The 55546-nt window shown below is 61.7% G+C and carries 60 protein-coding genes (2 of these 60 cut by a window edge); 39 read left to right on the plus strand and 21 right to left on the minus strand.

The genetic code is table 11. The features are described from left to right. From Q7V31_RS14480 to Q7V31_RS14515, 8 genes are all read left to right on the plus strand, one after another. Positions 1-642, plus strand: partial view of a beta-ketoacyl-ACP synthase gene (locus tag Q7V31_RS14480; RefSeq protein ID WP_304735310.1) — the 3' portion only. 585 nt of this gene lie to the left of the window's left edge; only the last 642 of its 1227 coding nucleotides appear in the window; the start codon falls outside the window, past its left edge; it ends in the stop codon at positions 640-642. A 90-nt stretch (positions 643-732) separates the two neighbouring features. After that, the gene (locus Q7V31_RS14485) at positions 733-1368 is read left to right on the plus strand and encodes a trimeric intracellular cation channel family protein (RefSeq protein WP_304735311.1); all 636 of its coding nucleotides are present in this window, start codon (positions 733-735) and stop codon (positions 1366-1368) included. Positions 1369-1424: 56 nt separating this feature from the next. After that, positions 1425-2012, plus strand: coding sequence for a DUF2459 domain-containing protein (locus Q7V31_RS14490; protein WP_304735313.1), 588 nt, complete (start codon positions 1425-1427; stop codon positions 2010-2012). Positions 2013-2064: 52 nt separating this feature from the next. Then, positions 2065-2919 (plus strand): MBL fold metallo-hydrolase, encoded by an 855-nt coding sequence (locus Q7V31_RS14495; protein WP_304735314.1) that lies wholly within the window; start codon positions 2065-2067, stop codon positions 2917-2919. Positions 2920-3294: 375 nt separating this feature from the next. Then, complete coding sequence (locus Q7V31_RS14500) at positions 3295-4107, plus strand: class I SAM-dependent methyltransferase (RefSeq protein ID WP_304735315.1); 813 nt, start codon at positions 3295-3297, stop codon at positions 4105-4107. Continuing rightward, positions 4094-4933 (plus strand): cyclopropane-fatty-acyl-phospholipid synthase family protein, encoded by an 840-nt coding sequence (locus Q7V31_RS14505; RefSeq protein WP_304735317.1) that lies wholly within the window; start codon positions 4094-4096, stop codon positions 4931-4933. Before Q7V31_RS14500 ends, Q7V31_RS14505 begins: the two co-directional genes overlap by 14 nt. A 199-nt stretch (positions 4934-5132) precedes the next feature. Beyond that, positions 5133-5900, plus strand: a complete 768-nt coding sequence (locus Q7V31_RS14510; protein WP_304735318.1) for a hypothetical protein — start codon at positions 5133-5135, stop codon at positions 5898-5900. 67 nt (positions 5901-5967) lie between these two features. Further along, entirely contained in the window at positions 5968-7647 is a 1680-nt protein-coding gene (locus Q7V31_RS14515) for a Na/Pi cotransporter family protein (RefSeq protein WP_304735320.1), read from the plus strand. Between the two features lie 6 nt (positions 7648-7653). On the opposite strand, the gene Q7V31_RS14520 is transcribed toward Q7V31_RS14515, so the two are convergent. Both Q7V31_RS14520 and Q7V31_RS14525 read right to left on the minus strand, forming a co-directional pair. After that, entirely contained in the window at positions 7654-8532 is an 879-nt protein-coding gene (locus Q7V31_RS14520; protein WP_304735321.1) for an alpha/beta fold hydrolase, read from the minus strand. Positions 8533-8608: 76 nt separating this feature from the next. Then, positions 8609-10912 (minus strand): lytic transglycosylase domain-containing protein, encoded by a 2304-nt coding sequence (locus Q7V31_RS14525; protein ID WP_304735322.1) that lies wholly within the window; start codon positions 10910-10912, stop codon positions 8609-8611. Positions 10913-11205: 293 nt separating this feature from the next. Between Q7V31_RS14525 and dapA the strand changes: the two genes are divergently transcribed. Then, positions 11206-12081 carry a 4-hydroxy-tetrahydrodipicolinate synthase gene (dapA, locus tag Q7V31_RS14530; protein WP_304736018.1) on the plus strand — a complete coding sequence of 292 codons (876 nt, stop codon included), beginning with the start codon at positions 11206-11208 and terminating at the stop codon, positions 12079-12081. Between the two features lie 27 nt (positions 12082-12108). Beyond that, positions 12109-12606 carry an SsrA-binding protein SmpB gene (gene smpB, locus Q7V31_RS14535; protein WP_304735323.1) on the plus strand — a complete coding sequence of 166 codons (498 nt, stop codon included), beginning with the start codon at positions 12109-12111 and terminating at the stop codon, positions 12604-12606. On the opposite strand, the gene Q7V31_RS14540 is transcribed toward smpB, so the two are convergent. Continuing rightward, the gene (locus tag Q7V31_RS14540; protein ID WP_304735324.1) at positions 12603-13247 is read right to left on the minus strand and encodes a uracil-DNA glycosylase; all 645 of its coding nucleotides are present in this window, start codon (positions 13245-13247) and stop codon (positions 12603-12605) included. The genes smpB and Q7V31_RS14540 overlap by 4 nt on opposite strands. Before the next feature lie 7 nt (positions 13248-13254). Then, the gene (locus tag Q7V31_RS14545) at positions 13255-13872 is read right to left on the minus strand and encodes an NYN domain-containing protein (RefSeq protein WP_304736020.1); all 618 of its coding nucleotides are present in this window, start codon (positions 13870-13872) and stop codon (positions 13255-13257) included. A gap of 147 nt (positions 13873-14019) precedes the next feature. Between Q7V31_RS14545 and folK the strand changes: the two genes are divergently transcribed. The 10 genes from folK (at position 14020) to era (ending at position 22345) form a co-directional block, all read left to right on the plus strand. Then, positions 14020-14604 carry a 2-amino-4-hydroxy-6-hydroxymethyldihydropteridine diphosphokinase gene (folK, locus tag Q7V31_RS14550; protein WP_304735325.1) on the plus strand — a complete coding sequence of 195 codons (585 nt, stop codon included), beginning with the start codon at positions 14020-14022 and terminating at the stop codon, positions 14602-14604. Between the two features lie 106 nt (positions 14605-14710). After that, positions 14711-15136: a DNA-directed RNA polymerase subunit omega gene (gene rpoZ / locus Q7V31_RS14555; RefSeq protein WP_304735326.1), complete on the plus strand. Its 426-nt coding sequence runs from the start codon at positions 14711-14713 to the stop codon at positions 15134-15136. Between the two features lie 154 nt (positions 15137-15290). Then, on the plus strand, positions 15291-17441 hold the full coding sequence (locus Q7V31_RS14560; RefSeq protein WP_304735328.1) for a bifunctional (p)ppGpp synthetase/guanosine-3',5'-bis(diphosphate) 3'-pyrophosphohydrolase: 2151 nt from the start codon (positions 15291-15293) through the stop codon (positions 17439-17441). A gap of 40 nt (positions 17442-17481) precedes the next feature. Then, complete coding sequence (pyrE, locus tag Q7V31_RS14565; protein WP_304735329.1) at positions 17482-18066, plus strand: orotate phosphoribosyltransferase; 585 nt, start codon at positions 17482-17484, stop codon at positions 18064-18066. A 42-nt stretch (positions 18067-18108) separates the two neighbouring features. Next, positions 18109-18666 carry a DUF2062 domain-containing protein gene (locus tag Q7V31_RS14570; protein WP_304735330.1) on the plus strand — a complete coding sequence of 186 codons (558 nt, stop codon included), beginning with the start codon at positions 18109-18111 and terminating at the stop codon, positions 18664-18666. A gap of 28 nt (positions 18667-18694) precedes the next feature. Beyond that, positions 18695-19492 (plus strand): pyridoxine 5'-phosphate synthase, encoded by a 798-nt coding sequence (locus tag Q7V31_RS14575; protein WP_304735331.1) that lies wholly within the window; start codon positions 18695-18697, stop codon positions 19490-19492. Continuing rightward, on the plus strand, positions 19489-19890 hold the full coding sequence (gene acpS / locus Q7V31_RS14580; protein WP_304735332.1) for a holo-ACP synthase: 402 nt from the start codon (positions 19489-19491) through the stop codon (positions 19888-19890). Before Q7V31_RS14575 ends, acpS begins: the two co-directional genes overlap by 4 nt. A gap of 67 nt (positions 19891-19957) precedes the next feature. Then, positions 19958-20716 (plus strand): signal peptidase I, encoded by a 759-nt coding sequence (gene lepB / locus Q7V31_RS14585; protein WP_304735333.1) that lies wholly within the window; start codon positions 19958-19960, stop codon positions 20714-20716. Continuing rightward, positions 20704-21375: a ribonuclease III gene (gene rnc / locus Q7V31_RS14590; protein ID WP_370690667.1), complete on the plus strand. Its 672-nt coding sequence runs from the start codon at positions 20704-20706 to the stop codon at positions 21373-21375. The genes lepB and rnc overlap by 13 nt, the downstream gene beginning before the upstream one ends. 49 nt (positions 21376-21424) lie before the next feature. Beyond that, positions 21425-22345, plus strand: a complete 921-nt coding sequence (era, locus tag Q7V31_RS14595; protein ID WP_304735336.1) for a GTPase Era — start codon at positions 21425-21427, stop codon at positions 22343-22345. Between the two features lie 8 nt (positions 22346-22353). Here era and Q7V31_RS14600 read toward each other — a convergent pair whose 3' ends face one another. The 5 genes from Q7V31_RS14600 to Q7V31_RS14620 all read right to left on the minus strand — a co-directional run bounded on the left by Q7V31_RS14600 (position 22354) and on the right by Q7V31_RS14620 (position 26397). Beyond that, the gene (locus Q7V31_RS14600; protein ID WP_304735337.1) at positions 22354-23586 is read right to left on the minus strand and encodes an MFS transporter; all 1233 of its coding nucleotides are present in this window, start codon (positions 23584-23586) and stop codon (positions 22354-22356) included. Beyond that, positions 23579-23914: a hypothetical protein gene (locus Q7V31_RS14605; RefSeq protein WP_304735338.1), complete on the minus strand. Its 336-nt coding sequence runs from the start codon at positions 23912-23914 to the stop codon at positions 23579-23581. The genes Q7V31_RS14600 and Q7V31_RS14605 overlap by 8 nt, the downstream gene beginning before the upstream one ends. 111 nt (positions 23915-24025) lie before the next feature. After that, positions 24026-24679 carry a class I SAM-dependent methyltransferase gene (locus tag Q7V31_RS14610; protein ID WP_304735340.1) on the minus strand — a complete coding sequence of 218 codons (654 nt, stop codon included), beginning with the start codon at positions 24677-24679 and terminating at the stop codon, positions 24026-24028. After that, positions 24679-25398: a spermidine synthase gene (locus Q7V31_RS14615; RefSeq protein WP_304735341.1), complete on the minus strand. Its 720-nt coding sequence runs from the start codon at positions 25396-25398 to the stop codon at positions 24679-24681. The genes Q7V31_RS14610 and Q7V31_RS14615 overlap by 1 nt, the downstream gene beginning before the upstream one ends. A 138-nt stretch (positions 25399-25536) precedes the next feature. Next, a complete protein-coding gene (locus Q7V31_RS14620; protein ID WP_304735342.1) occupies positions 25537-26397 on the minus strand; it encodes a class I SAM-dependent methyltransferase in 861 nt (286 codons plus the stop codon). A gap of 148 nt (positions 26398-26545) precedes the next feature. Between Q7V31_RS14620 and Q7V31_RS14625 the strand changes: the two genes are divergently transcribed. The 3 genes from Q7V31_RS14625 (at position 26546) to parC (ending at position 30129) form a co-directional block, all read left to right on the plus strand. Continuing rightward, positions 26546-26890: a TraR/DksA C4-type zinc finger protein gene (locus Q7V31_RS14625; protein WP_304735343.1), complete on the plus strand. Its 345-nt coding sequence runs from the start codon at positions 26546-26548 to the stop codon at positions 26888-26890. A 105-nt stretch (positions 26891-26995) separates the two neighbouring features. Then, positions 26996-27724 carry a DNA repair protein RecO gene (gene recO / locus Q7V31_RS14630; protein WP_304735344.1) on the plus strand — a complete coding sequence of 243 codons (729 nt, stop codon included), beginning with the start codon at positions 26996-26998 and terminating at the stop codon, positions 27722-27724. A gap of 155 nt (positions 27725-27879) precedes the next feature. Next, positions 27880-30129, plus strand: a complete 2250-nt coding sequence (gene parC / locus Q7V31_RS14635) for a DNA topoisomerase IV subunit A (RefSeq protein ID WP_304735346.1) — start codon at positions 27880-27882, stop codon at positions 30127-30129. Positions 30130-30560: 431 nt separating this feature from the next. On the opposite strand, the gene Q7V31_RS14640 is transcribed toward parC, so the two are convergent. The 9 genes from Q7V31_RS14640 to motA all read right to left on the minus strand — a co-directional run bounded on the left by Q7V31_RS14640 (position 30561) and on the right by motA (position 39461). Beyond that, positions 30561-31061, minus strand: a complete 501-nt coding sequence (locus tag Q7V31_RS14640) for a hypothetical protein (protein WP_304735347.1) — start codon at positions 31059-31061, stop codon at positions 30561-30563. A gap of 6 nt (positions 31062-31067) precedes the next feature. Beyond that, on the minus strand, positions 31068-32642 hold the full coding sequence (locus Q7V31_RS14645) for a TRAP transporter large permease subunit (RefSeq protein WP_304735348.1): 1575 nt from the start codon (positions 32640-32642) through the stop codon (positions 31068-31070). 11 nt (positions 32643-32653) lie between these two features. Further along, complete coding sequence (locus tag Q7V31_RS14650; protein ID WP_304735349.1) at positions 32654-33193, minus strand: TRAP transporter small permease subunit; 540 nt, start codon at positions 33191-33193, stop codon at positions 32654-32656. Between the two features lie 17 nt (positions 33194-33210). Then, positions 33211-34287 carry a TRAP transporter substrate-binding protein gene (locus Q7V31_RS14655; protein WP_304735350.1) on the minus strand — a complete coding sequence of 359 codons (1077 nt, stop codon included), beginning with the start codon at positions 34285-34287 and terminating at the stop codon, positions 33211-33213. 98 nt (positions 34288-34385) lie between these two features. Then, positions 34386-35153 carry an arginyltransferase gene (locus Q7V31_RS14660; RefSeq protein WP_304735351.1) on the minus strand — a complete coding sequence of 256 codons (768 nt, stop codon included), beginning with the start codon at positions 35151-35153 and terminating at the stop codon, positions 34386-34388. Between the two features lie 37 nt (positions 35154-35190). Further along, positions 35191-37059, minus strand: a complete 1869-nt coding sequence (locus Q7V31_RS14665) for an SLC13 family permease (RefSeq protein ID WP_304735352.1) — start codon at positions 37057-37059, stop codon at positions 35191-35193. Between the two features lie 40 nt (positions 37060-37099). After that, positions 37100-37579, minus strand: coding sequence for an RDD family protein (locus Q7V31_RS14670; protein ID WP_304735353.1), 480 nt, complete (start codon positions 37577-37579; stop codon positions 37100-37102). Between the two features lie 96 nt (positions 37580-37675). Next, positions 37676-38572: a flagellar motor protein MotB gene (locus Q7V31_RS14675; protein ID WP_304735354.1), complete on the minus strand. Its 897-nt coding sequence runs from the start codon at positions 38570-38572 to the stop codon at positions 37676-37678. Between the two features lie 19 nt (positions 38573-38591). Next, positions 38592-39461, minus strand: a complete 870-nt coding sequence (gene motA / locus Q7V31_RS14680) for a flagellar motor stator protein MotA (protein WP_304735355.1) — start codon at positions 39459-39461, stop codon at positions 38592-38594. A gap of 279 nt (positions 39462-39740) precedes the next feature. Between motA and Q7V31_RS14685 the strand changes: the two genes are divergently transcribed. Further along, the gene (locus Q7V31_RS14685) at positions 39741-40259 is read left to right on the plus strand and encodes a flavin reductase family protein (RefSeq protein WP_304735356.1); all 519 of its coding nucleotides are present in this window, start codon (positions 39741-39743) and stop codon (positions 40257-40259) included. A gap of 16 nt (positions 40260-40275) precedes the next feature. Here the strand turns inward: Q7V31_RS14685 and Q7V31_RS14690 are convergent, their stop codons facing one another. Next, positions 40276-40776, minus strand: coding sequence for a MarR family winged helix-turn-helix transcriptional regulator (locus Q7V31_RS14690; protein ID WP_304735358.1), 501 nt, complete (start codon positions 40774-40776; stop codon positions 40276-40278). 249 nt (positions 40777-41025) lie between these two features. Here Q7V31_RS14690 and Q7V31_RS14695 point away from each other — a divergent pair, with 249 nt between their 5' ends. The 7 genes from Q7V31_RS14695 (at position 41026) to Q7V31_RS14725 (ending at position 46102) form a co-directional block, all read left to right on the plus strand. Next, complete coding sequence (locus Q7V31_RS14695) at positions 41026-41784, plus strand: MotA/TolQ/ExbB proton channel family protein (RefSeq protein ID WP_304735360.1); 759 nt, start codon at positions 41026-41028, stop codon at positions 41782-41784. Positions 41785-41806: 22 nt separating this feature from the next. Further along, a complete protein-coding gene (locus tag Q7V31_RS14700; RefSeq protein ID WP_304735361.1) occupies positions 41807-42214 on the plus strand; it encodes a biopolymer transporter ExbD in 408 nt (135 codons plus the stop codon). Then, on the plus strand, positions 42211-42615 hold the full coding sequence (locus tag Q7V31_RS14705; protein ID WP_304735362.1) for a biopolymer transporter ExbD: 405 nt from the start codon (positions 42211-42213) through the stop codon (positions 42613-42615). Before Q7V31_RS14700 ends, Q7V31_RS14705 begins: the two co-directional genes overlap by 4 nt. 2 nt (positions 42616-42617) lie before the next feature. Next, positions 42618-43451 (plus strand): hypothetical protein, encoded by an 834-nt coding sequence (locus Q7V31_RS14710; protein WP_304735363.1) that lies wholly within the window; start codon positions 42618-42620, stop codon positions 43449-43451. A 64-nt stretch (positions 43452-43515) separates the two neighbouring features. After that, the gene (locus Q7V31_RS14715) at positions 43516-44385 is read left to right on the plus strand and encodes an NAD(P)-dependent oxidoreductase (RefSeq protein ID WP_304735364.1); all 870 of its coding nucleotides are present in this window, start codon (positions 43516-43518) and stop codon (positions 44383-44385) included. Continuing rightward, positions 44382-45530, plus strand: coding sequence for a type III PLP-dependent enzyme (locus tag Q7V31_RS14720; protein ID WP_304735365.1), 1149 nt, complete (start codon positions 44382-44384; stop codon positions 45528-45530). The genes Q7V31_RS14715 and Q7V31_RS14720 overlap by 4 nt, the downstream gene beginning before the upstream one ends. Positions 45531-45646: 116 nt before the next feature. Continuing rightward, positions 45647-46102: a TetR/AcrR family transcriptional regulator gene (locus Q7V31_RS14725; protein WP_304735367.1), complete on the plus strand. Its 456-nt coding sequence runs from the start codon at positions 45647-45649 to the stop codon at positions 46100-46102. Here the strand turns inward: Q7V31_RS14725 and hemB are convergent. After that, positions 46099-47106 carry a porphobilinogen synthase gene (hemB, locus tag Q7V31_RS14730; protein ID WP_304735369.1) on the minus strand — a complete coding sequence of 336 codons (1008 nt, stop codon included), beginning with the start codon at positions 47104-47106 and terminating at the stop codon, positions 46099-46101. The two genes, Q7V31_RS14725 and hemB, sit on opposite strands and share 4 nt — an antisense overlap. A gap of 138 nt (positions 47107-47244) precedes the next feature. Between hemB and Q7V31_RS14735 the strand changes: the two genes are divergently transcribed. From Q7V31_RS14735 to ldtR, 4 genes are all read left to right on the plus strand, one after another. Then, positions 47245-48384, plus strand: coding sequence for an isobutyryl-CoA dehydrogenase (locus Q7V31_RS14735; RefSeq protein WP_304735371.1), 1140 nt, complete (start codon positions 47245-47247; stop codon positions 48382-48384). A 2-nt stretch (positions 48385-48386) separates the two neighbouring features. Next, complete coding sequence (locus Q7V31_RS14740; RefSeq protein ID WP_304735373.1) at positions 48387-49427, plus strand: enoyl-CoA hydratase/isomerase family protein; 1041 nt, start codon at positions 48387-48389, stop codon at positions 49425-49427. Between the two features lie 21 nt (positions 49428-49448). Then, positions 49449-50339: a 3-hydroxyisobutyrate dehydrogenase gene (gene mmsB / locus Q7V31_RS14745; RefSeq protein ID WP_304735374.1), complete on the plus strand. Its 891-nt coding sequence runs from the start codon at positions 49449-49451 to the stop codon at positions 50337-50339. 146 nt (positions 50340-50485) lie between these two features. After that, entirely contained in the window at positions 50486-50992 is a 507-nt protein-coding gene (gene ldtR / locus Q7V31_RS14750; protein ID WP_370690676.1) for a transcriptional regulator LdtR, read from the plus strand. 26 nt (positions 50993-51018) lie between these two features. Here ldtR and Q7V31_RS14755 read toward each other — a convergent pair whose 3' ends face one another. Continuing rightward, positions 51019-51813 (minus strand): DUF1295 domain-containing protein, encoded by a 795-nt coding sequence (locus Q7V31_RS14755; RefSeq protein WP_304735376.1) that lies wholly within the window; start codon positions 51811-51813, stop codon positions 51019-51021. A gap of 165 nt (positions 51814-51978) precedes the next feature. On the opposite strand from Q7V31_RS14755, the gene Q7V31_RS14760 reads away from it, so the two are divergent. The 4 genes from Q7V31_RS14760 to Q7V31_RS14775 form a co-directional block, all read left to right on the plus strand. Next, positions 51979-53271, plus strand: a complete 1293-nt coding sequence (locus Q7V31_RS14760; RefSeq protein WP_304735377.1) for a murein L,D-transpeptidase — start codon at positions 51979-51981, stop codon at positions 53269-53271. Positions 53272-53297: 26 nt separating this feature from the next. Beyond that, on the plus strand, positions 53298-54074 hold the full coding sequence (locus Q7V31_RS14765) for a glycerophosphodiester phosphodiesterase (protein WP_304735378.1): 777 nt from the start codon (positions 53298-53300) through the stop codon (positions 54072-54074). Between the two features lie 145 nt (positions 54075-54219). Further along, positions 54220-55431 (plus strand): 5-aminolevulinate synthase, encoded by a 1212-nt coding sequence (gene hemA / locus Q7V31_RS14770; protein WP_304736021.1) that lies wholly within the window; start codon positions 54220-54222, stop codon positions 55429-55431. Next, positions 55421-55546 carry the 5' portion of a hypothetical protein gene (locus Q7V31_RS14775; RefSeq protein ID WP_304735380.1) on the plus strand. 174 nt of this gene lie beyond the right edge of the window, so the window shows 126 of its 300 coding nt (coding positions 1-126); it begins with the start codon at positions 55421-55423; its stop codon lies off the right edge, out of view. Before hemA ends, Q7V31_RS14775 begins: the two co-directional genes overlap by 11 nt.

Here is a 55546-nt window from a genome sequence, read left to right on the forward strand (position 1 = left end):
CCTACCATGGCCATCGTTTTCGACACCCTTTTTGCGACCAGCTGTCGCAACGATGCACCTCATACCGCGCCGTGCCCCTATGACCGAGACCGCGATGGCCTCGTGATTGGCGAGGGCGCTGCCGCACTCATTCTCGAAGAGCGTGAGCATGCGTTGGCGCGTGGAGCAACCATCTATGCCGAGATTGTAGGTTTTGGCACGAACATGGACGGTTCGCATGTCACCGACCCAAAATCCGAAACCATGGCGCGAGCCTTGCAGCTTGCGCTTGATGATTCGGGTTTGTCTGCGGACACTATTGCGTTCGTCAGCGGGCATGGAACAGCGACGCTTCAGGGCGATGTCGCAGAGACGATTGCTACGGCCAGTGTCCTCAGATCCTCTACCCCAATCCATTCGCTGAAGGGCTATTTCGGTCACACACTCGGTGCGTGCGGTGCCATTGAAGCATGGCTTGCTATTGAAATGATGCGCGATGGACATTTCGCTCCAAACATCAATCTCCGCAACGTTGACGAAAATTGTGGCGAGCTCGACTATATCGTTGATGGTTTTCGTCAGATCGATGCTGAATTCGTAATGTCCAACAATTTCGCTTTTGGCGGAGTCAACACCTCATTGATCTTCAAGCATTATGCTTGATAGGCTTCAGAAGATGTGTGCTGCCGGTTTCACGGCCGACAACCGGCGAATCTACGGAACGATGCTTTTCAGTTTCTCGCATTGATGTTGATGACCATGACTCATCTGCACCTGCTGATGTCTCTTCAACTCGTTGGCATAGCGGCATTCTCTGTGTCCGGAGCGCTGGTCGCCGGCGAACGGCAGATGGACTGGTTCGGCGTCATGGTGCTTGGCATTATTGTGGCCGTTGGCGGGGGCACGCTGCGCGATTTTCTGCTCGACGCCCCGGTCTTTTGGATTGCCCAATCCTGGTATGTCGCGGTGGCTGCTGCTGCAGCATTGGCCACAATCCCCGTTGCACGCTGGGCGCAGAAGGCACGCCGTCCGGTTGCGATTGCCGATGCCGTGGGACTGGCAGTGTTCGTCGCGCTTGGAACGCGCAAGGCGCTCGAAATGGACACGTCCGCCTTTGTTGCGGTGATTATGGGCGTTGTGACCGGCATCGCCGGTGGCGTCATCCGCGACGTCCTTGCAAACCGCACGCCGATCATTCTCAAAAAGGAAGTCTATGCGCTGGCGGCACTCACGGGGGCAATCCTTTATGTCTTTGCCGACGGTTATGGCGTCGATCCGGCTTTTAGTCTGTGGAGCTCGATTGCGGCGGTGCTGGTTATCCGGCTTCTGGCTATCTTTTACGACTGGTCGATCCCGACCTTGAAGATCGACCCGGACGAAGGCGGCTAGCGATGCGCACGAGGCGAGCGGGACCGTGTTTTTCGGTCGCGCGGATTGTGTGGTGCGTGATTCTCGTGTCGACGCTGTGGCCCGCTGGTGGCGTGTCCGCAGACGCGCATCGCGTTTTCATTTCGAGCAATGGATGGCATACCGGAATCGTCGTTGCGATCGCTGACATTCCCGAGGAAAGAATTCCCGAGGCGGCGGACTTTGCGGGGGCCGTCTATCTCGAGTTCGGCTGGGGCAATGCGGAATTCTACCCGACGCCCGATCCCGGCATCGGCGCAACGTTGCGCGCGGCGCTTCCCGGACCGGCCGTCGTCCATGTTGCGCCGCTCGATGCGCCACCGGGCGAGGCATTCATCGATGTCGAGGAGATTGCGCTGTTGCTGAGCGCCGGGGAATTCCGACGGCTGATCGACTACCTGCACGAAAGCTTCGAGCGAGAAGGGGAGCGCCGCGTCTGGCCGAGCGCGCGCGGGCTTTACCGCTTCAGCATGTTCTACCCGGCGACCGGCCGGTTTCATCTATTCAATACCTGCAACACATGGACGGCGCGCGGCCTTGCGGCGGCGGGCCTCGATATTCGCACGGCCGGCACGCAGCGCGCGGAGGACCTGATGCGGCAATTGCGCGATCTCAGGACGGAGTGACGCGGCCGCCTTTCGCGCCTAAGCTTTTGCTAAACAAAACGGGAGGGCGGTTGTGAGCAAGTGGCAGGTTGGTGCGGTGACGATCACCAAGGTGGTCGAGGTGGAGGCAACGGGTGGGACCAGGTTTATCCTGCCGCAGGCGACACCGGAGGCGGTCGCGCCCTATGACTGGATGAAGCCGCATTTCGTCGATGAAAACGGCAGGCTTCGCATGAGCGTTCATGCGCTTATTGTCGAGACACCGTCGCGGCGGATCGTCGTCGATACCTGTCTTGGTAATGACAAAGAAGGCCGCGGCGTCCCCGGCTGGAACAAGCTGCAAGGACCTTTTCTCGAGAACATGGCCAAGGCCGGCTATGCCCGCGAGAGTATCGACACAGTGATGTGTACGCATCTTCATGTCGATCACGTGGGCTGGAATACGATGCTGGTGGACGGAAAGTGGGTGCCGACATTCCCGAATGCGCGCTACCTGATGGCGCGTAGCGAGTTCGACTATTGGCAGTCAGAAGGCGATAATGCCGAACAGCGAGCTGTTTTCTCGGATTCGGTGCAACCGGTTTTCGATGCTGGGCTTGTCGACCTTGTCGACACAGATCATCGAATTTGCGATGAAGTATGCCTTGTGCCGACTGTCGGACATACGCCGGGACATGTCAGCGTACGCATATCGTCGGAAGGTGAGGAGGCGCTGATCACCGGCGATTTCATCCACCATCCTTGTCAGATGGCGCGACTCGACTGGGCGGCAACTGTTGACTACGACCCTGTGCAATCGACGAAAACGAGACACGAGATGTTTTCGAATCTCGCCGGTTCAGGGGTGCTCGTTATCGGTACACATTTCGCGACACCGACGGCCGGACATATAGAGCGCGACGGCGATGCGTTTCGTCTCGATGTGTGACATCGCCTGATTGCTAGCGTATTAGTGCGCGGATATCGGGTGATTTTGGTGTATTTGACGCTTGCGGGTTGATCCATGCGGCGTGCTTTGTTAGCTTGCGGTTGCTGAGTGGGCTTATTTGTGTCGCGCAACTTCTTGTGCAGCACACGTCCCCAGTCGCTTCCCTGCGGCATCTGTCGCTTTCGTCGTACGATCTTTCGTCGGCTTCTGTGGGATGCGGTCCGTTTTCGCGCGTCTTGCGCGACTGAATTTTGCGGGCAACAGAAACAGTTTTCATAGGCGCCGGCCACAAATTGACCCGGAGCCGTTTGTGCGTCTGGCGGCAGCGGAAACGCGCGTGCGCGGTGCACTTTTCATTTTCCGAAGGATAACCCGATGAAGCCACTTGCCAACAAGAAGCAGGAATTCGGTGACAACCCGCTCAGTGTCAGAGAGACCGATCACTACGTAGAGGAGTATGTCGAATCTTTCGTCGAGAAGTGGGACGACCTGATCGATTGGGACAGTCGTGCGGAGAGCGAAGGGCAGTTTTTTATCGATATCCTGAAAGAGCGCGGCAAACACAAGATCCTCGATGTGGCAACCGGTACCGGATTCAATTCGGTGCAACTGATGAAAGCCGGCTTCGACGTGACGAGCGTCGATGGCAGCGCCGACATGCTTTCGAAGGCGTTCGCCAATGGCCGCAATCACGGCTTTGTGCTCCAGGCAGTTCATGCGGATTGGCGCTGGCTCAACAAGGATGTGCACGGGAAGTTCGACGCCATCATCTGTCTCGGCAATTCATTTACGCATCTTTTCGAGGAGCGGGATAGAAGACGTGCGCTGGCGGAATTCTATGCGGCGTTGAAGCATGACGGTTTGCTTATTCTGGACCAGCGCAACTATGACGCCATTCTCGACAAGGGGTTCAGCAGCAAGCACAAATACTACTATTGCGGCGACCAGGTGACGGCTGAGCCCGAGCATGTCGACGATAGCCTGGCGCGTTTCCGCTATGAATTTCCCGACAAGAGTGTCTACCACCTCAACATGTTCCCGCTGCGCAAGAACTACATGCAGCGGCTGATGCGAGAGATCGGTTTCCAGAAAGTCGTGACCTATGGCGACTTCCAGGAGACCTACAAGGACGACGACGCTGACTTTTTCATTCACGTTGCGGAGAAGACCTATCATGACGAAAGCTAGATCGGCCGCGGTGGAGCAGGCGGAGGCCTATTACGACAGCCCGGATGCGGACGCATTTTACTTTCACGTGTGGGGTGGCGAAGACATCCATATCGGCATGTACGAGAACGACGACGAGCCGATCGTCGCGGCGAGCCATCGTAACGACGAAACACTGGCGTCGATGCTGAAGGAGTTGGGGCCGAAGCATCGTGTGCTCGACATCGGCGCGGGATATGGGGGTGCGGCGCGGCATCTGGCGAAGACGCGAGGATGTCACGTGACATGTGTCAACATCAGTGAAACGCAGAACCGGCTCAACCGCGAGCTGACGCGCAAAGCGGGCCTCGACGCACTGATCGACGTGCAGTACGGCGACTTCGAGAATATTCCTGCCGCCGCCGGAAACTTTGATTTCGTGTGGTCGCAAGATGCGATTCTTCACAGTGGCAACCGGCGGCGCGTTCTCGACGAAGTGACGCGTGTGCTGAAGCCAGGTGGGCAGTTTATCTTCACCGACCCGATGCAGGCCGATGACTGCCCGGATGGCGTGTTGCAGCCGATCCTCGACCGCATTCATCTTGAAACACTTGCCAGCTTTGGCTTCTACGAGAAGGAGCTTGTGGCGCGCGGATTCGAGAAGGTCGAGGTCAGGGAGATGACGCATCAGCTTCGCCGGCACTATGCGCGGGTTGCTCGTGAATTGACCGACGGCTACGACCATCTCTCGAACATTGCCTCCCGCGACTATCTCGACAACATGATCAAGGGCCTCGGCCATTGGGTGAACGGCGCCGACAAGGGCTATCTCGCCTGGGGCGTCATGCATTACCGCTTGGCAAAATAGAGCGGCGGGCATAGGCTTGCTGCCGCCGGATATTCCCGGTGCGAGGACAGAGCGATGATCGAACCGACCCGCGTCAACAGCGTGTGGTGGACCACCTAGAGGGTGGCCCCGTTTCGTCGTCTGTTGTTTGACCCGGACAAGGCCGCCCCACTGGAGGCGGCCTTTTCGTTGCGACTTTTCCATCGAAGGCGCCTCCCGGATGCGGTTCCGGATTTTCGAGGAACTGGAGATGATCAAGGAAACACAGCGTATTTCATTGCCGGAGTTCGATCTCGGCGGTGTCGTGCCTTGGGGGCGGCGTCTGGCCGAATACCAAGCGTTTTTCGCGCTCGACGACATGGACGGCGGCGGGCCGGTGCTGGACGCGGGCGGCGGGCCGGTGCTGGACGCGGGCGGCGGGCCTTCCTCTTTTGCGGCGGAGGTTGCGTCGGCCGGGGTGCGGGTCGTCGCCGTCGACCCGATTTATCGTTTTCCGGGCGAGGCAATCGCCGCGCGTTTCGAGCAGACGGCGGTTGCCATGCGCGAGGGCATGGCGCGCGCAGCCGATCGCTTCAACTGGGGCCACTACGGGTCGGAGGAAGCGGTTCACCGGTTGCGGCGCGAGGCGCTGGCGCTGTTTCTCGCAGATTTCGAGGCGGGAAAGGCGGTGGGGCGCTATGTGCCGGCGGTGCTGCCCAACCTGCCGTTTGCCGATGGTGTGTTCAGGCTGGCGCTTTCATCCCACCTGCTCTTTCTCTATGGCGACACGCTCGATTTCGATTTTCACGTGGCGGCGATGAAGGAGCTTCTGCGGGTTGCCGGCGAGGTTCGGGTTTTCCCGCTGTTCAACCTTGACGGACGGCCATCGAGCCATTTGCCGGGGGTAATGCGGGCGATGGGCCAAGACGGTGTGCGCTGCGCGTTGCGGGAGGTGCCGTTCGAGTTTCAGAAGGGCGCGCGGCAGATGCTGGTGGCGTGGCGGGGGTGACGCGCTAGGGCCTTCCTTCGGGTCCGGAAGCTGCGATAATCGGCGCTGCGGAAGGGATGATTATTTCATGAGTATCGAAAGCGCGACCGGCCTTTTGGGCGGACTGGGGCTTTTCCTGGTCGGCATGTGGCTAATGACCGAGGGTTTGAAGGTCGCGGCCGGGCCGTCGCTGAAGCAGGTACTTGAAAGCTGGACCGATACACGGGTGAAGGGCCTTGCGGCGGGCTTCGCGTTGACGGCGCTTGTGCAGTCGTCGAGTGCGGTCACCGTGACGGCGATCGGATTTGTGAATGCAGGGATACTGACCCTCGGACACGCGGTCTGGGTCATTTTCGGCAGCGCCGTTGGCACGACGATGACAGGGTGGATCGTGTCCGCCGTCGGCTTCAATGTGGATATCAAATTTCTGGCACTGCCCGCCATAGGCATCGGGATGATCCTGCGCCTGACGGCGCCCGGCCGAAGTCGCGGTGCCATCGGCGAGGCAATTGCAGGTTTCGGCATCTTCTTCCTCGGCGTGTCGGTGTTGAAAGATTCGTTCGAGGGCATCGCTGCAGGCGTGCACATCGAATCTTTGAGCGGTACGGGATTTTTCCACCTCCTGGCGTTTGTGCTGGCCGGTTTTGGCATTACGGCCATGGCGCAGTCGTCCAGCGCCTCGATTGCGGTGGCGCTCTCCGCGGTTTCCGGTGGGTTGATCGGACTTGAAACCGGCGCGGCAATGGTGATCGGCGCGAACATCGGTACGACCGTCACCGGCGTTCTGGCGGTGCTCAACGCAACATCGAATGCCAAGCGCGTTGCGGCAAGCCACTTCATTTTCAATTTCCTGTCGGCGATGATCGCGTTCCTGATCATGCCACTGTTTTTTGTTGCCCTTTCCTGGATGGAGGCAACCGGTTGGGCATTGCCCGGCCCGGCGATGACGCTGGCGATTTTTCACACGCTGTTCAATGTGCTGGGACTGCTGGTGGTCTGGGTATGGGCGGATCGACTGATCCTTTGGCTCAGGGGCAGATTTGTGTCGCAGGAGGAGAACGAGGCGCGGCCGCAGCATCTCGATCAGACGCTTGTGGACATGCCGGCGCTGGCGATCGAAAGCTTGATGATGGAAATGCGCAGGCTGGGACGAATCGTCCTGGAGGGCGGCTCCGCCTATCTGAAGGAGCCAGCGCGATATGAAATGACGCTACGCCGGCGGTTCGTTGTATTTGAGACACTCGCCGATGCCATTCGGGGATATGCGGCAGCGCTTTCAGAATCCCGGCTCTCCTCGGGCCTGCCGGACGCGCTCGCCCATCTGCTACGCACGCTTCAGCACTGCAATGCCATTGTTCACGAACTCAGAAATGTGACGTCGTTCGTCGCGACCGAATCCCGGATGCCGTCGATTGTGCGGGAGCGGGTGGAGTCATACAGAAAGGCGCTGATCAACCTCATGAACGACGAGCGCCTCTTCGACGATCAGGTGGACGTCGAATGGTTGAACGTGCAAGGCAAGCAGTTCGAGGACAATTATCAGTCGACCAAACAATTCATTTTGTCGGCCGCATCACGAGGCGATCTCGAGTATCTCGCGTATCTCGATGATGCGATGCGCGAGGCCGATCTATTGCGCCGTATCGCACATCACGCCATCCGCTGGGCCGTGCGCTTCAAGGCCGCGCGCGACGCTCTTGCCCTACGGGCCGGTTCGGCGACGACAGACGACGGCGCTGGACCTCAGGAGGCCGTGCGCAACGAGTGAGTGGGTTCAGCCGACGTCGTTTTTCAAGAAGTCGTCGATAGCGGCCAACACCTCCGGCTCGTCGAGGAACGGCGCGTGGCCACGATCCTTGGCGACGACGGATTTCATGCCCGGGTGTTCGGCCGCCATACGTGCAACGATCTCGGCCGACAGCAGGTCAGAATTTTCGCCGCGCACAACCATGACCGGTTTTTGCGCCAGTGCCTTGAACTGGGGCCACAAGGTCGGCACCTCGCCTTTCGAGGCTTCGAGGCCCTTGCGCATCGCCGTGCCGATCTTCGCGTCGTAGTCGAGTTTCGGCGCGCCATTTTCCTCGGCGAAAGTGCGGCGCGCAAAAATGCGCCATTGTTCGGCCGTCAGGTTCGGGAATTCGCGTTCGTTCATCATGCGCAATTTAACGGCTGCTTCGTCCCATGTGGCGGGCGTTTCCATGGCGCCGACATAGCCTGCGATGCGTTCGATGCCCCTGGGGTCCACTTCCGGGCCGATGTCGTTCAGCACCGCGGCCTTGATGACATTGGGCCGGAAGGCGGCCATGAGCATGGTGACGAGGCCGCCGCGCGAGGTGCCGACGAAGACAGCCTGAGGAATGCCGGCCGCGCCCATCAAATCCAGTGTGTCCATCATTTCGTGGACAGGTGTGTAGTCATCCCACTTGTCGCAGTATTGGGAGCGGCCGCGACCGCGGAAATCCGGACAAAGTACACGGTGACGCTTTGCAAGGTGAGTTGCCAGTGGCTGGAAGTCCTTCGAGTTGCGCGTCAGGCCTGGCAGGCAGACAACCGGCGTACCCTTGGCCGTACGCTCGCCATAGTCGAGCGCAAAGAGCTTGAGGCCGTCCTGGCTCGTGTAGAAAATTTCACGAATGGAAGGTGGCTTCGCCATGGTCATCTCCAGACCGAAATGTCGACGTGGGATATGGGTACGATGAACCGGCCCGGCAAGATGCAATGCAGCGGATCTAACGGACGGCTGAGCTCTCACCATCCTCAATGACTGGCGCCATGGCGGCGCTTCCTAGCGGCGGGGCGATTGGTGAGGGGACCAGCGAAGGCGAAGTTGATAGCGTTGCCGCGGGAGGTGGCAGCGGCACATTCGAGGGGCGCGGTGTCGGCGCGGGCGCATTCATAGGCGTTCCGGTGTGGCGGCGTAAATCGTCGGCGATGCGCGCCGGCTGTGCTTCGTCGGTCAGGCGTCCGCGATATACTTCCAGATTTTCAATGACGCGCTGGACGTAGTTGCGTGTTTCCGAGAAAGGGATCGTCTCAATCCAGTCGATGGGGTCGACCGCACTTGACCGTGGGTCACCGAACTGGTTGACCCATTGGCGTACGCGCCCGCCGCCTGCGTTGTAGGCGGCGATGCTCATGATGTAGGAGCCGCCGAAGTCATTCTCGATGAGATCGCCGAGATGCGCGGCACCAAGTGTTGCGTTGTAGATGGGATCGGTCAGCCGGTCGGCGGAATAAGGAACACCGATCTGCCGGGCGACGATGCGTGCGGTACCTGGCATCAACTGCATCAAGCCGCGTGCACCGGCAGGGCTCAGAGCCTTCGGGTCGAATTCGCTTTCCTGGCGTGAGAGGCCATAGACCAAAGCCTTTTCGACAGGCGGACCTTTGTGGGTCCATTGTGGCATCAGTGTCGTCGGGTAAGCATGGTCAGGGAGGATGATGTTGCGCGAGGCAGCGGCCTTGGCGATGCGCAGCGACAGCTTCTGATCGCCGAAGCTCCGGGCGAGATCGGACAAGGCAGCCAGCTCCGCTGGATCGGTCAAGGTGTCGGCGAGGTGCAGCATGACCGTCCAGCGCGTACGCTCGCGATCGAGATCCTGAAGAATGCGTGCGGCGCGCACGAGCTCGCGATTGTCGAAGCGCTGCTTGGATTCGGCGGTTCGAACCGGGTTTGCCGGCAGATTCAGTTTTCCGTCGCCGCCCTTGCCCGCGAGTGCTGCTGTCGCAAGCTGGCCGTAGAAGCTGACGGGGTAGCTTGCAGCCTGACGGTAATATCCAGTTGCCGCTTCCATGTTGCCGGCGGCGGAAGCGGCGCGACCGCTCCAGTAAAAGGCTCGTGCCTTGCTGATGGGGGTAGAGACCCCTTCGCCGAGCCGCTTGAAATGTGCAAGCGCAACATCGCTCTTGTTGAGAAACTGCAGGGCGATCCAGCCGGCCATGAATTCGCCTTCGGCAAACTCCACGCCTTCGGTCAGGCCGTGTGCTGCGCTGAGTTCGTAGGCCTGCTGATAGAGGCCGCCAGAAAGGGCTTTTCGCGCCAGAATCTTTCGCTCCACCCACCAGATGTCGGGGCGGATCATCTTGTGCGGTTCGGTTGGTGCCGTCAGCAACAGCGGAAGCGCGGTGTGGTCATTGCCGCGGCGGCGTTCGTAGCGCACTTGGTCATAGAGCAGGCCAGGATCGGTGCGCAAAATGGACGGCACACGCGAAAGCGCGGCGCTGGCCTGACTGGAACCCGCGCTCAACTGGATTCGTGCGTCTGTGAGCGCGCGCGCGTCCTGACCGACAACGGCGGCAGCATTGCGGGCGTCTTCCGTGCGGTTTTCCCATAGCAGTCGGCTGAGACGTGCCTTCTGGGTCTCGGCGTCGAAATGGCTTCCATAGGAGGCCAGAATTTCCTTCTGGCGCGTTGCCGAGAAATCATGCTCGACCCAGCCACGCCGGATCCAGGATATGCCCTCGTTGGCCTTGCCGGTGTCGACCAGAGCCTTGCCGAAGCGGATCTTGCCTTCGCCAGTCACTGGCGGATTGGCCGAGAACCAACCCAGGACGTCGCTATTGGACATCGGATAGGCGAGGAGGGCATTTTCGGCACGGAGGGCCAGAACACCCAGACGAGGCCATTCGGGATTTTGTTCACGGAACGAAACAATTTCGGCAAATGTCGCGCCGCTACCCTCGGCGAGGAGGCGCGTCCAGAGAACCAGCTTGGCGGCTACAGGATCGGAAATGCGTGTCACGTGCCGTGTCGCGGCAATCCAGTTCGAACGGTCTGCCTCGGCAAAGGCATCGCGCGCCGCGCTGAGATCGGCGGCACTCAGTTGGGACACGGTGCCGGTCGTGGTCGCGGCGACCCGGGTCGCGGACACAGCCGCGGCGGGCGGCGTTCCCGATGAAAGCCGCGGGGTGTCAGGACGCGGCATCGGGACCGCCGACGCGGTTGCGGCCGAGGCCGTCAGCGTCAGCCATCCGAAGACGATTACAGCACTCAGCATGTGCTTTTTAAGGTCGATTCCCGTGTCGTATGCCAAAGCGCGTTCCCAAAACTCCAGAGGCGCACGGATCGGTCGGAATACGCCTTTGCGGGAGGCATTTCCGGTCCGAGATTTCCGCATCGGGACGTCCGGCGCGAGCCGCCTCTGCGCCCCTGATTATCCATGGTCGAGACTACCTATGTGCTAACGCTCCCGGCAATAGGCCACAAGCGCCGAAAAGGCCAGTTTTCTTGCCGCTGGCATCGCTTATGGGTATCTTGCGCGGCTTCGGGAAGAGCCGAAGGATTTACCGCCCAACAAGCCGTCCGGGCGGCAACGGAGCCAAAGCCATGTTTAAGGGATCGTATGTCGCGCTCATAACGCCGTTTCGGGACGGCGCAGTGGACGAGGCTGCGTTCGTCAAACTGGTCGAATGGCAGATCGAGCAAGGCACACATGGGTTGGTTCCTTGCGGGACTACCGGCGAGTCCCCGACGCTGAGCCATGATGAGCACAAGCAGGTGGTCGAATTGTGTGTCAAGACGGCCAGGGGGCGTGTGCCGGTGATTGCAGGCGCGGGGTCGAACAATACGCTTGAGGCGATCGAACTGACCCGATTTGCTCGAAAGGTTGGCGCCGACGCGGTCCTCAGTGTGACGGGCTACTACAATAAGCCCTCGCAGGACGGCATTTATGCCCACTTCAAGGCGATCAACGATGCGGTCGATATTCCAATCGTGCTCTACAACATCCCCGGTCGGACCATCGTCGACATTAACCTTGAAACAATGACGCGGCTTTTCGAGTTGAAGAATATTGTCGGCGTCAAGGATGCGACGGCCAATCTGGCGCGTGTCAGCTTGCAGCGGCGGAAGATGGGCGCGGATTTCTGCCAGCTGTCGGGCGAGGATGCGACGGCGCTGGGCTTCAATGCGCATGGTGGTGTCGGTTGTATTTCAGTGACCGCAAATATCGCGCCGTCGCTCTGTTCCCGGTTCCAGGAGGCGACGCTTGCCGGGGATTTTGGAAAGGCGCTCGAAATCCAGGACCGGCTAATGCCACTTCACGACGCGTTGTTTGTCGAGCCAAATCCGGCGCCTGTGAAGTATGCAGCGAGTCTTCTCGGCTTTTGCGCCAATGAGCTGCGCTTGCCGTTGACGCCGGCGACTGCCAGCGCCGAGCAGAGAGTCCGCGAGGCCATGCAGTCCGCCGGACTGATCAACTGAGTCGGCCAGAAGAAAGTCCGGGGAGACATGTCCTCCAAGAGCGGTGGCGCCAAGAAGAAGGCCGGGGACGGTCGGAAGATCATTGCGGATAACCGTAAGGCGCGCTTCAACTACAGTATTTCCGAAACATTCGAGGCTGGTATCGAGCTGAAAGGCTCGGAGGTCAAGTCGTTGCGTGCCGGACAAGGCAGCCTCAATGAAGCCTATGCACAGGCGACGAAGGGCGGAGAGATCGTGCTCGTCAACGCCTATATCCCGGTCTACCTGCAGGCAAACCAGTTCAATCACGAAACACGGCGACCGCGAAAGCTGCTGTTGCACAAGCGTGAAATCGAGAAGCTCACCAATGCGATGCAACGACAGGGCATGACGGTTGTGCCGTTGAAGATGTACTTCAACGAACGCAACATGGTGAAGGTCGAAATTGGACTGGCGCAAGGCAAGAAGCTCGCCGACAAGCGCGAGACGCTCAAGGAACGCAGCTGGGAGCGCGACAAGGCAAGATTGTTGCGCGAAAAAGGTTAGTCCAGAAATTTTCGAATGTCGGCAAAGACAGACCGAAACATCGCTTCGGTCAATCGACGCGTGTTGGTGTTGTACCGCGAGCAATGATAGCTGTCGAAAAGATGCAAGCCGCCACCTATGTCATGTGCCGCCCCGTGGTCGAAAGTGGCAGATGACCGTTTGATGTCACGTGCCGACAGCACTGCGTCATGGGCGATCCGGCCGAGCGCAAGCACCGCCCCGAGGCGCGGCATTGCGGCCATGCGCGCGGTCAGGAAGCCAAGACAAGTCCTCGCTTCGGCCGGCGTTGGCTTGTTCTGCGGCGGGACGCAGCGTATGGCATTGGTGATCATCGCATCGACGAGCTCAAGGCCGTCATCGGCCCGGGCTGCGTAGGTTCCTTTCGTGAACCCGAAATCCCGCAACGTTGCGTAGAGCAGATCGCCGGCATAGTCGCCGGTGAAGGGGCGGCCCGTGCGGTTTGCGCCCTGAACCCCTGGCGCGAGGCCGACAATCAACAGTCGTGCCGTCTCCTTGCCGAACGACGGTACCGGCGCATTGAACCAATCGGGATGCGCCGCTGCATTGGCGCGGCGATAGGCAACAAGCCGAGGGCAGAGTTGACAGTCACGGGGGGCCTCCGCGGCATCCAATCTCGACATGGGCGGCTCAGGCGCGGGTCGGCTGGTTGAGGTTTTCCTCGTCCTCGTCGTCATATTCGAAGTCAACATCGTTGCGCATGGCCGGCGCCGGTCGATCGGATGGGGCGCGTCCGATGGCGTCGCGCATCGTTTCCAGCTCAATGAACTGATCGGCCTGGCGGCGCAGTTCATCGGCGATCATTGGCGGTTGGCTGCGCATCGTAGAGACGACCGTAACGCGCTTGCCCCGGCGTTGGACTGCATCGACCAGGCGGCGAAAGTCGCCGTCGCCAGAAAAGAGGATCAGGTGATCAATCTTGTCAGCCAGTTCCAGCGCGTCGATTGCCAGTTCGATGTCCATATTGCCTTTGATGCGCCGGCGGCCGTCGGCGCCGGTGAACTCCTTGGCGGGTTTTGTCACGACCGAATAGCCGTTGTAATCGAGCCAGTCGATCAGCGGCCGGAGCGGCGAATATTCCTGATCTTCGAGCAGGGCTGTGTAGTAGAAAGCACGAATCAGCGTGCCTTTGGCGCGGAAGTAATCGAGCAGACGCTTGTAGTCGATGTCGAAATTCAGCCCGCGCGCCGCCGAATAAAGATTGGCGCCATCAATAAAAAGCGCCATGCGCTCATGTGCATAAAAAATCATCGCGAAACTCCTGTGGAATCAAAATTTTTACGTTCAAAATTCGGCGATAGAATCGAATGGCAGATCGAAGCGGAACCAAAGCATTAAGGGAATAGGCTCCTTTCCGGCAAGTCTTTCTGCCGCACGTTCGCAAAGAATGGTCCCATGAGTGGTTTGTCAGTCAGAGACATAGAACGGCGGTCGGCGGCGGCCACCGGCGTGTTTGTGGCGCTGGGTGGCAATCTGGCGACAGCCGCAGGTGGACCGCAACAGACGCTCGAGGCCGCGTTGTTGATGATGCCGGCCTTCGGCATCCGGGTCTGTAAATTGGCGCCAATCTACCAGACACCACCACTTTCAATTTATATACAGCAAAATTATGTAAATACTGTGATGGAGGTCGAGGCGGCGCTACCTCCAGCGGCGCTACTGGAGATTCTTCACCGGGTCGAAACATTGTTTGCAAGGGTCAGGCGGGACCGATGGGGGCCACGTACGCTAGATCTCGATTTGCTGGACTACCGCGGCCTGATCATGCCTGCCGTCGGCCGACGCGGCCCTGAGGCAGGCATCGGGCCGCTACCGCTGGCTTTGCCGCATCCGGGGCTTGCGGAGCGCGGCTTCGTGCTGCTGCCGCTCCGCGATATTGCGCCGGGTTGGCGTCACCCCGTAACAGGGGAGAGCGTTGAAACCTTGATCGCGCGGCTTCCGGCCGGGACGCTGCAGGGTATTGACCGGCTCGGCGGTTAAATTCACCACAGATTGAGTTCTAAATGCCTGTTCTTGCTTGCTTTCTGCTATTCTGCCCCCTACATAAAGGGCCAAATCAGGTTCCCGCCCATACTGGAGTTTTGCAATGGCCCGCGTGACCGTTGAAGATTGCGTCGACAAGGTGCCCAATCGTTTCGAGCTCGTTTTGCTTTCGGGACATCGTGCGCGGGCCATGTCGGCCGGCGCGGAACTGACCGTCGATCGCGACAACGACAAGAATCCGGTGGTGGCGCTACGCGAAATTGCCGAGCGGACCATTCTGCCAGAAGACCTGCGCGAAGACCTTATCGGTAGCATGCAGAGCCGTGTGGAGACTGAAGAGCCGGAAGTCGAGAACATGCAGCTTCTGATTTCGGGCGAAGCGGCCGGTGAAGTCGCCGATACTTTCGGTGCCGCCGAGGGGTCGACCGACCGCATGAGCGAGGAAGAACTGCTGCGTGCGATCCAGAGCCAGATCGATTCGCCGCAGCAGAAATCGGCCGATGCGGACGACATGGACGGGGAAGACTGAGAGCGGGCGAGGAGGGTTTGGCCCCAGCGCAGACGTCAATCGGTTTGAGCGCCGCCCGGCCGGAAGGTAAGGGGCGGCGCTTTTCGTTTGTGATGTGTGTTTGCGGAATACGGCGTTAGGAAGTTTGCAAGGCGCGGCGCAGGAGAATCGATGAATGTTGCGTCAGTATGAGCTCGTCGATCGCGTGCTCGGCTACGATCCGAAAGCGGACGAAGCCCTGATCAACCGTGCCTATGTCTATGCCATGAAACAGCATGGCAGTCAGATGCGTGCCAGCGGCGACCCCTATTTTTCCCATCCGATCGAGGTTGCCGGGATACTGACGGAGTTGAAGCTCGACACCGCGACCATCGTGACGGCGTTGCTGCACGACACGATGGAAGACACCGGCTCGACAATGGACGAGCTGACAAAGCTGTTCGGGTCGCAGATTGCCGGTCTTGTCGATGGTGTAACCAAGCTGACGCGGCTTGAGCTCACCTCCGAACGGTCGAAACAGGCGGAAAATTTCCGCAAGTTCCTGCTTGCCATGTCGAACGACATTCGCGTGCTGTTGGTCAAACTTGCCGACCGGCTGCACAACATGCGGACGCTGCACTTTATCGACTCAACCGACAAGCGACAGCGGATCGCGCAGGAGACAATGGAAATCTATGCGCCTCTTGCCGGGCGCATGGGTATCCAGGAGATTCGTGAAGAGCTGGAAGATCTCGCATTCAAGGAGCTTAACCCGGAGGCCCGCGAGGCTCTGTTGAAGAGACTTAATGAGTTCCGCGAGGAAAGTGGCGATACAGTCAAAAAGATCGCCGATGAGATCAAGGCGAAGCTTGAGCAAGAGGGGCTTGCCGCGGAAGTGATCGGGCGCGAAAAGCGGCCTTACTCGATGTGGCGCAAGATGGAGCGCCGCGGCATTTCGCTGGAGCAGCTTTCCGATATCTTCGGCTTTCGGGTCGTCGTCGACGAGGTGCCGGATTGCTATCGCGCCATCGGTGTTCTGCATACGGCGTGGCCGATGGTTCCCGGCCGGTTCAAGGATTACATCTCGACACCGAAAAACAACGGCTATCGCTCGATCCATACGACGATGATCGGCCCGCAAAAGAAGCGCGCCGAGGTTCAGGTCCGGACGCGCAAGATGCATGAGATCGCCGAATACGGTATCGCCGCGCATTGGCTCTACAAAGAAGGACCGGTAGACACCGAAGCATCCGGCGAGTTCGCAGCGACGTTTCGCTGGCTTCGACAATTGATCGAAATGCTTGAACATGGCGGTACGCCGGAAGAATTCATGGAGCACACCAAACTCCAGATGTTCTCCGATCAGGTTTTCTGCTTCACGCCTAATGGCCTTCTCATCACGCTGCCGCGTGGCGCGACACCGATCGACTTCGCCTATGCGGTGCACACAGAGATTGGCGACACTTGTGTTGGTTGCAAGATCAACGGCAGGCACATGCCGCTTCGTACCCGGCTTGAGAATGGCGACGAAGTCGAGATCATTCGCTCACAGGTGCAGCGGCCATCGCCGGCATGGGAGGCTTTCGTCATCACCGGCAAGGCGCGTTCGGCTATCCGACGGTCGATCCGCGCCGCCAAACAGACTGAGTTCAGCCGGCTTGGACGACAGATTTTGAAAGGTGCATTCGAAGCGGCCGGCCGGGATCCGTCCGATACGATCTTCGAGCGCGCGCTTGGCCCGCTCCGCAAGTCCGATGTCAACGAACTCCTCGCCTCGGTCGGAGATGGTACGGTCAGTCCGACGCAGGTCCTGCACACGGTGTATCCTGAGGAGCCCGATGCCAAGCGGGGTCGCAAGCGGACGCGCAAAGCGAATGGAAAAGACGAACGAAATGGCGTTGTGCGGGTGATGGGGCGTGGTGCCGGCCTCGGCATTCAGTTCGCCTCAGGCACGTTTCCGCTGCCGGGCGAACGCATTGTCGGTATTATGATGCCTGGTGAGGGTATTACGATTTACCCGATCGACGCGCCGACGCTTGAGACGTTCGACGGTGAGCCATCGCGTTGGATCGATGTAACATGGGATATTGACTCAGAGGTTCCTCAAACATTTCCGGCGCGGCTACGCGTGACGGCGCGTAATGAAGTCGGGTCACTCGGCCATATCGCCACATTGATTGCCGACTATGGAAGCAACATTTCCAACTTGACGCTGGCTCAACGTGACAGCGACTTCTACGACCTGCAGATCGATCTCGATGTCCGGGACATCAAACATTTGACGCGTATTATGTCGGCGCTGAACGGATTGTCCTGCGTCAGCACCGTTGCGCGTCCACGACACTGACGCGCACTATCTCCAACGAAAAATGCCGGTGAGCAAACCTATGAAAGAAGCCAAAGTTCTCAAGGAATTCGAAAAATCCGGTGCGCTGCTGAAGGGGCACTTCATTCTGTCGTCGGGCCTGCACAGCCCGGTTTTCCTGCAGAAGGCGCTCGTCTTCATGAATCCGAAGCGGACCGCCCGGCTTTGCAAGGCTTTGGCGGCTAAAATCGAAGCCGAGGTCGATGGCCCCATCGATGCCATTATTTCGCCTGCAGTCGGGGGGATCATTCCGGGCTACGAAACGGCGCGTTATCTGAAGGCGCCGGCGATGTATGTGGAGCGGGAAAAAGGCGAGTTCGTGCTGCGGCGGGGATTTCCGCTCAAGAAGGGCATGCGCGTCGTGATGGTGGAAGACATTGTGACAACAGGATTGTCGTCGCGCGAATGTATTCAGGCAATTCGCAAGACCGGGGCGAAAGTCGTGGCGGCGGCGTGCCTCATCGACCGTTCGGGCGGCAAGGCGAAGGTCGGAACCAAGCTCATCGCGCTTGCACGTATCGATATTCCAACTTATCCGGCCGACAAGCTTCCGAAGGAGCTTGCGGCGCTGCCTGCCGTGAAGCCCGGCAGCCGCGGCATCGCCTAGAGGAGATATTCCGTGTTTCGGCGTCGCGTCGAACTCCACCCGTTGCGGAAGCTCCGCGAGACGTTCTGGCCAAGTGCGGGCTGGAAGCGTGCCTTTCAGTATGGTTGGCGGCGGGTCTGGCGTCTGTCGGGAACGCCGCACGCGATTGCCATTGGTGTTGCCGCTGGCGTCTTTTCTTCGTGCACACCATTTGTCGGGTTTCATATTCTGATTGCGATGCTTTTCGCATGGATATTGCGCGGCAACCTTATTGCAAGTGCAATCGGTACATTCGTTGGCAATCCATTGACCTTCCCGGCAATCTGGTTCGTCGTTTATGAGGTTGGCCGGTACATGGTTGGCGCACCGACGGGCGTCGACCCCGACATCGCCGGAACACTTCAGAGCGAACGTGCATTTGACATGATTCTGCCGCTGCTCGTGCCGCTGACGGCCGGGGCCATCCCGGTTGGTATCGTTCTTGGATCCGTTTCCTATGTCCTGACGCGCAGCGGCGTCGAAGCCTACCAATTGCGCCGCCGCCAAAGTCTCGCCGAGCGCGCAAATGCGCGTGTGCCGTTTCTGGATCCTCAACCGCCGGCAGGCGAGACGCTGGAATGACTGTGGAAAAAAAGCGGAACCGGCAAGCATGAGTCCGACAACCCATCTGCGTCTCGGTGTCAACATCGATCACGTCGCGACAATCCGGAACGCGCGCGGGGGCGAGCATCCCGATCCTGTGCGTGCCGCAAAGGTTGCCGCTGCTGCCGGTGCTGACGGGATAACAGCGCATCTGAGGGAAGACCGACGGCATATTCGGGACGGGGACATCGCACGGCTGAAAGACGACATCGGATTGCCGCTCAATCTCGAAATGGCCGCAACCCCTGAAATGCTCAAGATTGCGCTGCGGCATACGCCTCATGCCTGCTGCATCGTGCCGGAGCGCCGCGAGGAGGTGACGACGGAAGGCGGCCTCGATGCTGCGGGCCTTCACAATCATCTGGCGCCGGTTGTGGCTCGGCTTTCCGACAAGGGAATCCGTGTGTCGTTGTTCATCAACGCGGAGACAAGGCAGCTTGAAGCGGCGCGGTCGCTCGGCGCCCATATCGTGGAATTGCATACGGGTGCCTATTGCGAAGCGGCGCTGGCGCATGAAAATGCCAAGCGCGACGCGGAGTTAGCACGACTGGCCGAAGCGGCGCGAAACGGCGCAGCGATGGGCCTCGAAGTCCATGCCGGCCACGGGCTGACATTCGACACGGTGGCCCCCGTCGCTGCGATGCCCGAACTGATGGAACTCAATATCGGCCATTTCTTGATCGGAGAGGCGATCTTCACGGGGCTTGAGGGAAGCATCCGGCGGATGCGGGTGCTGATGGATGAGGCGCGGCAGGGCGGCCGGGCGTCGCTGCCGGGTGCCAGCGAAACGAAGGGCCGGACATGATCCTCGGAATCGGTAACGATATCATCGACATACGGCGCATCGAGCTGACGCTGGAGCGCTTCGGCGACCGCTTTATCGAGCGGATATTCACCGATGTCGAGCGACGCAAATCCGAGGCGCGGCGGATGCGGGCCGCTTCCTATGCCAAGCGTTTTGCGGCGAAAGAGGCGTGCTCGAAGGCGCTGGGGACCGGGTTCCGGCAGGGGATATTCTGGCGCGATATGGGCGTCGTCAATCTGCGCTCGGGGCAGCCGACCATGGCGCTGACGGGCGGGGCGCTGGCGCGGCTGGAGGCGATGACGCCCGACGGGATGGCGGCGATTATCCATCTGACGATCACCGACGACCACCCGCAAGCACAGGCTTTTGTTATCATTTCCGCTGTTCCGCGACTTTGAGCGAGGGGGCAGACGGGGCGGCTGTTTATGGTATGGTCCGCCGTTTTTGAGTGGCTGGAGCCGGAAGATGACGATGTTGGAAAACGCCAAGAAGCTGCGCAGTGGCTCGCTGGCCGAGAATGTGCGGACCATCGGCTATGCGTTGCTGATCGCGCTTGTCATTCGCGCCTTCCTCTTCCAGCCCTTTTTCATTCCCTCGAGCTCGATGGAATCGACGCTGCTGATTGGCGACTATCTCTTTGTTTCCAAATACAGTTATGGCTATTCGCGGCATTCGCTGCCGTTCAGCCCCGGGCTCTTCAGCGGCCGTATCGTGGGCATCGCGCCGACGCGCGGCGACATTGCCGTGTTCAAGGTGCCGACCGACAACCGCACCGATTTCATCAAGCGCGTCATAGGCTTGCCAGGCGACACCGTGCAGATGAGCGGCGGCGTTCTCTACATCAACGACGTCGCGGTGCCGCGCCAGCGGGTGGATGACTTTGTCGAGCGCGGTCCTTCGGGCAATGTTCGTCGTATTCCACAGTATATGGAGACGCTGCCCAATGGCGTTTCGTATATTACCCTGGACATGACCACGAACAGTGTGTGGGACAATACCGGTCTCTACATTGTTCCTGAGGGTCATTACTTCATGATGGGCGACAATCGCGACAATTCGAGCGACAGCCGCGTGCCGGATGTTGTCGGATACGTGCCTTTCGAGAATCTGGTCGGCCGGGCGGAGATCATTTTCTTTTCGGCCGATGGCAGCGCGGCGTTCTGGCAATTCTGGAAGTGGCCGTCGGCGATCCGATGGGACCGGCTCGGCAAGTGGACCGATTGAGCGCCGCCCTCCAGGCGAAATTGTCCTATGAATTCAAGGACAAAGGCCTGCTTGCGCGGGCGCTGACGCATCCGAGCAGCGGCCCCGACAATTATCAGCGGCTCGAATTTCTCGGCGACCGGGTGCTGGGTCTGGTTGTCGCCGAGTGGCTGTCGCGGCTTTTTCCGGATGCGGATGAAGGCGAATTGGCGATCAGATACAATGCGTTAGTGCGCAAGGAGGCGTGCGCCGAGGTGGCGTCGCGCATCGATCTCGGCAGCCATATCGCGATGGGCGCCGGCGAGGTGAAGGCCGGCGGACGGCAGAAAGCCGCCATTCTTGCCGATGGCTGCGAAGCGCTGATCGCGGCGCTTTATCTCGATGGCGGCCTGGCTGCGGCGACCCGGTTCATCGAAGCGCAATGGGCGCAACTCATTGATAAAAATGCGGAAATTCCGCAGGACGCGAAGACGGCATTACAGGAATGGGCGCATGCACAGGGGCTTTCGGCACCCAGCTACAGGCAGACAGCGCGCAGCGGCCCCGATCACGCGCCGGAATTCACGGTCGAGGTTCTGCTCGAGGGCCACAAGCCTTTGATCGGAAAAGGAAATTCGAAACGGCAGGCGGAGCAGGCGGCCGCCAGAGCGCTGCTTGAGGCAGCAGGCGTCTGGCGCTGACCCCCCCTCTGTCACAAAACTGTCATAAAACTGTCACAAACGAGTTTTCATGGAAAATCAGACCACCCCCAAGGGCCCCCAGCGCTGCGGGTTTGTTGCCATAATCGGGGCACCGAATGCCGGCAAATCGACTCTGCTCAACCGCATGGTCGGATCGAAGGTGGCGATCGTCACCCACAAGGTGCAGACGACACGCGCGCGCATCCGCGGCATCGCCATGGAGGGGGCGACCCAGATCGTCTTTGTCGACACGCCCGGCATTTTCAAGCCGAAGCGGCGGCTCGACCGGGCAATGGTCGAGGCGGCCTGGGGCGGCGCGGGCGATGCCGACCTGATCGTGCTGATGGTCGACATGGAGAGCGGCCGCGACAGCGATCTCGACCGCATCGTCGAGGGGCTGAAGGCGCAGGGCCGCAAAGCCATCCTTGTACTGAACAAGGCCGATGCCTGCGACCGCGAGAAGCTGTTGAAGACGGCGGCGGCGCTTGCCGCCTCCGGCATCTTCACCGAGACCTTCATGATCTCGGCGCTGACGGGCGACGGCGTCGACGACCTCAAGCGCCATATCGCGGCGCAGATGCCGGAAGGCCCGTGGCATTATCCCGAAGACCAGGCGGCCGATGTGCCGCTCCGGTCGCTGGCGGCCGAAATCACGCGCGAGAAACTTTTCCTTCGCCTGCATGACGAGCTGCCCTATTCGCTCACCGTCGAGACCGAAAGCTGGGAGCAGAAGAAAGATGGCTCAATCCGCATTCAGCAGGTGATATTTGTCGAGCGCGACAGCCAGAAGAAGATCGCGCTGGGCAAGGGCGGGCAGACGATCAAGACGATCGGGCAGCTGGCGCGCGAAGAGCTTGAAGAGATGCTCGAATGCCGCGTGCATCTGTTCCTGTTCGTCAAGGTGCGCGAGAACTGGTCGGACGACCGCGAACGCTATCGCGAGATGGGGCTCGATTTTCCGAAGGAGTGAGGCGACGATCAGCGCAGGCGTATCAGCGCCAGCGTGCCCGCCGCCATGAGGAGTGCGGCGAGGCCGAAGCCGAATTGCGGCGAGACCGCCGTCCAGAGAATGCCGACGGCGGCGCTGGAAAAGAATTTCGCGGCGCCATTGACCGTGCCGAGTGCGCCGTAGCCCGTCGCCAGCGTGCGTTCCTCGACCATGCCGGCTGTGACCGTCGCTTCAAGCGCTTCCTGCACCGCGACATAGAGGCCAGCGATAAAAAAGATGCCAGCCAGAAGGACGATTTTATCGCCGTTGCCGGTGGCGAAGACGAGGGCCGTCAGAATTGCGGTCAGGACGCCCAGCGCATAGCCGACGATCAGCACCGGCCGCGCGCCAAACCGGTCGGCGAGTGCGCCAACGGGCCATGACGCGATGACCTGCACGGTGTTGCGCCCGACATAGAGAAGTCCGGCGACCTGGGCCGCCTGCACGACGCCCATCGACGGCGTCAGCAGTTGCGTTGCGGCGAGGATCAGCAGAGCGTGCGAGAAATCGCCCATGCCGAAAATGCCGACAGCGGCGAGATAGCGTTTGAAACGCGCCGGCAGGCCCTTGAGTGTCGAAATGAATTTCATCGCCGGATTGGGCGTGTGTTCGGGATCGCGCACCAGCGTCAGAAAGGCGAGAACCGCGAGGAGGCCCGGAATCAGGGTCAGCCAGAAGACCAGCCGGAACGGTTCGTCGGCGCTGTCCCAGGGCAGGGTCTGCGCCCAACCGAGCAGCGCGACGCCAAGAAGCGGTCCGGCAATGGCGCCGAGCGAGTCCATTGCGCGGTGAAAACCGAAGGCGCGGCCGCGCGTTTCAGGCGCGATGGCCTGCACGATGATGGCATCGCGCAAGGGGCCGCGGAGGCCCTTGCCGAACCACGATACGATGCGGCCCAGAAGGATGAGCGGCCAGCCGACGGCAAGGGCGATCAGGGCCTGACCGACCGGCGTCAATGCGTAGCCCACAATGACCAGCGTCTTGCGGTGACCGAACTTGTCGGCGATGTAGCCCGAGAACATTTTGGTGAAGCTGGCGATCGCGTCGGCGGTCCCTTCGATGAGGCCGAGTACGGCCGCCGGAATGCCGAGAACGGCAAGAAAGCCCGGCAGGATGACGGTCGTCGTCTCGTAGCAGAAGTCTCCGAGGGCACTTGTCAGACCTGCTCCAAGGACCGTCCGGTTGAGCCAGCCACGGGTTCCGGGGTTTTCGGCTTCACTCATTGCCATGCTCGCGGAACCAGGCGGTTGCGGTGTCGGTGCGGCCGGAGAGGAGTTTTGTGAACTCGGTTACCCGCAGCGCCTTGTCCCGATCCTCGCCGAACCAGCGTTCGGAGACGACGAGAAGAGACCAGATGATTCTTTCACCAGACTTGCAGACGATCCGGTGTATCTCGATGTGGAAGGAAATGTCGGGACCCCAATGGACATGCCTGTCCCGCGTCCATTCGACGTCGCCGACGTGCCAGCGGTCGAGACGCTGGCCGGGGTTGCTGGCGCTACAGGCGGCACGCCATTGCCGCATGAAATTTGCGCCCGACAAACGGCTCATGTTGTGACGGACAATCCGTTCCCGTTTTGTGTTTGTGCCACTTGTTCTGCCCTGACGAAGGCCTCTGAAGTCACCTCCCGGAACGCTAGCACGAGTCGGCGCATAGCAGCCTCAGGTGGCGTGCTTGTGCATCAGCGCGACATCGGGGGCCGGGAATTCGCAAGCCCAGCCGCGGGCGTGTGCGACGGCGCGCAGGGTTTCCTCGCGGTAGAAGACGACATGCGTCGGGTCCTTGCGGTAGTGCCAATCGGCGAAGCGGGCGTCGTCGGTCTGGAAGCTCGTCATCACGCCGAACCAACCGCCGGGGCGCAGCAGCGCGTCGATGCGGTCGAACGCGTCGGCCGGGCGGTGGAAATGTTCGATGGTTTCGGTGCAGGCGATGAAATCGTAGGTGCGGGTGAGGGCGTTTTCATCCGGAAAGAAGAAGGGGTCGTAGAGCGTTACGTCGTGGCCGGCTTCGCGGAGAATCGCCGCGAGCGCCGGGCCGGGGCCGCAGCCATAGTCGAGGCCGGAGGAGGCCGGCGCGAGGCGCGCCAGCAGCGGCGTTGCGAGCTTCGACAGGAAGGCGCGGTAGCGCGGGTCGGCGGGATCGTTTTCGTGCGTCAGGTAATGCGCGTGTTCGGCCTCGGGTGCGGGGTGCTGCGCTGGATCGAGAAAGCAGGCTTCGCAGGTTTCGCATTTCCAGTAGCGCTGAGGGCCGACATCGATGAAAGGTTCGGGTGCGGGCGCACGGCAGACGGGGCAGGTTTCGGGCGGCGCCGACATCAGGCGTTTCGCGCCAGATAAACGGTCTGTGTGAATTCGCGGTCCTGCTGCAGCGGGTTCTTGAAGGTGACCGGTTCGGCGCGGGCTTCGGCGAAGACGGCGGCGAGGCGCGCAACAAAGGCGTCGTCCGGCCGGTCGTTCGACCAGAGACCGAAAACGCCGCCGGGCCGCAGATGGCTGGAAAGCTTTTTCAATCCGTCGGGCTGGTAGAAAGCCGCATTGGCCGGGTCGAGCCAGAAATCCGGCGCGTGGTCGATGTCGACCAGAATGGCGTCGAAGCGACGGGCGGGATTGCCGGCGTCGAAACCTTCATCGGAAGCGGCCAGCGCGAAGAAATCGCCATGGCGAAAATGACAGCGCGGGTCGGCGGTGAGTGCCTGTCCGAGCGGCAGCAGACCGTCCTCGTGCCAGTCGATCACCGCATCGAGAGTCTCGACGACGGTCAGCGAGGCGACGGTATCGTGCTCCAGCACGGCCAGCGCCGTGTAGCCGAGGCCGAGACCGCCGACCACGACATCGAGGCCCGTGCCCGACAGTTCGGCGAGACCCAGCCGCGACAACGCGACCTCGGAGGCCGTGAACAGGCTCGACATCAGATATTCGTCGCCGAGCTTGATTTCGTAGACATCGACACCGAGCGACAGCTCGCGGCGCCGGCGCAGGACGAGGGCACCCAAAGGTGTCGGCCGATAGTCGAGTTCGGCGAAAAATTCGCTCATCCGGCCGGTCTTTCATGGCATGCGGGAGGTTCCCGACATCAATGCCACAATCTGGCCGCGGGCGCGACCCGTTCGGCGTCGTGGCGGATGAGGTTCAATCAGATCGTCCGAAACGGGTTTCGGGTGCCGCTTCGCCCGTCATGCGGCGGCGGCTGTCGCAACCGGCTTCTTGATCAGCCTGACCCACATGTTGTCGCTTGTCGGCAGACGCCACATGAAGGGCTTTTCGACGGTGAAGCCTTTCGATGCCGCCAATCGCGTCAATGTATCGGGCGTGAAATAGTTGAGATGGTCGGGCAGCCTGAAACCGCACCATGCACGGCCGCGAACCATGCGGTTGATGGAGCCGTAGTTCGGAACCTTGACGAAAACGATGCCGCCCGGCTTCAGGATTCTGAAGGCTTCCTCGAGTACGCGGTCCGGATAGGCCTCGTGCTCGAGATAGGAGCGCATCGAGATGGCGCTGAAACGGTCCGTCTCGAGTTTCTGCATCGTGTCGAGAGCGGGGCCGATGTAAGCGGTGCCGCCGCGCTGCGCGAGCGCCGCGGCGGCGGCTTCGCCCAGCGCCTGCGATATTTCGATGCCGAAGGGATGAATGCCGTCCGGCAGTTTCATCAGGTGGCCGCCGGTCGAACAACCGATGTCGAGCACGTCGCCCGAGGTGCAGGAGGCGGCGATCAGGGCCGGCATGTCGAGGCGCTTGAAAAGCTTCATGCGCCAGCGCGTGCCCTTGCTCAGTTTCTGGCTGACGCGATGTTCGCGCAGGCGGCGTTCGCCTTCCTGCTTGAAGGTTTTTTCCCAGGCAAGGTTGGAGGACAGCTCGGCATAGGCCGGCGCCTTTTCCAGATAGGTGAAGCCGCAGACGCATTGACGCATCGGCCAGGCGGTCGAACCGAAACGCATCAGACGTCCGGCTTCGGGCGCCGCATGGCAGGCGGGACAACGGCGCGGAAGGATGTCGAGGGGAGCGGCGGCTGTCCCTTCGTTTTCGTTCGTCATCGGTTTCAAATCCTGGACTGCGCCGGAGAAGGGCTATCGAGCAATGGGGCGGCGCCGGCGGGAACTGGACGCTAACTCAAGCAGGGTCGCTTGTGTAGCCGGTTTTGTGGCAGGTTGGGGCGGACAGGATGGTAAACGAGGTTCATTCATGGCGGAGGACGCCCTTGCCGCGCGGTTCCGGCCGCTGCTCGAAGCGGAACTTGTGGCTTTGCGCGCGCAATCGGAACAGACGGCGGACGACCGTGCGCCGGTGACGCTCGACCAGCAGAGCGTCGGCCGGCTGTCGCGCATGGATGCGATGCAGGCGCAAGCCATGGCGCAGGCGACCGAAAGGCGGCGGCTCGTCCGCATCCAGCAGGTCGAAGCGGCGCTGGCGCGCCTTCCGACGGGCGAATATGGCTATTGCGGCGCCTGCGGCGAGGCGATTGCCGAGAGGCGGCTTGCGGCCGATCCGGCGGCGCATTTGTGCGTCGGGTGTTCGCGGGGTGCGTGACGCGCCCCTCACCCTTCCGCCGTCTGACGACGGCTCCCTCCCTCTCCCCGGAGGGGAGAGGGATTATAGTGGTGTCTGCATGTTGGTTTTGAGATAGCGATTCAGATGGAATGGCGCGACGAAGGGTTTGTGTTGTCGGCGCGGGCGCATGGCGAGAACGGCGCCATTGTCGAGCTGTTCACGCGCGAACAGGGGCGCCATCTCGGCCTGGTGCGCGGCGGTGCGTCGCGGCGGATGAAGGGCGTGCTGCAGCCCGGCAACAAGCTGGCCGCGCATTGGCGGGCGCGGCTTTCGGAACATCTCGGTACCTATCAGGTCGAACTGGTGAAGCCGCTGGCCGGGCTGTTGATGGACGATGCGGTGGCGCTGCTGGCCTTGAGCGCGGCCAGTTCGATTGCCGAGGCGATCCCCGAGCGGCAGGCGCATCCGGCGCTTTACGACGCCTATGACGTGCTGCTCGGGACGATGGAGGACGGGCATGTGTGGCCGGCGGTGTTCGTGCGCTTCGAACTCGGGCTGCTGACCGAACTCGGCTTCGGGCTCGACCTGACGCAATGCGCGGCGACGGGGGCGCGGGACGAGCTGATTTACGTGTCGCCGAAAAGCGGCAGCGCGGTCAGCCGGGAAGCCGGCGCGGCCTACAAGGACCGGCTGTTCCGGTTGCCGGGTTTTCTGCTGTCGACGCAAGGGGGCGAGGCCAGTGCCGCCGAGGTGGCCGAGGGCTTGCGGATGACCGGGCATTTCCTCGAACGGCATCTTTATGCGCCGCAGGGGCGGCACCTGCCGGATGCGCGGATCAGGCTGATGGAGAAGATCGCGGCGCAGGCGGGGTGAAGGGCGAATCGCTGGTATAGTGGTACCTGCTTACCCCTGTTCGTCGTGACCCGCTTTATGCGGGTCATCCACGTCTTCCGTCACGAACCGCCAGAAAGACGTGGATGGCCCGGACAAGCCGGGCCATGACGGTTTGTTTTGATTCTGGAAGAACGATGACCAAAGCCGTTACGCCGCCGCCTGAGCCCGAACAGGAAATCAATCTGCGCGAGGCGCTGGAGACGCGGTATCTGGCCTATGCGCTGTCGACGATCATGCACCGGGCACTGCCGGATGTGCGGGACGGGTTGAAGCCGGTGCATCGCCGAGTGCTGTTTGCGATGCGGCAGTTGAAGCTCGATCCGGGCTCGGGGTTCAAGAAATCGGCGCGCGTGGTGGGCGACGTGATCGGCCGTTATCACCCGCATGGCGACCAGTCCGTCTATGACGCGCTGGTGCGGCTGGCGCAGAGTTTTTCGGTGCGCTATCCGCTGGTCGACGGGCAGGGCAATTTCGGCAATGTCGACGGCGATAACGCGGCCGCCATGCGCTACACGGAAGCGCGGCTGACGGCGGTGGCGGGGCTGCTGCTCGAGGGGCTCGAAGAAGACACGGTCGATTTCCGCGAGACCTATGACGGCGAGGACAAGGAACCGATCGTGCTGCCGGGCGCGTTCCCGCAATTGCTGGCCAATGGCGCCTCGGGGATCGCGGTCGGCATGGCGACCAGCATTCCGCCGCATAATGCGGCCGAGCTCTGCGAGGCGGCGCTGCATCTGATCAAATATCCCAATGCGCGCAACGAGAAGCTGGTCGAGATGGTGCCGGGGCCGGATTTTCCGACCGGCGGCATCATTGTCGAATCGCGGGCGGCGATTGCCGAGGCCTATGCAACCGGGCGCGGCGGTTTTCGTGTGCGGGCAAGGTGGGAGAAGGAAGAGCTGGCGCGGGGCGGCTGGCAGATCGTCGTCACCGAAATTCCCTATCAGGTGCAGAAGTCGAAGCTGGTCGAGAAGCTGGCCGAGTTGTTGCAGGCGCGCAAGCTGCCGCTGCTCGAAGATGTGCGCGACGAGAGCGCCGAGGAAATCCGCCTCGTGCTGGTGCCGAAATCGCGGACCGTCGATGAAACGCATCTGATGGAATCGCTGTTCCGGACGACCGAGCTTGAAAACCGCTTCCCGCTCAATCTCAATGTGCTGTCGGCGGGACAGGTGCCCGGCGTGATGTCGTTGCGCGAGGCGCTTAGGGCATGGCTCGATCATCGCAAGGAAGTGCTGGTCCGGCGCTCGAATTTCCGCCTCGACAAGATCGCGCGGCGGCTTGAGGCGCTGGAAGGCTATCTGGTTGCCTATCTCAATCTCGACGAGGTGATCCGGATTATTCGCGAGGAAGACGAGCCGAAGCCGAAGCTGATGAAGCGCTTCAAGCTCAGCGACAATCAGGCCGAAGCCATCCTCAACATGCGGCTGCGGAGTTTGCGCAAGCTCGAGGAAATGGAAATCCGCGGCGAGCACAAGCTGCTCTCGGGCGAACAGAAAGAACTGAAGGGGCTTGTCAAATCGGAGGACAAGCAATGGGCGCGCGTCGCCGAGGAGATCAAGGAGGTTCGCACGACATTCGGACCGAAGACCGATCTCGGCAAGCGGCGGACGACATTTGCCGAAGCGCCGGCGATCGATTTCGTGCCGGTCGAGGCGATGATCGAGAAAGAGCCGATCACGGTGGTCTGTTCGAAGAAGGGCTGGATCCGCTCGATGAAGGGGCATCTCGGGCCCGACGCCGACATCAAATACAAGGAAGGCGACGGCGAGAAATTCATCCTGCATGCCGAGACGACCGACAAGATCCTGATTTTCGCCACCGATGGGCGTTTCTATACGCTGGAGGCGACCAAGCTGCCGGGCGGGCGCGGGCATGGCGAACCGTTGCGCCTGACCATCGACATGGATGAGAGCCATGACGTGGTCGAGATTTTCGTGCACCGGCCGGGGCGGAAGCTGATCGTCGCTTCGCATGAGGGCAATGGCTTCGTGGTGCCCGAGGACGAGGTGGTGGCGATGCGGCGCGCCGGCAAGCAGGTGCTGAATGTCGGCGGCACCGATGAGGCGGCAGTTTGCGCCGTCCTGCAGGGCGACCATGTGGCCGTCATCGGCGAGAACCGCAAGCTGCTGCTGTTCCCGCTGAACGAGTTGCCGGAGATGACGCGCGGCAAGGGCGTGCGCCTGCAGCGCTATGCCGAAAAGGGGCTTGCCGACGTCAAGTGCTTCACGCTGAAGGAAGGGCTGACCGTTTACGACCGCGGCGGACGGGCGCGCGCCTTCAGCGATCTCAAGGACTGGCGCGGCAGCCGCGCGCAGGCCGGACGCCTGCCGCCGAAGGGTTTCACCAGCGAGCGGAAATTCGGCGGGCCGTTCGGGGCGGCGTAGACCGCATATCCAGATTGAATGGTCTTGCGCCCCGACATCAGGATTTCACGCGAAGGCGCGAAGAAGAAAAGGGAAGGGAAGGTATCACGCGGAGGCGCGGAGGCGCGGAGGCGCAGAGAAGGTTAGGCACGCGAAGGCGCGAAGGCGCGAAGAGAAAGAAGGACTCACGCAGAGGCGCAGAGACGCAGAGGCGCCGCGTCCTTGAGACCGGCCGCGCCTCCGTTGTTTCATGATTGCGCCTTCGGCGCGAAGCGCCAGAAAGTGTTCTCTTTGCCGCCGCGGATTCGTCCATGGAGCAACGCAGGGCCTTACCGCAGATGCGGCACCTCTGCGTCTCTGCGTGCAAAATCTTTCCTTCTTCGCGCCTTCGCGTGAACCATCCTTCCCTTCTCCGAGGCTCCGCCTGAACGCCTTCAATCCGCTGGCCGCGCCTACTCGATCGTAAAGCTCTGGCGGACCTCGTGGCCCCAGTAGCGGGCGAGGAGGCGGTATTCTCCGGGTTGGATGCGGGCGGAGTCGAGTTCCAGCGTGTAGGCGCCGGTCAGCGAGTGTTTCGGATCGAGGAAGCCGGAGACCGGCAGGTCAACGCAAGCATCGCGATCGGTTTGCGACTGGACGAATTCGCTTTCGGAGTCGAGGACGATCCAGCGGAAAATTTCGCATTGCGAGGCGACATTGAGGGGCAGACCGTCCTTGCTGTTGTTGACGATCTTCATTTCGACATCGAGTTTCAGCGGCGCGCCCTCGCGCCAGGGTGCGACCTGAACGGGCGTTGCCGTGATGACCAGCGGTTCGTCGAGTTCGACACGACCGGTGACGATGAAGAAGGTGACGACGCCGACCGCGGCCATGGCGACCAGCCCGATACGCATCATGTTGCGGCCGGCGGTGTCGGCGGCGTCGGGTTCGCGGGGAGACGGGGTTCGGGACATGGGTTTCTACATTCCGCTGAAGAGAAGTTTCGGGAGCCATGTCGCGAGCGGCGGGAACATGGCGAGAATGACGAGCGCAAAGAGCTGTATCAGAACAAAAGGGACCGCGCCGCGATAGATCTGCATGGTGGTGACAATATCGGGGGCGACGCCGCGCAGATAGAACAGCGCGAAGCCGAAAGGCGGGGTCAGGAAGGAGGTTTGCAGGTTGACCGCCATCATGATGCCGAGCCAGACCGGATCGATGCCCATCATCAGCAGGATCGGGGCGACAATGGGCACGACGACGAAGATGATCTCGATGAAGTCGAGAAAGAAGCCGAGCAGGAACATGATGATCATGACGATCAGCACCGCGCCCATCGGCCCGCCGGGCATCGAGGACAGGAACTCGCGCACCGTGTCGTCGCCGCCAAGGCCGCGAAAGACCAGGCTGAACAGCGCCGCGCCGATCAGGATGATGAAGACCATGGAGGTGATGCGGGCCGTCGATTGCACGACATCGGACAGGACCTCGCCGCCGCGCAGCCTGATGAGACAGGCCAGCAGGCCGAGGGCGACGCCGGCGCAGAGCAGGTAGGCGAGCCAGATGCCGAGCTGATCGGCGGCCGAGATTTCGCTGCGCGCGGTGCGCAGATCCATGGCCCAGGTGAGAACCAGCAGCGCCATCAGGGAAAGGGCAGCCAGGCGTGCCGGAAGCCGCATGCCCTGCAGGCGATCGCCCGCCAGCAGGATCGAACCGATGGCGCCGACGGCGGCGGCTTCGGTCGGCGTGGCGATGCCGCCCAGGATCGAACCCATGACGGCGACGATCAAGGCGACGGGCGGAATGAGCGCGCGCAGGGTGCGGCGATAGAGCTCGGCGGTCGAGACGCTGTCGTCGACCGGCATGGCGGGCGAGGATTTCGGATCGAGGGCGGCGCGGACGACCTGATAGAGAATGTAGAGACCGACCAGCATCAGGCCCGGGATCAGCGCGCCGGCGAAGAGATCGCCGACCGAGAGCGTGTCGGGGGCGAAGATGCCCTGATCGAGCTGGGCGCGCTGGTAGGAATTGGCGAGCTGGTCGCCGAGCAGGACCAGCACGATCGAGGGCGGAATGATCTGGCCGAGCGTGCCGGCCGCCGCGATCGAGCCCGAGGCCAGCGCCGGATCGTAGCCGCGGCGGAGCATGGTGGGGAGCGCCAGCAGGCCCATGGTGACGACGGTGGCGCCGACGATGCCGGTGGAGGCGGCCAGCAGCGCGCCGACCACCGAGACCGAAATGCCGAGGCCGCCGCGCAGGCGGCCGAAGAGGCGGCCCATGTTTTCGAGCAGTTCCTCGGCGACGCGCGAGCGCTCCAGCATCGTGCCCATGAAGACGAAGAGCGGCACGGCGATCAGCACGTCGTTGGTCATGTTGCCGTAGATGCGCTGCGGCAGCGCGGCCATGAAGCCGAAGTCGAAGACGCCGAAGGTCATGCCGACAAGGCCGAAGATCAGCGCGACGCCGGCCAGCGTGAAGGCGACCGGAAAGCCCGTCAGCAGCACCATGCAAAGGGTGGCGAACATCAGAATGTCGAGCGAGTCGCGAAGCTCCATGAGCGGGCGGCCTAGAGCAGGGGCGCGGCCTCCTCGACGGGTTTTTCAAGTCCGGCGAGAACGCGCAACGCGTGAATGACGGTCGACAGGCCCTGCAGCGCCAGCAGGACGACGAAGACGAGGATGACGCTTTTCAGCAGGTAGACGCCCTGGATGCCGCTGGTTTCGCGGCTGCCCTCGCGGACGCGCCATGAACTTTCGACATAGGGGAAGGCGACATAGAAGATCAGGAAACAGACCGGCCAGAGCAGCAGCAGCGTGCCGAGAAGGTCGATGCGGGCCCGGGCGACCGGCGAGGCGGTGCGGTAGAAAATGTCGACGCGGACATGGCCGTTGTGCAGCAGGGTGTAGCCAGCCGCCAGCATGAAGAGCGTGGCATGCATGTAGACGATCGATTCCTGCGCCCAGACCGAGCCGACGCCGAAGACATAGCGCATCAGCACGACGACGAATTGCGTCAGCACCATCAGCAAGGTCAACCAAGCGACGGCGCGGCCGACGCGCTCGTTGACGGCATCGATCAGGCTGGCAAGACGTGCAAGTGCGGTCATGGGTCCGATGCGCCGCGTCAGTTGCGCCGCGCCTCCACAAAGCCGGCGTCGCCGATGCGCGTCCATTCCTCGGAAATGTCGAGCGCTTCGCGGAAGCTGGCATAGATTTTGGCCGTGGCGGCATCGCTCTTCGCCGCATCCTCCAGCACCTCGCGTGAGGCTTTCTTGAAGCCGGCCAGCACGTCGGCCGGGAATTCGCGCATCTGGACGCCGTGCTGTTCGACCAGCGTCTTCAGGGCGCGGCCGTTGTGGTGGGTGTATTCGGCCAGCGTGTAGTCGTTTTCGGCGGCGCAGGCGGCGCGGATGACAGCTTGCTGCTGCGGGGTGAAGCTTTCCCAGACCGCGAGGTTGAAGCCGGCGGCAAGGCTCGAGCCCGGCTCGTGGAAGCCCGGCCAGTAATAGAATTTGGCGATGCGATAGAAGCCGAAGGCCATGTCGTTCCAGGGCGCCACCCATTCGGCGGCGTCGATGGTGCCGTTCTGCAGGGCCGGGAAGATGTCGGGACCGGCCAGGGTGACGGCGGCGGCGCCGAGGCGGCGCATCACTTCGCCGCCGAGACCCGGCATGCGAATCTTCAGACCCTTGAGATCGTCGAGCGACTTGATTTCGTTGCGGTACCAGCCCGAGAGCTGGACGCCGGTGTTGGCGGCCATGAACGGCTTGATGTTGAAGCCTTTGGCCAGATCGTCCCAGAGCTGCTGGCCACCGCCGTGATAGATCCAGCCGTTGATTTCGGCGGCGGTCATGCCGTAGGGCACGGCGGTGAAGAAATTGTAGGCCTTCGACTTGCCCTGCCAGTAATATTCCGCACCGTGATAGACGTCGGCGGCGCCGCTCGAGACGGCGTCGAAGGATTCCAGCGCCGGCACCAGTTCGCCGGCCGCGAAGACCTTGATGTCGATCTGGCCGTCGGTCATTTCATGGATGCGTGTCGCCAGCCGTTCGGCCGAGGTGCCCAGCCCCGGATAGTTTTTCGGCCAGGTGGTGACCATTTTCAGCTGGCGCGGCGCGCCTTGCGCGATGGCGGGTGCGGGCATGGACGCGGCGGCGAGGGCGGCTGTGCCGGCTCCCGCCAGAAACGAACGGCGCTTCATCGATGACTCCCGAATGACTTCCCCCTGACGCCGAAGCGCCGAAGCGGGGTCAGTATAGGCACGCGTGCGCGGGGCGCAACGGCTTCCGAAACAAGGAGTTAGGGGCGGGTGTTGAGGCTTTGCAGCGGGGTCATTTCGACCCAGCCCTGCATACCCAGCGCCTCCAGCGGGCGGAAGCGGGTCTTGTAGGCCATCTTGCGGCTGCCATCGACCCAGTAGCCCAGATAGACATAGGGCAGGCCGAGCATCCGGGCGCGTTCGATGTGGTCGAGCACCATCCAGGTGCCGAGGCTGCGCGCCGCCTCGCCGGGTTCGTAGAAGCTGTAGACCATCGAGAGGCCGTCTTCGAGCGTGTCGGTCAGCGCGGCGGCGACCAGTGGCGCCGGGCCGTCGCCGTCATCGGTGCGCGGGCGGCGATATTCGACGACGCGGGTGGCGACGGTGGTGTCCTCGATCATCGCCACATAATCGACGGGGGCCATGTCGGCCATGCCGCCATCGGCGTGGCGGCTGTCGAGATAGCGGCGCAGCAGGCCGTATTGCTCGTCGGTGGCCGCCGGCGGGCGCAGGCCGACCGCGAGATCGGCGTTGCGGGCCATCAGGCGGCGGAAGGTGCGGCCGGGCTGGAAGCGGTCGACGATCACCCGCACCGAAACGCAGGCCGAGCAATTGTCGCAAGCCGGGCGGTAGGCGATGTTCTGGCTGCGGCGGAAGCCCGCCTGCGTCAGCATGTTGTTCAGCGCGACGGGCTCATCGCCGAGGAGATGGGTGAAGACCTTCTTTTCGGCGCGGCCGGCCAGATAGGGGCAAGGCTGCGCCGTAGTGATGTAGAACTGCGGAAAGCGGATGCGGGATTGATCTGTCACGGGCCTGTTCGCGCCTGTTGCATCGGCGCCCGGGCAGTCACAATCCGTAATACCAAGGCGCGAAGAGAGAATAGGCCAACCAGAGCAGGATGACGAGGGGGGCGCCGGCGCGGACGAAATCGCGGAATTCATAGTGGCCGGGACCCATAACCAGCAGATTGGTCTGATAGCCCATCGGCGTGGCGAAGGAGCAGTTGGCGGCGAAGATCACCGCATAGACGAAGACCATCGGATCGACGCCGAGCTGGTTGGCTGTGCTGATGGCGATGGGGGTGAAGAGCACGGCGGTGGCGTTGTTGGTCAGGACATTGGTGGTGATGGCGGTGGCCAGGAAGAAGGCCGAGAGAATCACCGGGACGCCATAGCCCGAGAAGAGCGCGACCGAGGCCTCGGCAATCGCCCGGGCGCCGCCAGTGGCGTCGAGCGCGGCGGCGACGCCGAGCATGGCGCCGACCATCAGGAAGATGCGGCGGTCGATGGCGCGGGCGGCCTGGCGGACGTTCAGCGCGCCCGAGGCGATGATGGCGCCGGCACCGGCCACCGCTGCAATCTCGATCGGCAGCCAACCGAGCAACACCGTCGACACCATGATGCCGAAGATGGCCAGCGCCCGGTGCGCCAGCTTCGGGTCGGGAAGCTCGGTCGCCGACCATTCGAGCAGCAGCACGTCGCGGCTGTGACGCAGGTCCTGGATGCGCGCGCTCTTGCCGAGCACGAGCAGCACGTCGCCGGCTTCAAGACGGATATCGTTGAGGACGGTGCGGATCATGCGGCTGCGGCGCTGGACGCCGAGCACGATGCAGCCGGTCTGGTGGCGAAAGGCGATCTGCTCGATGGTCTGGCCGATCATGCGCGACCCCGGCGCGACGACGGCTTCGGCCAGCGTCAGTTCGCCGCCGGGGCGGGCCGGCGCATCGCCATTGCCGGCGCCTTCGGCAAAACGTTCCTCGAGCATGCCCTCGAATATCTTCGAACCCGATTTCAGCGACTCGGTCAGCGTCTGGCGGGTTGCGGCGACGATGATGACGTCACCCGGTTCGAGGCTCACATCCTCGAAGGGCGGCAGGATCGGATGCTCGCCGCGCTGGATCATGCGGACCGTCATGTCGCGCAGCGGCGGGAAAAGTCCGGCGACGGCGCCGACGCCGACCAGCGGGTGGCCGGCGGTCACTTCGATCTGGGCAATGTATTGCTTGCCGCCACCCTGATCGGCGCCGGTCAGGTCGACGGCCGGTCCGGCGCGATCGGGAACGAGGTGCGGTACCGCAAGCGTTGCGTAGAAAAAGCCGATGGTGGCCAGAAAGACGCCGGGGACGACAAAGTCGAAAATGCCGATCGGTGGCAGGTTGGTGGTCAGCACGACGCCGGCGGCCAGCAGGTTGGTCGAGGAGCCGATCAAGGTCGTCATGCCGCCGAGGATCGAGACGAAGCTCAGCGTCATCATGACCTTCGGTGCGCGCTGGCCGAAGCGGCCGGCTAGCGTGGCCAGCACCGGAATGAACATCACGACGATCGGCGTGTTGTTGAGAAAGGCGCTGCTGACAGCGATCAGCAGGAAGGTCAGGAGGATCGTGCGGGCCGGGTGCTTCGAGCCGAAGTCGGCGACAAAGCGCGTCACGCCGTCAAGCGCGCCGGTCTGGAACATGCCCTGCCCAATGACAAGCAGCGCGAGGACGGCGATCAAAGCCGGATTGGCAAAGCCGGACAGGAGTGTCGTGGTGCCGAGCAGGTTGCGGCCGTTGGCGCCAATGACGGGGAAGAGATAGAAGAAGACCAGCAGGATCGTCAGGACTGCCAGCGCCGAAATTTCGAGCGTCAGGCGCTCCATGCTGAACAATATGACGGCCATCAGCACCAGCGCGTAGACGGCCCACATCTGCCAGACAAAAGGGGTCAGCGTTTCCATGCGCGCATCAGACTCGCGGGTTCATGCAGCGGGGCGACGGCTAGACGGAACGGCGGACGAATACGGTGCCGCAGAGATAGTCGTGGAGGCAGCGACGGCGTTCGTTGAAGAGGGGCACAAGCAGGACGAGCACCGTACCGACGGTCACGGTGACATAAAAGAGCAATGTCTGCAGCGCGCCCTGCAGATAGCCGGGGCGGCGACCGTCCCATGTCCGCAGCTCGATGCCCTGCCAGCGCATGCCGGGCGTTGCCGAATGGCGTCCGCCAAGGGTCAGTGTGAAATAGGCAAGCGCGATCAGTGGCGTCAGCGCCGCACCGGGCCAGAGCAGGCCGAGGGTCAGGATGCCGAGGAAACCGAAGAGGATGTTGGCGGCGATCAGAACTACGACGATGACCAGAAGGTCGGCCAGAAAGGCGAGGCAGCGAGCAGCGATGACACCGTCAAAGGCGCCGGCCGGCCAGATCTTCTCTTCAGAGGGTGACAAGGAAGTCCGGGCTATCTGATTGTGTTCGCTCATTTTTCCTCTTGGCACCGAGCTGCCGTTTCGGCTGTCCGAGAGGTGAGACTTAAGACCAGAGGGACGCCAAGGCAAGGCCCCGGCGCCGGGGACATGTCAGGGGCTGAAGCCGGGCGGCGTGACGGAGGCCTCGCGCAGAAGGACGATCGACAGGCGGCGATTGGCGGCCATGTAGGGATCTTCGGGGAAGAGCGGATCGGAATCGGCCTTGCCGACGACCTGATAGATGCGGTCGCCGGACAGACCGGTTTTTTCGACGATCCGGCGCGTGGCATTGGCGCGGTCGGCTGTCAGCTCCCAATTGCCGTAGCCGGACCTGGCGCTGACCGGGTTGGCGTCGGTGTGGCCGGAGATGCTGACGCGATTGGGCAGCTTGATCAGGATTCTCGCGACTTCCTCGATCAGGGTGCGGGTGCGTTCATAGGGTTCGGCGAGGTCGGCCGGGAACATCGAGCGGCCGTCCTGGTCGACGATCTGGATGCGCAGGCCTTCCGGCGTCTCGTCGACGATGACGTTGCGCGAAAGCTGGGCGAGGTCGGGGTTCTCGCGCATGGCCTGACGGATGCTTTCGGCGGCGTTGCGGAAGTTCTGTTCGTCGCGCGCCGATTTGTCCTTGAGCAGCTTGTCGATCTCCGTCGCGGCGGCACGTTCTTCGGACGTTTCCGGACTTTTCGGCTGGGCCGGCGTTGATATCGTCATCACGACCTGCGGCTTGGTGCCGGGCATGCGCGCGCCCTCGGCGTCGAAGGCGGTGCCGCCCATGATGCCACCAGCGCCGCTTGTCGAGCGACTGACATTCGAGGGCGCAAAATAGTCGGCGAGACCCTGCTTCTGCTCCGGCGTCGTCATACTGATCAGCCACATCAGCAGAAAGAAGGCCATCATCGCCGTCACGAAGTCGGCATAGGCGATTTTCCACGCGCCACCGTGATGGCCATGGACGACCTTCTTGACCTTTTTCAGGATGATCGGTTGTTCGTTCTTCGCGCTCATGCCGGTTCTCCGCGCCGCGTCAGCCGGCGGTGCCGGGCTGCAGCGAAGCCGTGGACTGCTCGACCTCAATGAAGGTCGGCCGCACTTCCGACATCAAGGCCTTGCGCGCGAATTCGATGGAAACGGCAGGTGCGTAGCCGGCCATGTGGGCGAGCAGGCCCGCTTTCATCGACAAGTAGTATTTCGCTTCGGCCTCATAGGTGTTGCGCAGCGACTGGGCCATCGGTCCGAAAAAGCCGTAAGCGACAAAAACACCGAGGAAGGTGCCGACAAGGGCGCCGCCGATCAGGCCACCCAGGATTTCGGGCGGCTGGTCGATTGAGCCCATGGTCTTGATGACGCCGAGCACGGCGGCAACGATTCCGAGGGCGGGGGTGCCGTCGGCCAGCGCCTGCATGGCGCTGACGATGCGTTCTCGTTCCTGATGGTGGGTTTCGAGTTCTTCGTCCATCAGCGATTCAAGCTCATGGGCGTTCTCGGTGCCGAGCGTGATCATGCGCAGATAGTCGCACATGAATTCGACCGCATGTTTGTCGGCGGCGAAGCGTGGAAACTGACCGAAGAGCGACGATTCGCCGGGGTTCTCGACATGGGCTTCGAGGGCGAGGTTGCCCTTGCCCTTGGCAAGTTTGAAGAGCGTATATTGCAGGCCGAGCAGTTCGAGGAAAGAGGCCTTGTCGTAGCGCGGGCCTTTCATCAGCGAGGTGAGGACGCCGCCAGTGGCCTTCAGCACCGAGGGCGGATTGGCAATGAAGTAAGCGCCGAGCGCGGCACCAAGAATGATGACGGCTTCAAAGGGCTGCCACAGCACTTCGAGGTGTCCGCCCATCGCGGCATAGCCACCGAAGACACTCAACAGAACCACTACGATGCCGACAATGAGCCGCATTTGCCCCAGCACTCTCTTCTACGTTAACGCCCCCGCAGACCTGCCGGGATGCAGGCCAGCCCCGCCTTCGCGCACATTCTTGCGGGGTCGGCCTTAACAGCGGGTTTAACCAAAAGGATTTGCGCCAAAAATCAGGTGTTTTGCGGCCAATCATGGTTGCATGGCCTTGTGGGTTTGGCTTAAACCGGGCCGAGGTCCAGCGGCGGGCGTTAACGTGTCGTTGACAAAGGGCGTGGCGGCGATGCGCTGCGACCTGGTGACAGCGAAGAGAGATCGGCCATGACAGAGACTGAGGGCGCGGAAACCACAGCGACTCCCGCCCACGACGCAAGGCGGTTCCGCGATGCGCTGGGCTGGTTCACGACCGGTGTGGCGGTGGTCACAACACGCCTTCCGGGCGGCGCGCCGATCGGCATTACCGTCAACTCGTTTTCATCCGTCTCGCTCGATCCGCCGCTCGTACTCTGGTGCCTCGACAAGAAGTCGGACACGCTGTCGGCTTTTGCCGTTTCGACGCATTTTACGGTCAATGTGCTGCGCGAGGAGCATCAGGAGATTTCCTCGCGGTTGTCGCGCAAGGGCGATCACAGCCTGACGGGGCTTGCCGTCGTCGAGCGCAAGAGCGGATGTCCGGCGCTCAAGGAAGCACTCGCCCATTTCGAGTGCGAAGTCGAGGCGCGGCACGATGCCGGAGATCACGTGATCATGATCGGGCGGGTGCTAAATTTCGATTACGCCAAGGACGGGCGGCCGCTGCTCTATCATCGCGGCGGCTATCAGATGCTGCCGCCGCTCTAAGCGCGTGACTTTGCCGTCAGATGCCGGATTTCTTGCGATCGCTCTTGTCGAGCGTCGAGAGATTGTCGCGCATACGTTCAAGGCCGCTCAGCATCGTCAAATAGTCCTTGCGGTCGATACCTTCGATTGCGGCACCGTGAATGGCGACGTAGTGCGTTTCCCCGACATGTTTGTTGGCGTGGAGCAGCGGCGTCAGGAAGATACATTTGGCGCGACCGTCGGTCGGGTGAGTTCGCCGTTCGACGAGACCCATCGCCTCGAGCTCGGCGACATAAATGCCGACGGAAACCTTGTGAATGCTGAGCGCGTTGGCAAGTTCGGTCTGGGTCTGGCCATCACGCTGCAACAATTCGATGACGATGCGGGTCTGGTTGCGTGTCAGCCCCGTGCGGCGGTCGTAAATTTCAGCCAGCAGCGTTCCAAGGTTTTGAATGACTTCGAGAAAATGGCGGGGCGAAAGCGACTCGTCGACCGTCGCTTCCGGCTGCGGCACGATGCCGATTCTTGCTTGCGACATGTCTCTCTGCCCCTTCGATCATCGCCGCTTCGATACCTGCATAGTGAGGGTATCGAAGCGGCGAGGCCACGGAATTTACACCAAACCAAAAAAATGATGCCATGCCGCGCTTGATCGCTTGACGGCTCGGCCCGGCGGTGATTTCGTAAATGAAGTTTACTAAAATGCGCCGCCGGCGTCACGCTTTTTTGCGGATGGCGGGCGTAGTCGCCGCAGGTCGCGTACCTGTTCAGTCGGAGGAGTTCGAGAATGCCTGAGGAAATGCCCGCAACTGTCGAGGCCACCGTCGATAGTGGCGAAGCGGCCGTGACGGGCGCCGCCGAAATCATCGCCGAGGCCGGGGGTGCCGAGGCGTGGTATTCGCTGGGATCGCTGCTCGACAAAGGCGGCCCGATCGTCGCCATTCTGCTGGTGTTGTCCGTCATCTCGGCGGCAATTATTCTGCTCAAGATATTCCAGTTCTGGTCGGCCGGGCTGTCGCGCCGAAGCTTTGTGGATCCGGCCGTTGACCGGATCGAAGCGGGCGACGCGGCCGGTGCGCTCGACATACTGCGCAAGCACAAGACGCCGCTTGCCCGCGCCATGGCGGCGGGTGTGCGCGCCAAAGTGCGCGGCGATTTGCGCGATGAAGACGTGGCGGCTGAAATCAATCGTGTCGGCGCAATGGAACTGGGCGCCCTGCAGCGGTATCTGCGGTGGCTCGAGGTGATCGGCAATATCTCGCCGCTGCTCGGACTGCTCGGTACCGTGATCGGCATGATCCAGGCCTTCCAGCGGCTTGAGGAGGCAGGGTCCCAGGTCGATCCGGCGCTTCTTTCTGGCGGCATCTGGGTCGCGTTGCTGACCACGGCGGTGGGTCTGATCGTGGCGCTGCCGGCGATCACCGCACTCAACCTTCTTGAGGGCAAGATCGACCAGGTGCGGCTGTCGATGCGCGACGCTTCGGCGCGTGTGATCGCGGCGCTGCACGCCCGGCCAGGAGCGTCTGCGGCGAAGGCCGCGAAATAGGACGAACGGGGAGCCAACGCTCATGTTCGACGAGCCCGCACGCAGGCGAAATATGGCCAGCCTGACGCCGCTGATCGATGTCGTGTTTTTGCTGCTGATTTTTTTCATGCTGACGACATCGTTTCTCAAGACGCAGTCGCTGTCTGTGGTGACGCCGGCGCCGAATGCATCTGAACTGCCGACCGACGCACGGGTGGTGGAAATCTGGTTGATGGGCGACGGCACGCTGCGCGTCGACGGAACGCCGGTCGAGCGGGCGAATCTGACCGAGGCCGTCAAGGCGGGGATTGGTGGCCGCAAGGATATGACCGTGACGATCCTGGCTGAGAGCGGGTCACGAACGCAGGCATTCGTTTCCGCCATTGAAGCGGCGCGACAGGCCGGGGCCCGCGATGTCGGCACAGCGCGTGTGGAGAAAATCACACCATGACCGAACTCGATCAGGACCCGCCGCGCCGCCAGTTCGAGACGTTGATCCCGCTTATCAATGTCGTGTTTCTGTTGCTGATCTTTTTCTTGCTGGCAGGGACGATGACACCGGCCGACAATGTGGCGGTGAAGCTGCCGATCGGCGCGCTCAACGACAGCGAACGCGACATGCCTGCGACGCTGCTTGTCGAGGCGGACGGGTTTGTCTGGCTTGGCGATCGGCCAATCGACCCCAAGATCGTCGAACAGGCGCTCAAGGAATATCTCGCCGACAAGGGCATGGAGCGCGTGGCCGTCAAGGCCGATGCGGAAGCACCTGCCGAGGCGTTGCTGTTGTTGATGGAAGCGCTGCGAAAAGTAGGTGTGCAGCAGGTGACGATCGTGACCGAGAGAGGCCGGTAACGATGGCGACGACGATGCAAGGCGGGATGCCCGCCGCGATGGAAGGCCGCCGCTTTGAATTGCGGACCTTCATTCTTGTGTCGATCCTTATTCACGCGCTGCTCTTTTTTGTGATGCTTCTGACAGTTGGCGGCATTTTCGGCGGACCGGGTCCGGGTGGCGGCGATTCCGTGACTTTCCAGCTCTCGGCCGGTTTCGCCAATGATCGCTTTGCAGCGCCGCCAGAGCCTGTTGCCGAACCCGAGGTTCCGAAACCCGAACCTGTGGCCGTGCCGGCGCCAAAGCCGGAAGCGCCGCCGCGACGGTCCGAGGAAGCACCACCTCCGGAGGAAGAGGTCGAGGAAGTCGTCAATGTCGCGCAGGCCGGCGGCGGGGTCGATACCGGCCAGGCACTTGGCGCTGGCGGCGATGCATCCGAAACCGTGCTTAATCGCCAGGGCAATTCACTTTCAGCCGGACAAATCCGGGCGCAGGTTGTCGGTAAGACATTTCACCTCGAAATGGGGCGGCTCGACCAGCAGGGTACCAACCGCCTGTTCAATACCGTGATTCAACTGAATGCCGACGGCACAACCAATTTGACGCTGACCCAGTATTTTCACCGCATGTATCATTCGCAGGGCTCCGGCTCGCGCAGCCGTAGCGGACGCGGCACGTGGTGGATCGAAGGCAACCAATGGTGTCACAGTTCGAGCGAGATCCAGTATGGCACCAGCGATTGCTACGACATGACGATGGACGGCAATATCGTCCGGCTCTACTACGCACCCTGCACCGGCCGTTCTTCGCAGCTTTGCCGGACCGGGCGTATCGCCGCCGAAGGCGAAATTCGCTGACACTTCTTTGTGCTTTATCACCCGAGCCTGTTACATAGGCGGGCAACCAAGCGGGAGAAAAAGATTGGGCAGCGTCGCATTTCTTGGCCTCGGCGTGATGGGCTATCCGATGGCGGGCCACCTGAAGAAGGCCGGCCACGAGGTCACCGTTTACAATCGCACAGCGGAAAGAGCCGAACGCTGGATCACGCAGCATGGCGGCGCGCGGGCGGCGACGCCACGCGAGGCGGCGGCGGGGGCGGAGATTGTGTTTGCCTGTGTCGGCAATGACGACGATTTGCGCGAGGTGACATGCGGGTCCGACGGTGCCTTTGGCGGCATGGGACGAGATACGATTTTCGTCGATCACACGACGGCCTCGGCGACGATCGCGCGCGAGCTTCACGCGCTGGCGGCGGCGAAGGGGATCGGCTTTGTCGACGCGCCGGTTTCGGGCGGGCAGGCGGGCGCCGAAAACGGCGCGCTGACCGTGATGGCGGGCGGCGACGCGGCCGACTTCGCGAAGGCTGAGCCCGCGATCGCCGCCTATGCGCGGATGGCGCGGCTGATGGGACCGAGCGGGGCCGGGCAACTCACCAAGATGGTCAACCAGATTTGCATTGCAGGGCTCGTGGAAGGCCTTTCCGAAGGTATCCACTTCGCGAGGCGCGCGGGCCTCGACGCTGCCGCCGTTATCGAGGTGATCTCGAAGGGCGCGGCGCAGAGCTGGCAGATGGAAAATCGTTACAAGACGATGATAGAGGGAAAATTCGACCACGGGTTTGCGGTCGACTGGATGCGCAAGGATCTCGCCATCTGTCTTGACGAGGCGCGCAAGAACGGCGCGCATCTGCCGGTGACGGCAACGGTTGACCAGTTTTATTCAGAGGTGCAGGCGATGGGCGGCAAGCGTTGGGATACGTCGAGCCTGATTGCGCGCCTGGAGCGGAAATGAGCAGCGCCGCGCGCGAGCTGCGCTTTGCCTCCGTCGCCGATGTGATCGCCCGGCTCAATCCGTCCTATCCGGTGTTCTGCGTCTTTCCGGATGTGTTGCGGGCCCGGGCCCGGGAATTTGTCGACGGGTTTCCGGGCACGGTCCTTTATGCGGTCAAATGCAATCCGCACCCCTATGTCCTGAAAGCGCTATGGGAAGGCGGTGTCCGGCATTTCGACACAGCTTCGATTTTCGAGATCGCCAAAGTGACCGAGCAATTGCCGGAGGCACATTGCTATTTCAATCACCCGGTGAAGGGGCGCGGGGCGCTGGAAGCGGCAAGCGATGTTTACGGCCTCAAGGACTATGTGGTCGACACGTTCAGTGAACTCGACAAGGTGACCGAGATCGCCGGCACCGACATTACCGTCGAAGTCCGGATTGCGACGCCGAAGGGGAGCGCCGTTTATGATCTTTCATCGAAATTCGGCGCGGCGCCCGATGAAGCGGTTGCGTTGTTGACGGAGGCGTCGCGTCGCGGCTGCCGCACGGCCATCGCTTTTCATGTCGGCAGCCAGTGTCTCGACCCCGATGCCTATCGCGTGGCGATGGAAATGTCGGCGGACGTGGCCGCGCGGGCCGGCGTCAAACTCGAATATCTCGATGTCGGTGGCGGTTTTCCGGCGGTTTACAAAAAGGAGACGCCGCCGCTATCGGCCTATTTCGACGTTATCCGGGCGGCGTATGAGAGGCTCGGTCTCGATATTCCGCTTTTCGCCGAACCGGGGCGAGCGCTGGTGGCCGATGCCTGTTCGGTGTTGACGCAGGTGCATCTCAGGAAGGGTGACAGCCTTTATATCAATGACGGGATTTATGGATGTCTCTCCGAAGTTCGAGATGGCGACCTCGATCCGCCGGTTCGGGCGATCTCAAAGACAGGCCCGGTCGAAGGTCCCATGCAATCGTTCCGGATTTTCGGTCCGACCTGCGACAGTCTCGACGTTCTAAAACAGACTTTCGATTTGCCGGAATCCATCGGCGAGGGTGACTGGATCGAGTTCGGCCTGATGGGCGCCTATTCGATCGGCATGCAGACCGGCTTCAACGGTTTCGTTACCGATACGATCGTGCGTATCGACGGCGCTCAAAGCGGATTCGGTTCTTAACCAGTTTACAATTGTCCGTTCACTGATCGTTCTCAAATTAACGTTGACTTTTATGTTAACGATGATAACATGTCAATTATCGAGACAAATGGAGAACGCGAGAGCAGGGGGGCGACATGCGCGCGCGACTTCGGGGGCAGAAAACCTCATATCACCACGGCGATCTGAAGCGCGGGTTGATGGACGCAGCGATCACGCTGATCGATATACGCGGCCGGCATGCGTTGACCTTACGCGAAGCCGCACGCCGCGCCGGCGTTTCGGAAGCCGCGCCATACCGTCATTTCGCCAATCTCGACGAGCTGTTGGGGGCTGTGGCGCTGGAGGGCTACGAGATATTGATCGGCGATCTCGAAACCGCAACCAGCGCACGTTCCGTGCACGACGCCTATCTGGCCTTCGCCGAGGATTTTCCCGGCCGTTACGAGTTGATGTTCGGACGGCTGGGAGACCGCAAGGCCGCGGCCAAGCGGCGCAAGCTTGTCGAGGAAGTCGCCGATCTGACCGAAGAGGCCGGTGGTCTTGCGGCACTGCATGGCGCCGCATCGCTGCGGCTGGCCGGGCTCGGCTAGCGGGCGAGGAGCCTTGCCGCGTCGAGCGCGAAATAAGTGAGGATGCCATCGGCGCCGGCGCGCTTGAAGGCCATGAGGCTTTCGAGAATGACGCGATCGCGGTCGAACCAGCCACGTTCGATGGCACCGGCGATCATCGAATATTCGCCGGAAACCTGATAGGCGAAGGTCGGCATGCCAAATGCCGTTTTTACACGCGTCACGATGTCGAGATAGGGCAGGCCGGGTTTCACCATTACCATGTCGGCGCCCTCGGCGATGTCGAGCGCGACTTCGCGCAGCGCTTCATCGCCGTTTGCCGGATCCATCTGATAGGTGCGTTTGTCGCCTTTCAAGGCCCCGGACGAACCGATGGCGTCGCGGAAGGGGCCGTAAAAAGCCGATGCGTATTTGGCCGCATAGGACATGAGTTGCGTGTCGGTATGTCCCGCCGCTTCAAGCGCCGAACGAATTGCGCCGATACGGCCGTCCATCATGTCGGAAGGAGCGATAATGTCGCAACCGGCCTCGACCTGAACCAGCGCCTGGGCCACCAGTGCTTCAAGCGTTTCGTCGTTGAGGATGACGTCACCCTTCATCAGCCCGTCATGGCCGTGGCTGGTATAGGGGTCGAGCGCGACATCGCAGAGAACACCGATATTCGGCACCTCGGCCTTGATGGCGCGGGTGGCGCGGCAGACGAGATTTTCGGGATCGGTGGCGAGCGAGCCGGTTGCGTCGCGCTTCTCCGCCGCCGTGTAGGGGAAGAGGGCGATTACCGGAATGCCGAGCGATGCCGCTTCGGCGGCCGCACGTACCGCCTCGTCGACCGAGAGGCGGTAGACGCCCGGCATGGTGGAGACAGGTTCGCGCAGGCCCTTGCCTTCGGTCAGGAAAAGCGGCCAGAGCAGATCGTTCACCGAAAGCGCGCTTTCGGCGACGAGACGCCGCGACCAGTCGGCCTTGCGGTTGCGCCGCATGCGGATGGCGGGAAAGGCGGGGGCGGGGCTCTGCTTGTCGCTCATGCGCCACTCATAACGCCTGGGCGCGGCCGGTGCAATGTGACCTTACGCTGCGGCAAGGCGGGCGTTCGTTGACAGGGTTAAGGGGGGCGATTATCACCGCTTCGACGCCTTTCGGGCGCCGTTCGGGGAGGACGAAGGATGCGGTTCGAGCTGACCGAAGAACAGCAGGCATTTCAGGACGTGGCGCGCCAATTTGCGGCCGACGAACTGGCGCCATTCGCGGCCGACTGGGACCGGGACGCGTATTTTCCGGTCGAGACGATGCGCAAGGCGGCGGCGCTCGGCTTTGCCGGCATCTATGTGCGTGAGGATGTGGGCGGATCGGCGCTGACGCGGCTCGATGCCGCGCTCATATTCGAGGCGTTGTCCGAAGGCTGCACCTCCACCGCCGCATTCCTGTCGATCCATAACATGGCGTCGTGGATGATCGACCGTTTCGGCAATGATGCGCAGCGGCAGAAATGGCTGCCGAAGCTGACGCCGATGGAGCTGATCGCGAGTTACTGCCTGACCGAGCCGTCGAGCGGTTCGGATGCCGCATCGCTGAAGACGAAAGCGGTGCGCGACGGCGACCATTATGTGCTGAACGGCTCCAAGGCATTCATATCGGGTGCCGGCACCTCCGACATATATGTCTGCATGGTGCGTACCGGCGAGGCGGGGCCGAAAGGCGTATCGTGTCTTGTGGTCGAGAAGGGAACGCCAGGCCTGTCGTTTGGTGCGCCGGAGCGCAAGATGGGCTGGAACAGCCAACCGACGGCACAGGTCATTTTCGAAGACGCCCATGTGCCGGCGGCGAACCTGATCGGCGCGGAGGGCGAGGGCTTCAAGATCGCGATGATGGGGCTCGACGGCGGGCGTCTCAATATCGGCGCCTGTTCGCTCGGCACGGCGCGTGCGGCGCTGAAGCGCGCGCAGGACTATCTTGGCGAGCGCGAACAATTCGGCAAGAAGCTGTCGCAGTTTCAAGCCTTGCAGTTCAAGCTCGCCGATATGGCGACCGAACTCGAAGCAGCGCGGCTGATGATCATGCAGGCGGCGACCAAGGTTGACGCAAGGACGCCGGATGCGACGATGCATGCGGCGATGGCCAAGCGTTTTGCCACCGATGTCGGATTCAACGTCATCAACGAGGCGCTGCAGATCCATGGCGGTTATGGCTATCTGAAGGACTTCCCGCTGGAGCGGCATTTGCGCGATGCGCGGGTACATCAGATTCTCGAAGGCACCAACGAGATCATGCGCGTCATCATTGCGCGCGAGTTATTGAAAAGCTGAACATGAACGGGGAAGACGAAGTCTTGTTCGAGCGGCGCGGCGTTGCCGGGATCATCACGCTCAATCGTCCGAAAGCGCTCAACGCGTTGACGCTCGGGATGGTGCGGGCGATCCATCCGCAACTGATCGCATGGGCCGACGATCCTAAAATACATTGCGTCGTCATCGAGGCGGCGGGCGACAGGGCGTTTTGTGCCGGCGGCGACATTCGCGCGCTCTACGACTGGGGACAGGCAGGCGATCCGACGGCGCTCGATTTCTGGCGCGAAGAATACAAGCTCAACGTTTGTATCAAACGCTACCGCAAGCCCTATGTTTCCTTGATGGACGGGATCAATATGGGCGGTGGTGTCGGCGTCTCGGTGCATGGCTCGCACCGCGTGGCAACGGAGAACCTGACCTTTGCGATGCCGGAAACCGGGATCGGGCTCTTTCCGGATGTCGGGGGAACCTGGTTTCTGCCGCGCTGTCCGGGCGAGACGGGCATGTATCTCGGACTGACCGGAACAAGGCTGAAAGCTGCCGATGCGATTTATGCCGGTATCGCGGATGCCTATGTGCCGTCGGCAAGGCTCGATACGCTGAAGGACCGGCTGGCGGGCGGCGCCGATCCGCGTGTCGCGCTGCGCGAGGTCGCCGAGGAAGAAGGGCCGGCGCCGCTGGCGTCGATGCAAAAAGAGATCGGCGCACATTTCTCGAAGGGTTCCGTTGCGGAGGTCATTTCCTCGCTACGTGCCGACGGCGGCGAGTGGGCGACGAAAACGGCCGATACGATTGAAACGAAATCGCCGACGAGCACGCTGGTCGCGTTCCGGCAAATCCGCGAAGGCGGGGCACTCGATTTCGAAGATTGTATGAGGCTCGAATACCGGCTGATCGAGCGTTTCGTCAAAGGACATGATTTCTACGAGGGCGTGCGCGCTGTCGTGATCGACAAGGATCAGAAGCCGAAATGGAAGCCGGCGCGGCTCGCCGATATTGAAGCGGGCGATGTGGACGGATATTTTGCGCCGCTGGGCGCGGACGAGCTGACGCTTCCTTGAGAAGCGCCGAAGGAGGACGCGATGGCGAAGATCGGATTTGTCGGGCTTGGGAATATGGGTGCGCCGATGGCGCGCAATCTCGTCAAGGCGGGGCATCAGCTCAAGGTGTTCGACCTCAGCGAGACGGCGGTGGCAGGTCTTGTCGCCGCCGGTGCGACGCAGGCGGCGACCGCCAGCGACGCGGCGCGGGGCGTCGAATTCGTCATGACGATGCTGCCGGCCGGCGAGCATGTGCGCGCGGTCTACCGCGGTGAAGGTGGGCTGATTGCGGCCGCCGACAAGGGAACGCTTTTTATCGATTCATCGACGATTGACGTGCCGTCGGCGCGCGAGGCAATTGCCGCGGCCGAAGCGGCGGGCATGCAGATGATCGACGCGCCGGTGTCGGGTGGCGTCGGCGGCGCCGAGGCGGGTACGCTGACCTTCATGGTGGGGGGTAGCGACGATGCGTTCGGGAAGGCGAAGCCGTTGCTCGAAAAGATGGGCAAGAATATTTTTCATGCCGGCGCTGCCGGCAATGGGCAGGTCGCCAAGGTCTGCAACAACATGATCCTCGGTATTTCGATGATCGCCGTCTCAGAAGCCTTCGTGCTGGGCGAGAAGCTTGGTCTCGATGCGCAGACGCTGTTCGACATATCGTCGACCGCCTCCGGTCAATGCTGGTCGATGACATCCTATTGCCCGGTGCCGGGGCCCGTCCCGACATCACCGGCCAATCGCGGCTATGCGCCCGGTTTTACGGCGGCGATGATGCTGAAGGACTTGCGGCTTGCCCAGGACGCATCCAAGACAGCTCGAACGCCGACACCGCTCGGCGCACAGGCTGCGCAGCTTTATGCGTTGATGGAGGCGGCTGGCGAAGAAAATCTCGATTTCTCCGGTGTGATCAAATTGATCCGCGGTGAAATATAGTTTTAAGCATGTTTCCTTTGGACCGGCGCGGATCGTGGCCAGTTTAAGCCCTCATTAGGGTCGTGACGAATATGGTGGGGCAGAGCGAGCCAGAAGGCGCCGCTCTGATGCTGTTTCGCGCGAGTTCAAGGGCCAAACCCATGGGTATGACCAACGTCAAGACGACCGATGCCATTGCGGATCAGGAAGATTCGGGCCGGAAAGCCGCTTATCTCGAGGCGCTGACCTATGTGGAGCGTCTGCATCGTCGACTGCTCGATGTGATCAAGGATGAGCTCGACCGTATTCATGTCTCCGAGATCAACAGCGTACAGGCGCTGTTGCTGTTCAATATCGGCGATGCCGAGATGACCGCCGGGGAACTGCGGACGCGCGGTCATTACCTTGGTTCGAATGTTTCCTACAACCTCAAGAAGCTGGTCGAGGCCGGTTACATCCATCACCAGCGCTCACGCTCTGACCGGCGTTCCGTGCGCGTCAAGTTGACCGACAGGGGCCGTGCGATTTGCGCGGCCATCAACGACGTGTACCAGAAGCATTGCGCGATGATTGTCGATGTTGGCGATATCACGCCCGACGAGCTCCGACAGGTCAACGCAACCCTCTTCAAGCTCGAACGTTTCTGGACCGACCAGATCCGTTATCGCCTCTGAGCCATTATTCGGTTCGACAGCTTCGGTTATGGCTTCCGTTTGGGCGGCAGCGGAATGAAGCCGCTCGTTCGCGCGACATAATCGTCGTAGCCGGGGCGGGATTTCCTGAGGCCACGCTCCAGCAACGCCTTGCCGGAGACGTTGACGAGGAACCAGGTCATCAGCGCCGGGCCGAGCGCCGTCCACCAGAGCGAAGGAGTGGAAAACGCGATCACGAACAACCCCCACCAGACCAGCGCGTCGCCGAAATAGTTGGGGTGGCGCGTCCACGCCCAAAGGCCGCGATCCATCACCTTGCCCTTGTTGGCGGGATCGGCCTTGAAGGACATGAGTTGTGCATCGCCAATGCTTTCGAAGGCGAGGCCGGCCAACACCATCAGAGCGCCAATGACGTCAAACACCGTCAGATGGTCTGGCGCTTGTGCCATGATGCCGAACTGCACCGGCAGCGAGACGGCGAGCATGACGAGTGCCTGTAGGCCGAATACGACATAGAGGCTTTGCCACCAGAATGCGGAACCGCGCTTTGCGCGCATGGCGGCATAGCGCCTGTCTTCATGAGGTTCGCCGTGCCAGCGGATGAAAAGATAAAGCCCGAGGCGCAGGCCCCACAGGATCGTCAGTCCGGCGATGAGTGCCGAACGGACGCCATAGCCCGGATGGACGGCCCAAGTGACCAGCGCGATGACCGCGAAGCCGAGACCCCAGAAAATGTCGACAATGCCAGCGTCGCGCAGGGCAAGGCTGAGGGCCCAGATGGTCAGCATCAAGGCCAGAATGACCCCGGTATTGAGCACGAAAGTTGCAATTTGATCACTCATGGCAAAGAGACTGGCCGATTCCGGCCCAAACGGCCACAAATGTTGGTGTTTGCTGCTACATAATCTGGCGTTTCAACCGTGAGGTGGGGTGCCGATTTTGGGAACTGTCCCAAATTGGCAAGGCTGGGGCGGGACATTTCCAATCTCAACGGAGGGCATGAAGTCTTGAAGTGGGTATTCGGGGCATTTGCGTCACGATTTTCATTTCGTTCGGCTGCGCTACTCGCACTGCTTGGCGTGACAGGTGGCTCGGGAACGGCGTGGGCAGAGGCAGCCGCTCACTATGGGCAATCCGAGACCCATTGGGTCGACCCGTGGCAGGCCAACAGCGAGGTCGCGCCGGTGGCCGATCCGGTGCAGCGATCGGCCGCTCCGGTGCTTGCCGAAGACGGGCTGCTACCGCTGACCCAGGCGATCGCCATGTATCGCGAGATCGCCAGCTGGGGCGGCTGGGAGCGCGTACCGGCTGGCGAGCGGCTTGAGCCTGGCGTTCGCGATGCGCGCGTCGCGGCGGTCCGCACGCGTCTGCTGGCGGAGGGGGACATGGCGGTCTCGGATGGCGACGCCTTTCTCTACGACCAGACCGTTTTTGAAGGTGTGAAGCGATACCAGATGCGCAACGGGCTGGAGCCTGACGGCATTGTCGGGCGCCGTACCGTGGCGGCAATGAATGTGCCGGTCCATACGCGAATCCGTCAGCTTGAACTCAATGTTCGGCGTCTCAGCGATATCATTCCGAGGCTTGAGCCGCGCTATGTGTTCGTCAACATTGCCGGTCAGGAAGTCGAAGCGGTCAATAACGGCGTCGTCGAATTTCGCGAGCGCGTCATTGTCGGAACGCAGGGACGGCAAACGCCCGAGATCAACAGCAAGATCAATTCGATTACATTCAATCCCTATTGGTATGTGCCGAAGTCGATCGCGATGGCCGATATGCTGCCGAAGATCAGGGCCAATCCCGATTTTCTGAGGCGGCAGGGCATTCGTGTGTTGCAGGGTTGGGATGCGAATATCCGCGAACTCGACCCGCAGCAGATCGACTGGTCCAATCCACGCATCAACGAAGCCTACTATCTGCGGCAGGATCCGGGCCCCTACAATTCGCTCGGCACAGTGAAAATCAACTTCCCGAACAACCAGGCGATCTTCCTGCACGACACGCCGACACAGACACTGTTCGGCCGGCAAGAGCGCAATTTCAGCTCCGGTTGCGTGCGCGTCAGGAATGTGCGCGGGCTGGTAGCATGGCTGATGCAGGGCGACAATGCCGAGTGGAATAGCGGCCGCGTTGATCGGACGATTGATTCCCGGCAGTATCGCAATGCCTATCTGACGCAGACGGTACCGATCTATCTGGTATACCTGACGGCCTGGGTTGGCGATGATGGCGTCGTCAATTTCCGTGATGATGTCTATTCTCGAGATGGTAGCGTCAACACGAGTGCGCTTGAGAACTAGAAAATAGAAAAGACGCAGGCAAGAAAATGCGGCCGGCGAAATATCCCTATCTCGAACATGACGGGCTTTTGGCCTTTGCGCATCGTGGCGGTGCGGGGGCATGGCCGGAAAACACGATGCCGGCATTCCAGGGTGCGGTCGATCTCGGCTACCGTTATATCGAAACCGATGTTCATGCGACCCGCGACGGGGTGCTGCTGGCCTTTCATGACGACCAACTGGATCGCGTAACGGACCGAACCGGCATCATCGCCGATATGGACTATGCCGATGTGAAGGCAGCGCGGGTAGACGGACGGGAGCCGATCCCGTTGATGGCGGAATTGCTGTCGAGCTGGCCTGAGGTCAGAATCAATATCGATCCGAAGCGCGACAACGCGGCCGAGCCTCTAATTCACCTGCTGAAGGAAATGAAGTCTGTCGGACGCGTTTGTGTCAATTCTTTTTCCGGCAAGCGGACGGCGGCGATCCGGGAAGCACTTGGCCCCCGGCTCTGCACCGGCATGGGTCCGATGTCGACGGCCCGACTGCGTTTCTCCAGCCTGAGCGGGCCGTTGGGCTTTCTCTGGGGCGACTTTGTCGAGGGCTGCGCGCAAATTCCGGTGGCGCAGCATGGGATGAGGCTGATCGACCGGGCGATGATCGACCGCGCCCATGAGCTCAGCCTTCAAGTCCATGTCTGGACGATCGACGATCCAGCCGAAATGCGGAGATTGATCGACCTTGGCGTCGACGGATTGATGACCGACGACCCTGCCGTTTTGAAAGCGGTTCTCATCGAGCGCGGGCTTTGGCACTCGTAGACGAGCGGGGCTGGTCTTATGTATTTTCTGCGACAATTCGCATCTGGCTGGGCTGCGAGAGGCCACTAAGGTGTGCTAAACAGGAAGTGCTGGTTCCCCTACAGGAACAGTGCAGGATGGGATGCGGCCAATGAGCGTCGACGCCATGGACTATGAGAAAAAGCTGGCCGAGGCATTGCGTGCGGTGAAGGATGAGGGGCGCTATCGTGTCTTCGCCGACATTGTGCGCCATCGTGGTTCTTTTCCGCGCGCGACATTCCACACGCCCGATGGCAAGAAGGACATCGTCGTCTGGTGCTCTAACGATTATCTCGGTATGGGCCAGCATCCGGCCGTTCTTGAGGCCATGCACCGGGCGATCGACGAGGTTGGCGCGGGTTCGGGCGGCACGCGCAACATTTCCGGCACGACGCATTATCACGTCGAACTCGAACGCGAAATCGCCGACCTGCATCACAAGGAATCAGCGCTGCTCTTCACGTCGGGCTATGCGGCCAACGACGCGACGCTCTCGACGCTGGCGCGCATTCTCGGTGACTGCGTGATCATTTCCGACGAGATGAACCACGCATCAATGATCGAGGGCATTCGGCGTGGCGGCGGGCCAAAGCGGCTGTGGCGTCACAACGATCTCGCGCATCTTGAAATACTGTTGAGAGAAATCGATCCGGCGCAACCGAAGATTGTTGCCTTCGAATCCGTCTACTCGATGGATGGTGACATAGCGCCGATCGGCGAGATTTGCGATCTGGCGCGGAAATACAGCGCGTTGACTTATCTCGACGAGGTGCATGCTGTCGGGCTTTACGGGCCGCGTGGCGGCGGTATTGCCGAACGCGATGGTGTGCTCGACAAAGTTGACATTATCGAGGGCACACTGGCCAAGGGCTTCGGTGTGATGGGGGGCTATATCGCGGCATCGGCCGATCTGGTCGATGTGGTGCGGTCCTATGCCCCCGGATTCATCTTCTCGACGTCGCTGGCCCCGGTTCTGGTGGCGGGCGTGCTGGCTGCCGTGCGCCATCTCAAAACGAGCAATGCCGAGCGCGAACGGCACCAGGAGCGTGCGGCGACACTGCGCCGAATGCTGGCGGATGCGGGATTGCCGGTGATGTGGTGCGAGAGTCATATCGTGCCGGTCATGGTCGGCGACCCTGTTGTCTGCAAGCAGGTCAGCGATGATCTTTTGCAGGATCACGATATCTATGTGCAGCCGATCAACTATCCGACGGTGCCGCGCGGCACCGAACGGCTGCGGTTCACGCCTTGCCCGGTGCATACCGATGACATGATGCGTGACCTTGTAGAGGCGCTCGACCAGGTCTGGACGCGCCGCAAGATTCGGCGTGCCGCCTGATCGCTCCCATGATGAAGAAGCGGGCTCCAAAGACGGGGCCGGTGGGGTGCGCCGTGAGATCATTTTCGAATTCACACCGATCGGCGCCAGCGTCAAGGTGACGGCGGTGGACGTT

It is taken from the genome of Parvibaculum sp. (genome assembly GCF_030651915.1).
In the GTDB taxonomy this organism is placed as follows: Bacteria; Pseudomonadota; Alphaproteobacteria; order Parvibaculales; family Parvibaculaceae; genus Parvibaculum.

Excerpts from the sequence above, each read along its gene's own strand:
- ldtR (WP_370690676.1), top strand. The coding sequence starts at position 50,486 with ATGACCAACGTCAAGACGACCGATGCCATTGCGGATCAGGAAGATTCG.
- mmsB (WP_304735374.1), top strand. The coding sequence starts at position 49,449 with ATGGCGAAGATCGGATTTGTCGGGCTTGGGAATATGGGTGCGCCGATG.
- Q7V31_RS14705 (WP_304735362.1), top strand. The coding sequence starts at position 42,211 with ATGACCGAACTCGATCAGGACCCGCCGCGCCGCCAGTTCGAGACGTTG.
- Q7V31_RS14540 (WP_304735324.1), bottom strand. The coding sequence starts at position 13,247 with ATGTCGAGATTGGATGCCGCGGAGGCCCCCCGTGACTGTCAACTCTGC.
- motA (WP_304735355.1), bottom strand. The coding sequence starts at position 39,461 with ATGCGGCTCATTGTCGGCATCGTAGTGGTTCTGTTGAGTGTCTTCGGT.
- Q7V31_RS14685 (WP_304735356.1), top strand. The coding sequence starts at position 39,741 with ATGACAGAGACTGAGGGCGCGGAAACCACAGCGACTCCCGCCCACGAC.
- Q7V31_RS14575 (WP_304735331.1), top strand. The coding sequence starts at position 18,695 with ATGAGTCCGACAACCCATCTGCGTCTCGGTGTCAACATCGATCACGTC.
- pyrE (WP_304735329.1), top strand. The coding sequence starts at position 17,482 with ATGAAAGAAGCCAAAGTTCTCAAGGAATTCGAAAAATCCGGTGCGCTG.
- Q7V31_RS14615 (WP_304735341.1), bottom strand. The coding sequence starts at position 25,398 with ATGAGCGAATTTTTCGCCGAACTCGACTATCGGCCGACACCTTTGGGT.
- Q7V31_RS14640 (WP_304735347.1), bottom strand. The coding sequence starts at position 31,061 with ATGTCCCGAACCCCGTCTCCCCGCGAACCCGACGCCGCCGACACCGCC.
- Q7V31_RS14520 (WP_304735321.1), bottom strand. The coding sequence starts at position 8,532 with ATGGCGAAGCCACCTTCCATTCGTGAAATTTTCTACACGAGCCAGGAC.
- Q7V31_RS14505 (WP_304735317.1), top strand. The coding sequence starts at position 4,094 with ATGACGAAAGCTAGATCGGCCGCGGTGGAGCAGGCGGAGGCCTATTAC.
- Q7V31_RS14645 (WP_304735348.1), bottom strand. The coding sequence starts at position 32,642 with ATGGAGCTTCGCGACTCGCTCGACATTCTGATGTTCGCCACCCTTTGC.
- Q7V31_RS14650 (WP_304735349.1), bottom strand. The coding sequence starts at position 33,193 with ATGACCGCACTTGCACGTCTTGCCAGCCTGATCGATGCCGTCAACGAG.
- Q7V31_RS14695 (WP_304735360.1), top strand. The coding sequence starts at position 41,026 with ATGCCTGAGGAAATGCCCGCAACTGTCGAGGCCACCGTCGATAGTGGC.
- Q7V31_RS14720 (WP_304735365.1), top strand. The coding sequence starts at position 44,382 with ATGAGCAGCGCCGCGCGCGAGCTGCGCTTTGCCTCCGTCGCCGATGTG.
- Q7V31_RS14765 (WP_304735378.1), top strand. The coding sequence starts at position 53,298 with ATGCGGCCGGCGAAATATCCCTATCTCGAACATGACGGGCTTTTGGCC.
- Q7V31_RS14665 (WP_304735352.1), bottom strand. The coding sequence starts at position 37,059 with ATGGAAACGCTGACCCCTTTTGTCTGGCAGATGTGGGCCGTCTACGCG.
- dapA (WP_304736018.1), top strand. The coding sequence starts at position 11,206 with ATGTTTAAGGGATCGTATGTCGCGCTCATAACGCCGTTTCGGGACGGC.
- Q7V31_RS14700 (WP_304735361.1), top strand. The coding sequence starts at position 41,807 with ATGTTCGACGAGCCCGCACGCAGGCGAAATATGGCCAGCCTGACGCCG.
- Q7V31_RS14510 (WP_304735318.1), top strand. The coding sequence starts at position 5,133 with ATGCGGTTCCGGATTTTCGAGGAACTGGAGATGATCAAGGAAACACAG.
- Q7V31_RS14710 (WP_304735363.1), top strand. The coding sequence starts at position 42,618 with ATGGCGACGACGATGCAAGGCGGGATGCCCGCCGCGATGGAAGGCCGC.
- Q7V31_RS14755 (WP_304735376.1), bottom strand. The coding sequence starts at position 51,813 with ATGAGTGATCAAATTGCAACTTTCGTGCTCAATACCGGGGTCATTCTG.
- Q7V31_RS14560 (WP_304735328.1), top strand. The coding sequence starts at position 15,291 with ATGTTGCGTCAGTATGAGCTCGTCGATCGCGTGCTCGGCTACGATCCG.
- lepB (WP_304735333.1), top strand. The coding sequence starts at position 19,958 with ATGACGATGTTGGAAAACGCCAAGAAGCTGCGCAGTGGCTCGCTGGCC.
- Q7V31_RS14655 (WP_304735350.1), bottom strand. The coding sequence starts at position 34,287 with ATGAAGCGCCGTTCGTTTCTGGCGGGAGCCGGCACAGCCGCCCTCGCC.
- recO (WP_304735344.1), top strand. The coding sequence starts at position 26,996 with ATGGAATGGCGCGACGAAGGGTTTGTGTTGTCGGCGCGGGCGCATGGC.
- Q7V31_RS14690 (WP_304735358.1), bottom strand. The coding sequence starts at position 40,776 with ATGTCGCAAGCAAGAATCGGCATCGTGCCGCAGCCGGAAGCGACGGTC.
- Q7V31_RS14515 (WP_304735320.1), top strand. The coding sequence starts at position 5,968 with ATGAGTATCGAAAGCGCGACCGGCCTTTTGGGCGGACTGGGGCTTTTC.
- Q7V31_RS14740 (WP_304735373.1), top strand. The coding sequence starts at position 48,387 with ATGAACGGGGAAGACGAAGTCTTGTTCGAGCGGCGCGGCGTTGCCGGG.
- Q7V31_RS14605 (WP_304735338.1), bottom strand. The coding sequence starts at position 23,914 with ATGAGCCGTTTGTCGGGCGCAAATTTCATGCGGCAATGGCGTGCCGCC.
- parC (WP_304735346.1), top strand. The coding sequence starts at position 27,880 with ATGACCAAAGCCGTTACGCCGCCGCCTGAGCCCGAACAGGAAATCAAT.
- Q7V31_RS14485 (WP_304735311.1), top strand. The coding sequence starts at position 733 with ATGACCATGACTCATCTGCACCTGCTGATGTCTCTTCAACTCGTTGGC.
- Q7V31_RS14735 (WP_304735371.1), top strand. The coding sequence starts at position 47,245 with ATGCGGTTCGAGCTGACCGAAGAACAGCAGGCATTTCAGGACGTGGCG.
- era (WP_304735336.1), top strand. The coding sequence starts at position 21,425 with ATGGAAAATCAGACCACCCCCAAGGGCCCCCAGCGCTGCGGGTTTGTT.
- Q7V31_RS14600 (WP_304735337.1), bottom strand. The coding sequence starts at position 23,586 with ATGAGTGAAGCCGAAAACCCCGGAACCCGTGGCTGGCTCAACCGGACG.
- rpoZ (WP_304735326.1), top strand. The coding sequence starts at position 14,711 with ATGGCCCGCGTGACCGTTGAAGATTGCGTCGACAAGGTGCCCAATCGT.
- folK (WP_304735325.1), top strand. The coding sequence starts at position 14,020 with ATGAGTGGTTTGTCAGTCAGAGACATAGAACGGCGGTCGGCGGCGGCC.
- Q7V31_RS14500 (WP_304735315.1), top strand. The coding sequence starts at position 3,295 with ATGAAGCCACTTGCCAACAAGAAGCAGGAATTCGGTGACAACCCGCTC.
- Q7V31_RS14675 (WP_304735354.1), bottom strand. The coding sequence starts at position 38,572 with ATGAGCGCGAAGAACGAACAACCGATCATCCTGAAAAAGGTCAAGAAG.
- smpB (WP_304735323.1), top strand. The coding sequence starts at position 12,109 with ATGTCCTCCAAGAGCGGTGGCGCCAAGAAGAAGGCCGGGGACGGTCGG.
- Q7V31_RS14670 (WP_304735353.1), bottom strand. The coding sequence starts at position 37,579 with ATGAGCGAACACAATCAGATAGCCCGGACTTCCTTGTCACCCTCTGAA.
- acpS (WP_304735332.1), top strand. The coding sequence starts at position 19,489 with ATGATCCTCGGAATCGGTAACGATATCATCGACATACGGCGCATCGAG.
- Q7V31_RS14725 (WP_304735367.1), top strand. The coding sequence starts at position 45,647 with ATGCGCGCGCGACTTCGGGGGCAGAAAACCTCATATCACCACGGCGAT.
- Q7V31_RS14625 (WP_304735343.1), top strand. The coding sequence starts at position 26,546 with ATGGCGGAGGACGCCCTTGCCGCGCGGTTCCGGCCGCTGCTCGAAGCG.
- Q7V31_RS14610 (WP_304735340.1), bottom strand. The coding sequence starts at position 24,679 with ATGTCGGCGCCGCCCGAAACCTGCCCCGTCTGCCGTGCGCCCGCACCC.
- Q7V31_RS14620 (WP_304735342.1), bottom strand. The coding sequence starts at position 26,397 with ATGACGAACGAAAACGAAGGGACAGCCGCCGCTCCCCTCGACATCCTT.
- hemA (WP_304736021.1), top strand. The coding sequence starts at position 54,220 with ATGGACTATGAGAAAAAGCTGGCCGAGGCATTGCGTGCGGTGAAGGAT.
- hemB (WP_304735369.1), bottom strand. The coding sequence starts at position 47,106 with ATGAGCGACAAGCAGAGCCCCGCCCCCGCCTTTCCCGCCATCCGCATG.